We start from the raw sequence: 57671 nt of genomic DNA on the forward strand, positions 1-57671 counted from the left end.
GAGGCTAACATCGAAGCCAAATGAGCCCATCCACACCCCCCGCCGACCGTCCGCTGCGCGCCGACGCCCGCCAGAACGTCGAGCAGATCCTCCAGGTCGCCCAGGACGTCTTCGCCGACCTCGGCTACCAGGCATCGATCTCCGAGGTCGCCCGGCGCTCCGGCCTGGGCATGGGCACCATCTACCGGCACTTCCCCAACAAGACCGCCCTGGTGGAACACATCGCGATCAAGGTGATGCAGGAGAGCCTGGACGAGGTACGCCACGCCCTGGCCGAGGAACCGGCCACATGGACCGCCTTCACGCGAGTAGTGCGCCACATGGTGCGCCTGCGCAGCAGCCAGCTCTTCCCCGTCTCCCGCGGCCGCGCCAAGGAACCGGGCCCCGAACTGGCCGGCATCCGCACCCAACTCCTGACCGCCCTGGAGGACTTGGTGGCCCGGACCCAGCACGCAGGAGCCCTGCGCGACGACGTGAACGCCTACGACGTCGTCATGATGCTCAACTCGATCCCGCCACGCCTGCCCGAAACGGAGGACGACAGGCCGACGGCGGACCTGGCCGACCGGTATGTCGGCGTACTCCTCGACGGGCTACGCACCCCTCGCTCCGAGCCACTGTCCCAACCGGCTCCCGGCCGCCGGGAGATCGACCAGTTCTTCCGGACCATGCACGGCTTGTGACCAAACTCCTGCACGACGCCCACCCTGGAGTCGGGGTCATTGGTCCTAGTGCTTTGTTCTGAGGCGCGTTGCGCCGAGAGACCGATCCCCGCCCCGCCGGCCGGGAAATAGTGTCAAGCGCATGACCAATGCAGCGCGGAAGTCCCCCAGCAGCCGCGCGGTGGACGTCGTCCGCGGCTACACGAACCGCGACGCCATCGCGGTGCGGGACGCGCTGGCCGGTCTGGACGCACTCGCGTGGACGGAGATGCACGCCGTCCTGAGCGGTCTGCTGCGCTCCACCGTCAGCGTCATCGAGGTGACCGGCAAACAGTGGACGACTGGTCAACTGGTCGAACATGCCGACGAAGTCGCCGCCGCAGCCCCGCCCCACTACGAGTTCGCGATTGCCGAAGCAGCGCGAGCATGGGCCCACGGAGACCAGTCGGCGCCGAGCGCACTACCGGGCCGGGACCCCCTGGGGGCTGTGCACATAACGGCTGTTTTTGTCGCCGCTCTGGGTCTGGCAATGTGGGGCAGGACCGGATTCCTTGGCGTCCTGACGGCGTACGACGACACCGTCACCGCGATCATGAACGGACAGCCGTCCGGCCTCTGACCACCAAAACCGCCGCGCCCGGCGTTCAGACTCTCGCCGGCTTCGTCGTCGATGCCACTTGCCTGCGAAGCCGGCGAGAACCCCCTTGTTCAGGCAGCCTTGAGGGCTGCTTCCTTGCCCTTGCTGGTCGCCTCCTCGAGGGCCCTGGCCTTGGACGCATCGGCGAGCGGGATCAGCTCGGCCATGGCCGGGTTGGAGTGCGCCAGCGTGAGCTCGGGGACGATGAAGTCGACCTCCACGCCCATCATCTCGGTGAGGACCCCCTCCAGGTAGTTCTGCACGTACTCGAAGGGTTCGCGGGGGGTGCCGGGGGCGTAGGAACCACCACGGCTCGCCACGATGTACACCGGGGTGCCCTTGACCGCCGACTCCTCGACGAGCGCGGTACGGCCCACGAGTATCACCTGGTCGATCCACGCCTTCAGCGTGGAGGGAATCGTGAAGTTGTACATCGGGGCACCGATGAGCACGGCATCCGCGCCCTCCAACTCCTCGACCAGCTTGAGCTGTTCGGCGAACGCGGCCGCCTGCTCCGGGGTGTGTTCGGCGGGGGCGGTGAAGGCGGCGGAGGCGGTGAGCGTGTCCAGGTGCGGGACCGGGGCGGCGTTGAGGTCCCGGTAGATCACCGTGCCGTCGGGGTGCTGGCTCTCCCATGCCTGACGGAAGGCGGCCGTGACCGCGCGGGAGGCGGAGTTCTGCTCCGGCCACAGGGCCGAGTCCAGGTGCAGCAGCGTTGCCATGAGGGGTCTCCAATGAAGCGGTATGCGACAGGGACGCCACGAAAGGACGAGCTGTCATTCCGTGCGCTCCTATTGATACCATAGGGGCTTACTTTTTCTCACCTACGACCAGTCTCACAGTAGACTTCAGGTATGACGGAACCGGTCGCAGAGCCCTGTAAGACGGTCGACGGCGCGATCACGCGCGTCTTCGCGCTGCTCGGAAAGCGCTGGACCGGCCCGATCGTGGCCGTTCTGATGGAGCACCCGGTGCACTTCGCCGACCTGCACCGCGCCATCCCGGGCATCAGCGAGCGCATGCTCTCGGACCGGTTGACCGAGCTGGGCGCGGCAGGGCTGGTCGTGCGCGTGGTGGACGAGGGTCCGCCGCTGCGCGTCTCGTACCGCTTGACGGAAGCCGGCGGGGCACTCGAACCAGCCCTCAAGGAGCTGGCCGCCTGGGCGGAGAGGCACCTCCCGGAGGCGGATCGGCACACGACCTCGTCCACCCTCTGAACGAGCGGCGCGCGTTCGGGATCGCCCTCCGGGCCGTTGGAGCGCCGGGCGCAGTCTCGACGCTTCGGATCTCCAGAGTTCATGGTCCGTCGGTGCGGGTCACCCGCCGCACCAGGTCCACCCAGGTGGCCTGGAGACGAGCGACGGGGACCTCGCTTCCCACGTGCAGGTAGTCCGTCGTCTCGAAGTTCGCGAAGGCGAGCAGGGCGTGGGCGAGCATGTCGTGGTCCCCGTCAACTCCCGCTTGCGTCAAGAGGGTTGAGACGTGGCGGTGGAAGGCGCGGCCGGTGTCGGAGGCGTGGCGGCGGTCGTGGAGCACTTGGCGTCCCAGCGCGGCGCCCAGGTCCGCTTCGGCGGCGATGCGCTCGATCAAGGCAGAGCCGAACGCCTCCAGCCGGTCCCTCGCGGGCGCGCCCGGCCCGAGCGGCGGGGGACCTTCGGTGTACGCCGCCTGGAACGCGGCTTCGGCCTCACCGAGGAGGGCGAGCAGCAGCCCGTCGCGGTCGCCGAACCGGCGAAAGAGGGTGCCCTTTCCGACCCCGGCCGCCTCTGCGACCGACTGCATGGTCACGTGCTCGGCCCCTCGCTCGGCCACCAGCCGGGCGGCCGCCTCCAGCAGCCGGGCACGGTTGCGGGCGGCATCGGCCCGCTCGGCGACGGTGTCGTCCGCCCCATCCATCACGGTGTTCCTGTCACTTGTACGTACACCATTCCGTCGTCGACCCGGACCGGGTACACGGGGACGGGGCGGGTCGCAGGAGGATCGAGTGGGGCTCCGGTGCGCAAGTCGAAGCGGGAGCCGTGCAGCCAGCACTCGACGGTCAAGGCGTCCACCTCCCCTTCGGACAGCGAGACGGCGCTGTGCGAGCACACGTCGTGGATCGCGAAGGCCTGCTGCTCGGTCAGGACCAGCGAAACGGGCACACCCTCCACCTCGAAGCGCCGCGGGATGCCCTCCTCCAACTCGTCGAACTTGCAGACGTACGTGTATCCCCTGCTGGACATCGCTCTCCTCGGGTGCATCCATGGCGCCGGCGGTGTGCCATCCGGTTCACAGGGGTGCATCGGGCGGGCGACGGCGCTCGGCCCGGAGCGGCACGTGTGAGCGTGGCTGATCTCCGAGGCTAGCGACGCGGGCCCTGAGCCGGACCCGACCCGGGTCCGAGGTGACCTCGGCAGATGGGCCTACGCCTCGTCACATGATGGTGATCACGGCCAGGCCGTCGTCGTACGTGCCATTCGCCTCCGCGGCACAACGCAGACCTGACACGATCTACGACCCGTTCCCTTGTCGGTGCCGGGAACGCGGGCTCAGGTGGTGAGCTGCTGGTGTCCTATGACGGAGAGCAGTTCCAGCTTGCTGTGGCTCTCCGTGCCGGGACGGGTGGTCAGCACCACCAGGGTCTGGGCGCGGTTCTCGGTGAACAGGACCTGACCGTCGACGTCGATACGGCCGAGCTCGGGATGGACGATGGTCTTGCTCTCGTCGTAGCGCTGGGCGACCTCCTGGAGTTCCCACAGGCTGACGAACTCGGGGCTGTGTTCCTGGAGTTCGGCGAGTATGCGGGTGGCTCGGGGGACGTCACTGCCGGCGGTCAGCGCGACCCGCAGACGGGCAGCCTGGGCGCGGCCATGACGTTCGTGGTCTTCCTCGGGGTACACCAGGCGCTCGGCGGGGTCCATGAACCAGCGGTAATAGGCGCTTCGGGCCAGCCCGGTGTGGCGGGTCTGGTCACCGAGCAGCGCGATGGCCAGCGGGTTCATCGCGAGGGTGTCGGACATGTCGGTCAGCACCAGGGCCGGGGAGTCGTCCAGGCGGTCCAGGACCCGCATCAGCGTCGGGCTGACGTGCTCGGAGCGCTGGAAGCGGGCCGGGGCGTTGTGGCCGATGAGGACGAAGAGATGGTCGCGTTCGTCCAGGGTCAGCCGGAGCGCCCTGGCGAGGGCGGTGGTGATCTGGATGGAGGGCTGCGGGGCACGCTGCTGTTCGAGGCGGGCGTAGTAGTCGGTGGACATGCCGGCGAGCTGCGCGACCTCCTCGCGGCGCAGCCCCTGGGTACGCCTGCGCGGCCCCTCGACCAGCCCGACATCACGCGGGCGCAGCGCCTCACGCCGCCGTCGCAGGAATTCCGCCAGTTCCTTCTTGTCCATGCCCACCATCGTCGCCGCTTCTCGCCCGGCTATCCAGAGACCGCCAATCCATGGCTGAGCTTCTGCCCAGCGTGACGTAAGCACTACCCAAGGTGGCAGGCAGGGATCGCCGATCCATGGATGAACCGTCCTCTCCCGCCCGCGCGAAAGCACTCATACGGTCGACGCTGCGGGCGCTCCCAGCGAGACAGACCCCGTCACGCTGCGCTGATGACACCCACCAAGCGAACGGAAGAGCAGATGACCGTTTTCAGTGACCACAGGATCGAGCTCTCGCAATTGACTTTTCAATACCGCGAGGCGGGTGATCCGGATGCGCCGCCGCTCATTCTTCTGCATGGCCTCATGTACGACGCGCGTGACTGGGACGAGATCGCGAGCTTTCTCGCCGAGCAGTACCACGTCTTCGCCCTCACTCAACGCGGCCATGGAGAAAGCGCCTGGCCCGGTGTCTATTCCTTCGAGTTGGGGTGCGGCGACCTCGAGGCGTTCGCCGATGCGCTTGCGTTGGACCGCTTCACGTTGATCGGCCACTCGATGGGTGCACGGGTCGGGTGTGTCTTCGCGGAGAAATGGCCCGAGCGGATCGAGCGGATGGTCTGGGAGGACACCGCCCCCATCGACGTGCAGTTCCCGGAAGGTTCCGACGAAGTGCCTGGAGCGGCGCCTTTCGATTTCGCCGCGGCCACCTCGCTGGTGCACCAGATCCACAACCCCGATCCGTCCTGGTGGAACGACCTTCCCAAGATCACCGCACCGACGCTCATCATCGGAGGAGGGTCCACCAGCTATACCCCCCAGAAGGGGCTGGCCGAGGCTGCTCGCCTCCTCCCTGATAGCCGGCTGGAGACGATCGAGGGCGCCGGGCATCTGGTTCACCGCACTTGCCCAGAGGAGTACAAGGAGCTCCTGCGGAAGTTCCTTGCGGAGAACAGCAAATAGAAGAACTCCGTCGGCATGGGGCAGGAGACCCACCGTCTCGCTGAACGGCACGCGGCCGGGACCCGAAAAGGGGGAGTTGTTGCCCAGGCAGCAGGCGGCGGCGATGTCCAGACAGGGCCGACAACCAGGCCGTACCACTGAAGGAAACTGTTTCATGACTGCGAACCGCATCACGCTCGACCTGGGGGACATCCGGATCACCGGCATAGAGGCAGCAGGCCGTCCCGGGATGCCGTTGCTGGTCTGCCTTCCCGGGGGTGGTTACAACGCGTCGTACTTCGACGTGGCCGGGTATTCGCTGGTGGACGCCGCGCGGCGCGATGGATTTTCAGTGGTGTCCCTCGACCGTCCGGGCTATGGCGGCAGCACCGCGCTGGAGGGGGAGATCTCGTTCCGCCGGAATGCCCAGGTGCTCCAGGGGGCCATCGCCGAACTCTGGAACCGGCACTTCTCGGACTCCCCCGGGATCGTCCTCGTCGGACACTCGATAGGTGGTGCGATCGCGCTGCATCTGGCAGCCGGCGACCGCACCTGGCCGCTCCTCGGGGTCTCCGTCACCGGAATCCACGACGAGTCGCAGCGGTCGAACGACGCGTTGAAGTCCCAGCCGCCGGCCAGCTCGATCGAGTTCAGCCGTGAGCACCTCTTGCGGTTCATGTACGGACCTGACGACACGTACGATCCGGGTGTGCTCGACATCGCGAAGCACGCCGAATCGCCCGTTCCCATAGCGGAGTTGGTGGAGGTGGCGGGCCAGTGGTGCACGGACTTCGCAGGGCTCGCCGCGAGGATCGAGGTACCCGTCCACTACGGACTGGCCGAACACGAAGGGTTCTGGCACAGCAGCGACGAATCGGTCGCCGCATTCGGGAAGGCCTTCACCGCCGCCCCCTCGGTGGCCGCTCGGCGCATCCTGGGCGGTGGCCACAACATCGATCACCACTACGCCGGCGCGGCCTTCCACAAGGAACAGCTCGACTTCGCGAAGGGGCTGGTCTCCCCCGCTCAGTAGCGACTGCCGGAACTGCCATCCCGCATCGCGCAGCTGTGGATGGCGCCTGATCGTGGCTGGTCGCGGCGATATCGAGCCTGAAGGCAAGGGTCGACACCACGGAAGACATAACGAGCCACCACCCACCGCCCACCGGCCCACGGGTTCGCCAGGTCGCCCCGGCCGGATTCGGCTCGGCTTCGGCGTCAGTCTTCCCGGTCGTCCACCAGCAACCGGGCAATCCCCTGCTCGCTGAAGACGCCTCGCAGGGCGAGGGCTATGCCCCCGCGGATCGCGGAGGTGCCGTCGGGCCGGGTGGTGGTGATGGTCAGTTTGCGAGTGGTCAGGGGCAGGGCTCGCTGGTACACCACGGCACGCACCCCGGACAGAAGGTCGTCACGCAGGTCGCTGAGGGGGCCGCCGAGCACCAGGGTGCGGGGGTTGTACATGACGACGAGCATGGCCGCGAGTTCGCCGATCGCGGTGGCGGCCTGGCGCAGCGCGTGCACGGCCGCAGGGTCGTTGTCGGTGATGCGTTCGGCCAGTTCGCGTTCGCCGTGACGTGGATCGTCGTCCGTCGTCTCGGGGATGCCCAGGGTGCGCAGCACGGCCCGGTGCGAGGCGATGCCTCTGACGCAGCCGACGTTGCCGCAGGTGCACAGGGCGTCGCCACCGTCGACGGCCCGGATGTGGCCCACGTCCCCCTCGGCTCCGTCGGCCCCCCGGTAGATGTCGCCGGAGGCGGTGACGAGTCCGGCCCCGATCCCGGCCGCGATCTTGAGGCAGAGGAGCGGGGTGTCGACCTCGTCCTGGACCGCTTCGCCGAGGGCCATGAGGTTGGCGTCGTTGTCCACCCGGACCGGGGCGCGAAAGCGTGCGCCGAGAGCCTCGGCGGCCGGGTAGGCGTCCCAGCCCGGCATTCCCGTCGGGCGCACGGCGCAGCCGCGCTGGAAGTCGACGGGCCCTGGCAGGCCCATCACCACCTGACGGACCCGACGTGGGTCACGCCCGGCCTTCTCCAACAGGCCCAGCAGGCGCTCGGACACCCGCTCCAGCACCGTTTCCGGCCCGCTGTCGAGGCGAACGTGCACGGTGTCCTCGGCGAGCAACCGTCCTGTGAGGTCGGCGATCGCAACGCGTGAGGCCAGGGTGTCGACATCGGCCACGGCGATGGTGCCCGCGCGCGGGGAGAGCGTCAGCACACGGGGTGGTCGGCCGCGCACCGACTCGCCCGACTCGATCTCCTCCAGGATGCCGTGTCCGACGAGATGGGCGACCTGCTGGCCGACCGTCGAGCGGGCGAGTCCGCTGCGCCGCGCGATCTCGGCACGACTGGTCGCCTCGCCCGAGACGACCAGGTCCAGGACCCGGTGCAGCCCCACGGGAACCGCGGGCAGCAGCACCGGAGCGGCCGGATGGAACCCGCCTTTATGAAACGTCACGGTCTTAATTCCGCCTCCTTGAGCCCCCTCACCATCCGGCTTGAGGAACGAGTCCGTCAACCATGACATTCGGACCACCACGGCAGGATGTTCCGCCATTTTTAGTCCGATCGAAAAACTAAAAACGGCATCTTGTCCCTCACATACGAACCAAACGATGGTGATGGGCAACCCTGCGTTCGCGCCGTGGCCGATAAGGCGACGGCGGCACCAAGCCTCCCGGACGGCTCGAAAAATTCCCGGATTTTAGCCAGAAGAGGCATCCGAAGCAATGAGATCGGATCACTCGACGGACCACGCACAGGCGATCAAGGTCCCGTCCAGGCGCGAGACCGCCCCCTCCGGGCGGCACTTCGGCACGTCGAGCGTCCGCTCCCGCCGCCCCTCCGCCGACCCGCGCAACGGTCCGGGCGTCACCCTCGCGTACAGCTGTGAGCTGCGCATTCCCTCATCCCCGCGCTCCGGCGGGCCACGCCGCGCCGACCGCCCGCGCGCCCGGTTCCCGCAGCCGCGCACGCGCGACCTGACGTCTCGTCAGTTTCGCTTGTCACGATTCGATAACCCAGCTCCCAATGTTCTGCTCACCGGACCGCAGCTCTCGCACCACTCGGCCGCACAGCCCTTAAATGCCGAACAACCCAGCCGGAACCGGCCACGCGTTTCGGCCTGAGCGACCTGTCGCACTTCCGACCAGCGGTCCGCTCTCTCCGCCGAATTCCATGAATCCCCTTGCGCCTTCCACGGATCACCCGTACGTCCATCGCTCTCCGGAGGAACCCACGGCATGGTCAAGCACACGCACCGCATCGGCATCCTGGGCAGCGGCAACATCTTCGGCCGGTACCTGGCCGGCCTGGCCCGCTATCCGGAACTGCGGGTCGTCCGCGTCGGTGACATCGACGTGGCCCGCGCCAAACAGGCCGCCGTAGAGCACGACATCCCGGCATGGGGCGACGCCGAGCAGCTCTACGCCGACGACACGGTGGACATCCTCGTCAACCTCACGCCGCCCGTGCACCACGCCCGTACGGTCGTCGCCGCTCTGGAAGCCGGCAAGCACGTCTACGTCGAGAAGCCCCTGGCCACCACCGTCGCGGAGGGCCGGACCGTGCTGGAGGCGGCCGCCCGCAGCGGGCGTGTCCTCGGCGCGGCGCCGGACACCTTCCTGGGCAGCGCGAGCCAGACGCTGCGCAGGGCCATCGACTCGGGGGCGATCGGCACCCCGATCGGCGCCTCCGCCTTCATCAGCCACAGCAAGGCCGAGACCTGGCACCCGAACCCGGCCTTCCTGTTCCAGGAGGGCGGCGGCCCGGTGATGGACATGGGCCCCTACTACTTCGCGATCCTCGTGAACGCCCTGGGCCCGGTGCGGTCGATCAGCGCAAGCACCCGTATCGGCGCGGAGCGGCGCACCGTCACCGCCCCCGACCGGGCGATCGACTCCGTCGACGTCACCGTCCCCACCCACGCCGCCGCCGTCCTCACCTTCGCGTCCGGTGTCATCGGCACCACCCAGATGAGCTTCGACGTCTGGGACACCGACCTGCCCGCCATGGAGATCTACGGCACCGAGGGCACCCTCTCGCTGCCCAACCCGAACCACTTCGACGGCGACGTACGCCTTCGTCGTCACGGTGACGACGACTGGACGGTGCTGGAGCCTGCGGTCGAGCTGTTCGGCGCCGTCGGCACCCGCGAACAGGCCCGACGCGGCCTCGGCGTACGCGACTTGGCGACGGCGGTGGAGGGCGGCCCGCACCGCGCCAACGCCTCCTTCGCCTTCCACGTCCTCGAAGCGCTGTGCGCGGTGGAGGACTCCTCCCGGTCGGGCCGCACGGTGCGGCTCGAGAGCAGCTGCGAACGTCCCGAACCCCGTTAGCCCGCCCGACAGTTCACCCCCGCCCCTCCCTATCTCCCTATCTCTCGATCCCCTCGATCGTCCTCGACGAAAGGCCCCTCATGACCATCAGCCCCGAGAAGATCGCGATCAACCCGCTCCAGTGGATCGCCACCGACGACGGCTGGATCGACCCCACCATCGCCCCGCCGCTCGCCGAACGCCTCAAGGTCATCAAGGAGTCGGGCATCGACTCCGTACACGCGGAGGTGCCGGAGGACCTCAGCACCGCCGAGTACGGCCAACTCCTCGCCGATCACGGCCTGTTGCCCGCGCCCGGCTACATCTCGGGCCCGCTGCCCGAGGACGAGGCGAGCCTTCGGGCGCACCTCGAGAAGACCGACCGGATGAGCACGCAGATGGCCGAACTCGGCCTGCCCACCGTCTTCGTGGCCACCGGCATGAACAAGCAGGCGCCCCGCGTGCACCGCCCCGCCGTGGGCACCGACGCCACTCCGGAACGGCTGGAGCGGGTGCGGGACGTGTTCGCGCGGATGGGCGAGACGACCAAGGCCAACGGCATAACGGCCGCTTTCCACCCGCACATCGGAACCTGGGCGGAGACCGAGCAGGAGACCCGTTTCATCCTCGACACCATTCCGGCGGACGTCCTGTCCTTCGGCCCCGACATCGGCCACCTCGGCTGGGCCGGCGCCGACGTCATCGGCCTGATCCGCGACTACGCGGAGCGGGTCGCCGCGATGCACGTCAAGGACTTCCACGCCGACATCGCCGAGCGTGGCAGGGCCGAGGGCTGGACCTACCAGCAGACCGTCCTCGCCGGCCTGTGGGCGGAACCGGGCCACGCCTCCGTGGACATTCCCGCCACGCTGGCCGCGTTGCCCGACAGCTTCGACGGCTGGCTCGTCATCGAGGTCGACAAGGGCGCGCAAGCCACCCCCGAAGAGAGTGTCCGGCTCTGCGGCGAGTGGGCCCGGCAGCAGCACTGACCGTTTCGACACCCGGAGTTGGAGGCTCGACGTGCCCGCAGCGTACGGATTCACCGCATACGGCGGACCGCAGGTGCAGCGGTTCCTCGATCTGCCCGCTCCGGTACCGGGGCCGGGCGAGCTGCTCGTCGAGGTGCGTGCCGCCGGGGTCAACCCGGTGGACTGGAAGGTCCGTTCCGGGATGCACCGCGCCTTCCTGCACCTCGACCTGCCGGCCGTGCTCGGGCGTGAGGTCGCGGGTGTGGTCGTACAACTCGGCCCGGGCGTCGACGCGTTCGCCGTCGGCGACCCGGTGTTCGGCACCAGCGACCGGGGCTGCGGCGGATACGCGCAGTTCGCGCTCCTCACCGCGAACCGGACGGCGCTCAAGCCCGCCGCGGTCTCCTGGACCGACGCGGCCGTCCTGCCGGTGGCGGTCGGTACCGCCTACGACGGGATCGGGCAGCTCGCTCCGAAAGCCGGCGAGAGCCTGTTGATCCTGGGGGCCGGTGGTGGCGTCGGCGTCGCGGCGGCCCAGTTCGCCCGTGCCGCCGGAGTGCGGGTCGTCGGCACCGCCGCCACGGCCAAACGGGAGTTCGTCGAGTCGGCGGGCGTCAAGGCGATCTCCTACGACAGTGCCGCTTTCGGCACACAGCTGCGGACAGCCCTGCCGGACGGCGCCGACGCGATCCTCGACCTCGTGGGCGGGGACGCACTGCGGAGCGTCGCACCGGTGATCTCCCTCGGCTGCCGGATCCTGACGGTCGCCGACCCCGAGACGGCAGCCCGGTTCGGCGCCCGCCCGTTGTCGCGCGAGAGCACGACCGAAACACTCACCGAACTGGCCCGACAGGTGGCCGACGGACGGCTCGATCCGCAGGTCCGCGGCATCTTCCGGTTCAAGGACGCGGCGGCCGCACTGCGTGAAGTCGAGTCCGGCCACCCCTGGGGCAAGGTGGCACTCGACCTGTGCGGCGACCGCTGACCTGCGCTCTTTCTCCCTCTCCTCCTCTCAACCCTCGCAGCTCAAGGAGCACCGATGTCACTCACCAAGCAAAGCCGGTACCGCCGACTGACAGCATGCGTCGCCGTGGGCACGGCCCTGCTCACGTCGGCCGCGTGCAGCGCCGCCGCCCAGCCCACCGCCGGTGCCTCCGCCTCCACCGGCCCGGTGCGCGACGGAGGCACCCTCGTCATCGCCCAGACCAGCGACGTCGATCCCGGAGGGTTCCTCAAGACCTCGCTCGGCAACATCCTCTCCGAGTACCAGGTCTTCGAGACACTGACGCTCATCGACTCCAAGACCGGCAAGCCCACCGGCGTCCTCGCCAAGTCGTGGCAGCTCGCACCGGACGCCAGAAGCATCGACATCACACTCCGCGACGACGTCACCTTCCACAGCGGCCGCAAACTGACGGCGAGCGATGTCGCCTTCACACTCAAGAAGGTCCAGGATCCCGCAACGGGCGCTGCCAACCAGCCGATCGCCGCCCAGATCACGTCGATGAAGACCGAGGGCGACCACGAGCTGAAGCTCACCTTCTCCAAGCCGACGCCCAACATCTTCGACCTGTTCGAGACGATGCCGATCGTCAACCCCACGACCTACGCGGGCAATGCGGCAGGCAAGGTCGTCGACGGCACCGGCCGCTACTCCTGGACGTCCTGGACACCCGGAGGCAAGGTCGTACTCACCAAATACGCCAAGTACCGGGACGCCAAGAACACCCATCTCGACAAGATCGAGATCGACGTCATCAACGACCCGACGGCCATCGTGTCGGCGATCCGCAGCGGTCGCGTGCAGTACGGCACCGGCATCGCCGCCCTCGACTCGCGCAGCCTGGCCAAGCAGTCGGGCTACGCCCTGGTGACCTCGGGCGGATCGGCCCTCTCCCTCGCGTTCGACGTCACGAAGGCGCCGTTCGACAACAAGACCGTCCGGCAGGCGATCCAGTACGCGATCGACCGGAACCGTATCGACGAGCAGGTCGAGGGCGGACAGGCGGAGGCGACCGATCTGCCGTGGCGGTCCTCGACCGTCGGGTACGACGCGACCCAGGCGAAGCACTACACGTACCAGCCGGACAAGGCCAAGAAGTTGCTCGCCGAGGCCGGCGCGAAGAACGTGACGCTCAATGTCGTCACCCTGAACAGCCCCGAGTCCACCGGCATCTTCCAGATCGTCAAGAACAACCTCGCCGCCGTCGGGGTGACCGCCAAGGCGGTGCCTCTCAGCCCGACCGAGTACGACGAGCGGATCGCCAAGCGGGACATGGGCGCGCCCGCGGTCCTGATCATGGCCAGCAACGCCCTCTCGCCCGCGTCCCAGGTCGTCAGCCGACCCGAGTACGTGGCGAGCGGCAACCTGCTGAAGTTCCAGAGCGCGCAGTACTCCGCGCTGGTCCGGAAGGTGACCGCCGCCACGTCGACGGCCGAGCAGAAGAGCGCGGTGCACGACTACAACGCGTACCTCCTCGACCAGGCCTTCACGGTCCCGTTGGTCACCCGGCCGACCCTGACTGTCCGGACCCAGTCCGTGGGCGGTATCAAGTCGACCCAGGCGGGCTTCATCGACCTCGGAACGGCGTGGCTGTCGAAATGATCCGGTATCTGATGCGCAAGGTGCCGTCGGTGGTGTTCGTGCTCTTCGCCAGCTCGGTGGTCGCCTTCGCCCTGCCCCGGCTCGCCCCTGGTGACGTCGCCGTCACCCTCGCCGGTTCGGACCCGACCGCCGCGAACATCGCGGCCATCCGCAAGGAGTTGGGCCTGAACCGGTCGCCGGTCGAGCAGTACTGGGAGTGGATCTCCGGACTGTTCCACGGTGACCTGGGCCAGTCCTACCTCCTGCACCGCAGCGTCGCGAGCCTCATCGGTGACCGGCTGGAGAGCACCGTGGAACTGGCCGTGTTCGCCACCCTGCTCGTCGTCGTGATCGGTACGGCGCTGGGGGTGCTGGCAGGCTCGACCAGGCGCTGGTGGGCGCGGACCACGCTCGATCTGGGCAACAGCATCCTGGTCGCCGTACCGTCGTTCCTCATCGCGCTCGCGCTGATTCTCGTCTTCGGCGTGTACCACCGCTGGCTGCCGGTGAGCGGCGAGGTGAGCGTGCTGCGCGATCCCGCGATCGGCATCCAGTACCTGGTCCTGCCCGCGGTCGCCCTCGCGCTCTCGCCCGCGGGGGGTGTGGCGCGGCTGCTCCAGACGGAGATGACCCGGGTCCGCAACGAGGACTACGTCGATCTGGCTCTCGCCAAGGGCGCCTCGCCGCGGCGGATCACCCTGCGGCACGTGCTGCGCAACAGCTTCGGCAGCGCGGTCGTCGCGATCGGCCTGGAGATCGGCACCCTGCTCGCCGGTGCGGTGGTCATCGAGTCGATCTTCAACCGCAACGGCCTCGGCCAGCTCGCTGTGTCCAGCGTGACGACGCGCGACTTCACCGTCCTCCAGGTCCTGATCCTCGGTGTGGTCTGTATCGCGGTGATCTGCCAGATCGTCACCGAGCTGGTCCTGGCGGCGCTCGACCCGAAGATCAGGCTGGGAGATCAGTGATGACGGACCTACCCCTGTCCATGCCCGTGGCCGCGCGCCGCCGGCTGAACCCGACACTGGCCCGGTATCTGTCGGCGTTCCGCACCCCGCGGGGTGTCATCGGCTTGTCGATCCTCGTGCTGATGGTCCTCGCCGCGCTGCTCGCACCCGTCCTCTTCCCGGGCGGCTACGACCAGCAGGGGGCGACCACCTTCGCCGGTCCTTCGGCCCAACACCTCTTCGGGACCGACGAGTTCGGCCGCGACATCTTCATCCGCAGTGTCTACGGCCTGCGCGTCGACCTGAGCCTCATCCTCACCGCGGTGCCGCTCAGCATGGCGATCGGCACCCTGCTCGGCCTCTCCGGCGCGCTCGCCGGATGGCTCGGCGCGGGAGTACAGCGACTGCTGGACGTGATCATCGGTTTCCCCGGATTGATCCTCGGGGTCTGTCTGGTGGCCGTCCTCGGCGCCGGCTGGTTCGCGCTGTTCCTCACCATCCTGATCGGCGGCCTGCCCAGCGCGGGCCGCCTGGCCCGCGGCGCCTGGCTCACCCAGCAGGACCGGGAGTACGTCCTCGCCGCCCGGGTGCTCGGCGTCTCGCGCCGTCAACTCCTCGTCCGGCACGTGCTGCCGAACGCCATGGACGCCATCGTGGTCAACGGCGCCGTCTGGATGGTCGTCGGCGTCTACATCGAGGCCGGCCTGTCCATCGTCGGCCTCGGCGTGCAGCCGCCCACACCGTCGCTCGGCGTCCTGCTCAACAACGGCCTGCGATTCGTGGTCCAGTCACCCACCTACATCATCGGCCCCGCCGCGCTGCTCCTGCTGCTCGCGGTGGGCGTCAGCCTGATGTCGGACGCACTCAACGAGGCGGTGAATCGCCGATGACCCCGACGACCAACTCACCCATGACCGAACCGTCGCCGGCCGGCACCAGCAAGGCCGTACCGTTGCTGCGCGTCGCAGGCCTGGGCACGGAGTTCAGGCTCAGGAGCGGCGACGTCAAAGCAGTCGACGACGTCAGCTTCGACATCTACCCGGGCGACGTCCTGGGCATCGTCGGCGAGTCCGGCTCGGGCAAGTCGGTCACGGCGCGCTCGATCATGCGGATGCTGCGTCCGCCCGGCCAAGTCGTGGCGGGCAGCGTGGAGTTCGACGGCGAGGATTTGCTCGCGCTCCCCGAACGCGAGATGCGTCGGCGTCGTGGCAGCAAGGTCGCGATGGTCTTCCAGGACCCGCAGGCCGCGCTCAACCCGGTCATGAAGGTCGGCGACCAGATCGTCGAGGCCATGACGGTCCACGGCGTCGACAAGAAGGCCGCGCGCACGCGAGCGGCCGAACTCCTCGACCAGGTCGGCATTCCCGACGTGGCGACGAAGATCGATCACTACCCGCACCAGTTCTCCGGCGGCATGCGCCAGCGCGTCGTCATCGCGATCGCGCTGGCCAACGATCCGGCGCTGCTCATCGCCGACGAGCCGACGACCGCCCTCGACGTCACCATCCAGGCCCAGATCCTGCGGCTGCTCGCCAGACTCCGCACCGAACTCGGCATCGCCGTCGCGATCATCACCCACGACATGGGCGTCGTCGCCGAACTCTGCACGGACGTCGTCGTGATGTACAGCGGCCGTACGGTCGAGAAGGGAACCGTCGAGCAGGTCTTCAACCACCCGCGCCACCCCTACACGGCGGCCCTCCTCGAAGCCATGCCCCGCCTCGACGACGACCTGACCGGCGGGCCGCTCCCCGCGATCCCCGGCACCCCGCCCGACCCCGCCGCGCTGCCGCCCGGCTGCGCGTTCGAGCCCCGCTGCCCGTTCGCCGAGGACGCGTGCACACACGCACCGCCACAGCTGCTGGCGATCGGGGACAGCGGACAGACAGCGGCCTGCTTCGTGGCCCAACGCGGAGTCGACGTGTCCCCGGTGCGTGCGGAGGCGACGGCACCCGCACCGGCTCGCCCCGAGCCCTCCACGGACGAACTCGTCCTGGAGATCCGGGACTTGAGGGTCGACGTCGGATCGCGGCGGCGCGGCCTGTTCCACCGCGAACCGCCCGTGTACGCCGTCGACTCGGTGAGCCTGTCCGTGCAGGCAGGCCGTACCGTCGGGCTCGTCGGGGAGAGCGGCTGCGGCAAGTCGACGCTGTCGCGGGCCGTCGTGGGGATCAACCCGATCGCCGGCGGGACGGTCCGCGTCGACGGAACCGACGTGAGCGCGATGCGCGAGGAGGACCTCAAACAGGTCCGGTCCTCGGTGCAGTACGTGTTCCAGGACCCCTACGCCTCCCTGAACCCCCGGCGCACGATCAGGCAGTCCCTCACCGAGGCGCTCGGCATCCGGGGCATCGGCGGCCGTGAACTCGAAGCAGAGGCACGCTCGTTGATGGAACAGGTGGGGCTGCGCCCCGAGCTCCTCGACCGCTACCCGCACGCGTTCTCGGGCGGGCAGCGCCAGCGGATCGGCATCGCGCGGGCCCTGGCCCGCCGACCGCGCACGCTGGTCCTCGACGAGCCGGTCTCCGCGCTGGACATGTCGGTCCAGGCACAGATCATCAACCTGTTGCAGAAGCTCCAGAACGAACTCGGCCTGGGCTACCTGTTCATCGCCCATGACCTGTCCGTCGTCCGTCATCTCAGTGACACCGTCGCGGTGATGTACCTCGGCAGGATCGTCGAGTACGGCGATGTCGCCGACGTCTACGGCAACCCCCAACACCCCTACACCGCCGCGCTGTTGTCGTCGTCGCCGGTGGCGAGCGCCTCGGCGCCCGAGCGGGAGCGCATCGTGCTGCGGGGCGACCTGCCGAGCCCGGCGAACCCGCCCTCCGGCTGCCGCTTCCGCACCCGGTGCCCGATCGGCCCGCTCACCCATCCGGAGCGGACGATCTGCGCGGAGAGCGACCCGCAACTCACCCTGACACCCGCGGGACAGCGGGCCGCGTGCCACTTCGCGGGCGGCGACTGAGGACTACGACGAAGCCCCCGGCCTCGAATCAGAGGCCGGGGGCTTCGTCGTGCTACTTCAGGCCACGATCAGCGGCCGCAGCGTCCGGTGGGCGATCTCCAGACCCGTCTTCACCTTCTCCTCCGTCCCGCCCCACAGCGGGTCCTCGTGCTCGACCGAGAGCGTGCCGGTGAAGCCGTGCTCGTACAGGGCGTCCACGACCGCGTTCCAGTCGACCTGGCCGCGCCCGGGCACCCGGTAGCGCCACCAGCCCGTGTCCCACGGGTCCTCGCGCAGCACCGCCTTGCCGAAGAAGCCGTAGCGGTCGACCCGGCCGGGCAGGATCTCGATGTCCTTGGCCTGGGCGTGCACGATGCGGTGGGCGTACGGCGCGATGGTGGCGACGGGTTCGACGCCGATCCAGGTCAGGTGCGAGGGATCCCAGTTGAGGTACAGGTCCAGGTCGAACATCCACTCCCACAGCTCCGGCGAGTAGGCGAGGTTGCCGGGGTAGCCGTCGGGGTGCCAGCCCTCCATGACACAGTTCTCGATGATGATCTTCACGCCGCGCTCGCCGGCGTAGTCGACCAGGTCGGGGAAGACCTTGGCAGCCTCCTCCAGGTTCGCGGCGACGGGACGGGTCCAGTCCCGGCCCACGAACGTGCCGACGTAGGGGACCCCGAGAACGGCCGCCGCGTCGACGACCGTCCTGAGATGGGCGTGGATGTCGGCCCGGCGGGCGGGGTCGGGGTGCAGGTTGTTCTCGTAGTAGGCCAGTGCAGAGATCTCCAGGCGGTGGCGCTCCAACAGCGCCCGTGTCTCGTCGGCGGCCCGGGCGTCGAAGCCGGCCACCGGCAGGTGCGAGGCCTCGAAGTCCCGGCCGCCGACGGCCGGCCAGGCCGCGACCTCCAGTGCTTCGTAGCCGGCCTGGGACGCCCACTGCGCGATCTCCGCAAGGGACAGTTGGGGCAAACAGGCGGTGAGCATGCCGAGTTTCACGGGGTGGCCTCCTGAACGAGCGGGGTTTCGGACACGTCGGTCCATGCGAGCGAATCGGCCGAGCGCAGTACGGCCTCGACGACCCGCGCCGCGCGGAGCCCGTCCGCGCCGGTCGGCAGGCCACAGGGCGCGAGGCCGCTCCGTATCGTCGTGTAGGCGTCGGCGACGAACGCCGCGAAGCAGTCCGCGTAGCCCTGCGCGTGGCCGGCGGGCAGCCGCGACAGCCGGCGCTGCTCGGCCGAACCGTACTGGGGGTCGCGCACGATGACCCGGGCGCCGTCCTGGCCGCCGAGCCATGCCGTCTCCGGCTGTTCCTGGTCGAAGACCGCGCTGACCCGGGCACCGTCCAGTTCGAACCACAGCCGGTTCTTCCGTCCCGCCGACACCTGGGAGACCGTCAGCGTGCCCAGTACGCCGTCGGTCGTGCGCAGCAGGACTACGGCCACGTCCTCGGTCCGTACCACGATTCGCGGTCCGTGGACGGCGGCCGAGAAGCTGCTGCCGCTCCCGGCCGGCCGGGAGCGGACCGTGGTGCCCATGCTCGCCGACACCTCGCCGAACCGGACGCCTGCCACCCACTCGACCAGATCGCACCAGTGCGAGCCGATGTCCGCGAACGCCCGCGACGGCCCACCGTCGCCCGGATCCACCCGCCACGAGGAGACGTCCTCCGACAGCATCCAGTCCTGGAGATAGCTACCGTGGATCAACTGCCAGGCGCCGAACTCACCGCGCAGCCGACGCTCCCGGATCTCCCGCACGAGCGGGTGATAGCGGTAGACGAAGGGCACCGCCAGGACCAGGCCGGCCTCCTCAGCGAGCGTGGTCAGCCGCTCGGCGTCCGCGACCGACGTGGCCAGCGGCTTCTCGCAGACCACATGCTTGCCCGCCCGCAACGCGGCCTCCGCCTGCGGGACATGGAGCGCGTTCGGCGTGCACACGTGCACCACCCGGACGCTGTCGTCGGCCAGCACCGCCGCGAAGTCGGGGTACCTGCCGGGCACGCCCCATTCCTCGGCGACCTTCGCGCTGCGCCCGGGCGTCGAGGCCAGCACGCCAGCCAGTTCACCTCCGGCGGCGCGGATCGCCGTGGCGTGCACGGCACCGATCATCCCGGCCCCGACCACCACCGCGCGTAGCCCGTCCCTCACCGTGCACCTCCGTCATCACGTCCGTAGCGCGAGCCTGCGCCCGACGAGCACGGAGGCCAAGGCTGAGGGTCCGGACAACGGACCGCCGACGTGGTGTCATGGGCCGACGATTGCCACTCTGCACCACACCGATCGCGAGGCCCGGCGCGGGGAGCCGTTCGTTCGCAGGTCAGGGCGGCCCGGTCCTGCGCCGGGCCGCGGCTTGTCTGTCACCGGCGAATCTGCCGGGAAAAGGATCTACCCGCTCGTGAAGGAGCTGGCCGTTGACGAGGTTCCCGTCACGGTCACGTGCCGGGTCCTCCGGCTCGCCAGACAGCCCTACTACCGTTGGCTCGACCGGCCGGTGGCCGATGCCGTGCTGGCCGAAGGGGAAAGACGCCGTCCGACCGGTGATGAGCCCGCACAACGACCACAGGGCCCGCGAGGCCGGCCTTGCTCCGCAGGCATGACAGCCTCGGCCTTCCGGCGGTGACGGTGAGACCGGCACCGCCGGAACCGACGGCGGCTCCTACGTGGCTGCGATGTCGCGCAGATCGATCAACATGCTGCCGCCATCGAGGACGACGCCACGCGCACCCGGAGGGATCACCGAGGTGGCGCCCTGTTCGTAGATCACGACCGGGCCGGTGAACGTGTCCCCCACCGCCAGCGAACCCCGCGCGATCACCTGTGAGGTGACCGGGCCGCTGTCGAGGTCGAAGTAGGAGTCGATCTCGCTTCGCGGGCCTCCCGAGACGTCACTCTCGACGATCGTGGGGCGAGGGAGCACCCGTTCGACGGTGACTTCGAGTTCGACGGCCTCGATGTCGGACAGCTCGTCGATGTGGCCGTAGCGACGGCGGTACTCGTGTTCGAACTCGGCGCGCAGCAGTTCGGCGACGTTCTGGGGCACGCTGCCGTCCGCCTTGCCCGGGAGCCGGACGAGGAGTGTCTGACTCTGGCCGACGTAGCGAAGGGCGAGTGCCCACTCGACTCGGAGTTCACCGGCCCGCAGGCTGCCGTCGGAACCGAAGAAGAGCTCCTTCTCCAGTTCGTCCGCGATACGGCCCACTGCCTCGCGCAAGGACGTCGAGTCCAGGTCGGGCAGCCTCGTCGACAGGATTTCGCTGCGCTCCAGGCGCAGATTGACGCCCAGCATGCCGATCGCCGAGAAGTGTCCGGCATGGACCGGGATGAGGACCTGGCCGATGCCGCATTCGAGGGCCACCTCGCATGCATGCATGGGGCCCGCTCCGCCGATCGCGACCATGGTGAACTCGCGCGGGTCACGGCCGCGTTCCAGGGTCTGTCGCCGCACTGCCGCCGCCATGGAGAGGTTGGCGAGCTTGATGATCCCCAGCGCGACCCGGTGGGGATCCATGCCGGTCTGGTCGGCGAGTCGGCCGATCGCGGCCTCGGCAGCACCCATGTCCAGTTGGAGGGAACCGACGAAGTTCTGCGGGTCGAGGCGACCGCAGTAGAGGTTGGCGTCGGTGACGGTGGGTTCGGTCCCGCCGCCGCCGTAACAGGCCGGTCCCGGCTGGGAGCCGGCCGACTTCGGACCGACCCGCATCGTGCCGGACTCGTCGCACCACGCGATCGATCCACCGCCCGCACCGACCTCGGTCACGTCGACGCTACGGACCTGGAGGGCGAACCCCCGCTCGTAGCCGTTGATCCAGTAGAGCTCCGTCGACGCGTACCGGCCGCCTTCGATCAGGCACGACTTCGCCGTGGTGCCCCCCATGTCGAAGGTCACCATGTTCTCGATGCCGAACTGTTCCGCCAGTTCGCGGGCGCCGATCACACCCGCGACCGGTCCGGACTCCACGACCTTCACCGGGAAACGGCGGGCGGCGTCGAGGGCGAGGGCGCCACCGTTCGAGTCCAGGACCACGAACTCGCCGGTGAAGCCATCGCTCTGCAGACCGTTGAGCAGCCGTTCGATGTACCGGTCGGCGACCGGCGCGACATAGGCGTTCGCCGCGGCGGTGGTGAAGCGTTCGGCTTCGCGCCACTGCCGGCTGATGTCCGAGGAGACGGTGACGGTGATGCCGGGCAGGCGTGTCCTCAACCGGTCGGCGACGAGCCGTTCGTTCGCCGGCTCCACATAGGAGTTGAGGAAGGCGACCGCCACCGCTTCCACGCCCGCCGCGAGCAGCTTGTCCGCGAGGCCGTCGATCTCGTCCTGGCTGGGCTGTACGGCTATCTCGCCGGAGGCATGGACCCGTTCGGCCACCTCGAACCGCAGTTCCGGCGGAACGATCACGGGATCCCGGCGGTAGGTGAGGTTGAAGATCTCGGGCCTGCTGGAGCGGCCGCCTTCGATGACGTCGCCGAACCCTTCGGTGACGACCAGTCCGACCCGCGCGCCCTTGCGTTCCAGCAGCGCGTTGATGACCAACGTGGTGCCATGGGCGAGGATGGCCTCCGACCCGCTGAGGTCGGTGTCCGTGTCGGCGAGTGCGGCGAGTACCCCGTCGCCTTCGGCACCATGGGTCGTCAGCCGCTTTCCGATGTGCAGGCGGCCGTCTGCGTCCACCGCGGCGACGTCGGTGAACGTACCGCCGATGTCGGCGCCCACGCGGGCGGCCAATGCCGCCTGCCTGTCGCTTGCGTTTCGTGTCCCTTCGGGCAGCACTGCAGCTCCTCTGTTGTTCGTCAGGCGGCCGGGCACCGGATTCGCCTGCCCTTTTCGTACGGCTCGACGATCTGTGCTCACGGCTTGACGGACAGCACCAGCTTGCCCCGGACATGGCGGTCCTGGATCAAGTGATGTGCGTCTGCGGCCAGTTCGAGCGGAATGGTCTTGCTGATCTCCACATGCAGGTCACCTGTGGAGGCGAGGCGTGCCAGCTCCTCCAGATCGTTCTGGTCCGGGCGCGCCGTCCTGAAATGCCCGCCGCGTTGCTCCGCGGTCGACGGGTTCAGGCACACGACATGGTCCGGTTTCCGCACGATCGCGAAGGACGAGTCCAGCGTCTCGTCGCCCACGAGGTCGAGGACGACGTCGACGCGCCCGTCCCCGCCGACCAGTTCGGCGACCCGGCTCTCGATGCCCGGTCCGTACTCGGTCGGAAGGCCGCCGAGAGACCGGACGAATTCGTGATTGCCCGGCGAGCACGCGCCGACCACCGTCGAGGCACCGAAGTGACGGGCGAGCTGGACCGCGATATGGCCCACGCCACCGGACGCCGAGTTGATGAAGACCGTGTCCCCCTCGCGGATGAGCGGGCGCAGGGACTGCCAGGCGGCGAGACCGGCCGTCGGCAGGGCCGCGGCCTCGATGAGGTCCAGGCCCTCCGGTACGCGAGCGAGCAGCCGACGGGGAACGGCCACCAGCTCGGCATAGGTGCCGTTCTTGACGTAGTCCTTGAGCGCGATGCCCAGAACGCGGTCACCCGGCTGATAGTCCTCGAAGGTGTACCCGGCGCTGACTATCTCGCCCGCGAAGTCGAATCCGGGAATGATCGGCGGGAAGTTGTTGAAGAACGGGGTCATGAAGCCCGCGCGTATCCCGGCTTCGAGGTGATTGACACCGGCCGCGTGTACGCGGACCAGTGCTTCGTCGAGGTGCACGATCGGATCCGGCAGCTCACCGTAGGCGAGGACCTCGGGAGCTCCGAACCCGGAGTGGGAAATGCCTTTCATGACTGCACCTCTCCCCAGCCGCCCCCGCCGCCGCCGCGGAGATACAGCATGGTGCCGGCCGGTACCGGCGTCGGAGAGGTCTTGCCGTAGGGCCGCCTGTCCTCGCTTCCCGGCAACTGGACGTGAATGCTGGCCGGTTGTCCCGGCTCGCCGCCGGCCAGCCCCCAGGCAGGATTCACCGTGCGGTCGATATAGGTGCTCAGCTGCGATTCCTGGAGGACCTCGACGACTCGTTCCAGCCCCGCACCGCCTCGGTGCAGTCCGGCGCCGCCGGCCTCGCGGAGAATCCGGTGGCTGTGGAACCGCACGGGATACTGAGCTTCGACCATCTCCATCGGGACATCGGGATTGTCCCCGTGCATGAGCGTGCGCAGGGGACCGAATCCGTCGTCCTCGGCGGACGCTCCGAATCCGCCGTTCGCTCCGACGAGATACGTCCAGTATTCGCCGTTGTCGTACTGGCCGGCCAGGGTGATGCCCCAGAACGCGCCGTGGTGTCCGGCCGGAATCCGGTCGGGAAGCTTCTCCCCGATCGCCCGCAGGAACAGATCGATCATGGTGGGCAGAGTGGTGTTGTACCAGCTCATCGGAGCGGTACCGACCGCGCTCAGCACGGTCCCCGGCGGGATGATGACTTCGAGCGGCTCGAACAGCCCCTCGTCCGCCGGGCGTTCGGGCGCCAGCAGCGACTTGAAGCCCACGCGCATGGAACTGAGCGCGCCGCCGGTCGCACCGGCGTTGACCGGGCGCGCGACCTGGGGCGGCAGGTCGGAGAGGTCCACGATCATGCGCTCGCCGGTCACCCTGATGACGACCTTGAGCTTCAGGGGCTCGGTGCCGGGAGCACCCGAGTCGTCCATGTCGATGCCGGCCGTGTACTCCCCGTCCGGTATCTCGGCCACCTTCGAACGGCTCAGCCGGGCGCTGGTCGCGAACTGCTGCTCGACCATGTGTTCCGTCGTCGCGGCGTCCCAGCGGCTCGCCACCCGCTCCTGCCAACGCTGGGCGCCGAGTTGGAGCGCTCCGATCTGGGCCATCAGGTCGCCGGTCACGACGGCCGGCGACCACGAGTTCGCCTGGATGGTGGCCAGCGCTTCGGGGACGATCTGGCCGCGGCTCATGATCTTCGTTCCGCGGTACTGCACGCCCTCCTGGAGGACGCTCGTCGCCGCCCAGCTCAGCGACGTGGGGTTCTGGCCGCCCACGTCGGACCAGTGCATCCGGACGGCGAGGTATCCGACGATCTCCCCTCCGGTGTAGACGGGAGTGGCCGCGATCATGTTGTTGAGATGCTGCCCCTGCACCGGCGTGTAGTTGGTGAGGAAGACGTCGCCGGGTTCGATGCGGTCCTCGCCGATGACCTCCACCGCGTCCCGGACGGGCACGCCGAGGTCCGCGAGGAAGATCGGCAGGTTGTGCCGGGACTGGCTCAGCAGCCGGAAGTCCTTGGTGACCAGACCGACGCAGTAGTCCTTGTACTCGTACACCAGCACGTTGTAGGCGGTTCTCGTGATGCTGATCTCGAGCTCTTCGATGACCGATTCGACCGCGTAGCGGAAGAACTCCAGCTCGAGCACGTCGTAGTCGGACTCGGCGTGCCTCGTCGAACGCCCCATCACGGCTCCTTCCGACCAGAAATTGATTGTAGACACATGCGACCAGTTTTCTACGTTAGTGTCAATACCCGAGGCGGCGACGGTGCGCCGCGGCCGGAATCGACTCGGGCGGGTACCTCATTCGCTTGCGGCGTGGACCTTCCGGTGACTCAGGGGTTCCACGACCGGGCCGTCGAACAGCTCCGAGATGCGCTGCCCGGCCATCACGGCGCTGGCGCTGGTCCCGCGCGACGGCACGCGCGGGAATATGGAGGTGTCGGCCACACGCAGACCCTCGACGCCGCGAACGCGCCCGTCCTGGCTGACGACGGCAAACGCGTCGTCGTCCGGGCCCATCCGGCAGGTCGAGGTCGCGTGGCCGGGGCCGAAGGGCGAGAGATGGGCCCTGATCCACCCGTCGAGCGCCTCGTCGGACGTGACATCGCCTCGACCGAGGCCCATCACGCGCGCCCCGACCGCCCGCATCGGCCCCGACTCGAAGATCTCGTGAAGAACCCGGACCACCTCGCGGTACTGGCGCATGTCGCTGCCCTCCGTCAGGAAGTTGCAGACCAGGCCAGGTGTGTGGTGAGGATCCGCCGAAGCTAGCGTCAGCCGCCCGCGGCTGTTCTGCTGCATCAGCCGCATGAACAGGAACGGGTTCCACAACGGGTCGTCCGGATCCGGTCCGCCGGCCGGGGGCTCCATCCCGGTCGAGGCGCCGGGTGTGGTGACGAACGGCATGATCTCGACGCTGCCGTCGCTGTCGCCTCCCGGGTTCTGCACCTTCCAGTGCAGGAGTGAGGTGACGATGCCCCGCCCCGGAATGCACACCGTCGGCGCGTCGATGGCATACGACACCACCAGATCCGGGTGGTCGTACATCTCGGCGCCCACACCGGGGGCGTCGACGAGTACCTCGATGCCGTGCCTGCGGAGCTGCTCGGCGGGGCCGATCCCGGAGAGCATCAGAAGCTGCGGGGAGCGCAGCACGCCGGCCGAGAGGACGATCTCGTCGCCGCGCAGCACCACGGAAGCGCCGTCGATCTCGGCCTCCACGCCGACAGCGCGTCGTCCGGCGAAGATCACGCGGCGGACGAACACGCCTCCTCGGACCTCCAGGTTCGGGCGTCCGAGATTCGGCATCAGATGGGAGATCGCGGCGCTCATCCGGCGACCCTCAGCGATGTTCAGCGGCAGCGGACCCACACCCTCGGGCCCGTCGCCGTTCTTGTCGGGTTCCTCGGGGTACCCGAGGTCGAGGCAGGCCCGGGTGAACGCGGACGTGAACTCCGGCGCACGGTCGGCACCTTCGCGCCGGATCGTCATCGGGCCGTCGGATCCGTGCAGGGGGCCCGGGAAGTCCAGGTCGGTCTCGCCGCGCTTGTACGAGGCGAGCGTCTTGTCGTAGGACCACTCGTCGTTGCCCAACGCCGCCCAGCGATCAAAGTCCGCCCGGGTCGCGCGAATGAAGTACGCGCCGTTGATGGAGCCCGATCCACCGATGAACTTGCCACGCGGGATGGCAACTTCGGTGCCGGGCGTGGATTCGCCAGGCAGTGACCAGTTGGCCGGATGGCCCGCATAAGAGGCTTCCAGGTTGCTCGGATCGAGGATCGCCTCGCCAAAGTCCTCGATCCGCGCCGGCGCCGGGCCGGCTTCGAGCAGGAGCACCGAGCGATCGGATCGCTCACTCAGACGGGCGGCGAGGACAGAGCCCGCCTGCCCGCCACCCACAACGATCACGTCATACTTCCGCGACGTCTTCGACATCTTTGTCCCTCCGACGCTGTTGACGAGTACGGCAAAGGGCGCGCTGGACCGGCCACCCTTTCCCCACCTGCGAATGAACGGATCAGCTCTCGGTTCCGGCCAGCTGCTGGAGGAAGCCACCGAGATCGATCTCGAGCCAATGCTCGGCGACCCTGCCGTCTCGAATCAGGTCGACCGCCGTCCCGGTCAATTCCGCCGTGCGCCCGCTCGACGGAATCCCGAGGAATTCCGATCGCTGAGTGCCTTTCACCATCCAGCGCGTCGCGACCTTGTCGCCCTCGGCGACCTGGTCGAGGACCGTCATCGAGAAGTCCGCGAACGCCTGGACCAGGGAGGAGTCCACCTCAAGCCATGCCTTGCGGTCGTAGCGACCTCCCATGGCATGGTTCTTCGCGTCTTCGGCGACGTAGCGTTCGAAGCTGGCGTCGATGTCCTGCTGGTTGTAGCTGTCGTAGAAGTGCCTGGCTATGTCCTTCGGGGATTGCGACTCGGTCATTCGGGGCTCCTCGGGGAGAGTGACGACGTGGATCTGGGAAACGTGCGCCACGGGGAGATGTTCCAGTTCGAAGAAATGACGCCGACGGGATCCGAATCGCGCTCGGCCCAGGCCGGTGCGATTCGCCGTTTCGATCGGAAGGACCCCGCGTCCACGGGGAGCGACGATGTCGACGTCGGCCGTCCTCCGGCAGAGAATCCGGTCCACTCCCGGACTCTCGACGAGAGTAGCGAAAGTTTGACACTCTAGTCAAACATCGGGCGAAGCCGAGCCGTTGACGGTGGAGGGGCTCGTGCCCCTCCACCGTGATCACGGCTTTTCGGCGGCGATGGCGGTGATGATCGCGGAGAAGTCCCGATGGGGGCCGTCGTGCTCGACGAACCGGGTGTAGAGGTCCGCGGCGGTGCGACCGAGGACCGTGTCGACGCCCTCGTCAGCGGCGGCGGCCTGGGCGAGCCGGAGGTCCTTGAGCATCAGCCCACTGGCGAAGCCGCCGGCGTAGTCGCGGTTGGCCGGGCTGGCCGGCACGGGACCCGGGACGGGGCAGTTGGTGGTCAGGGCCCAGCACTGCCCGGATGCGGTGGAGGCGACGTCGAACAGTGCCTGGTCGGTGAGGCCCAACTCCCGGCCCAGGACGAACGCCTCACTGACCGCGATCATCGAGATGCCGAGGACCATGTTGTTGCAGATCTTGGCCGCCTGCCCGGCTCCTGATCCGCCGCAGTGGACGGTTCGTTTTCCCATGACCGCAAGCAGTGGTTCGGCGGTGGAGAAGGAGTCGTCACTGCCTCCGACCATGAACGTCAGGGTGCCGGCCTCGGCGCCGACGACGCCGCCGGAGACGGGAGCGTCGATCGCGGGGTGGCCCGCGTCGATGGCCAGGTGGGCGGCTTCGCGGGCAGCGGCGACGTCGATGGTCGAGCAGTCGAGGAACAACGAACCGGCCGGTGCGGCCGGGACGATCTCGCGGTAGCAGTCGAGGACGTGCCGGCCGCTGGGCAGCATGGTGATGACGACCTCGGCGTCGCTGACGGCATCGGTCGCCGAGCGCGCCGTGGTCACCCCGCTTGCCTCGGCGCGGGCGAGTGCCTCGGGCATCAGGTCGAATCCGACCACGGTGTGTCCGGCCTTGACGAGGTTGGCCGCCATGGGGCCGCCCATGTTGCCCAGTCCGAGGAACGCTGTCGTCGTGCCCATCACTGCTGCCCTCCTGCCAGGCCGAGATCGCCGTTGTCCGGGATGGTGAAGAAGCGGTCGACGAGTTCGGGGCCGACCTCCGCGAGCGTGCTGGGTGACCAGCGGGGATTTCGGTCCTTGTCGATGATCTGTGCGCGGACACCCTCGATCAGGTCCGGGGCGCGCAGACAGCCACTGGCGACGCGGTACTCCTGGTCGAGTGCGGCCTCCAAGGTGGGGAGGCCGGCCGCCGATCGGAGGGCGCGCAGCGTGACCTTGAGGGCGGTCGGCGATTTCGCCTCGATCTCCTTTCCGGCCGCGCTCGACTCGGAGCCGTGCGCGTGCAACCGGTCGAGGATTTCCTCGACGGTGTCGGCGGCGTAGCAGGAGTCGATCCACGCGGACCGAGCGGCGAGTGTGCTCTCCGGGGGCGTCTCGGCGACCGAGGCCACGGCGTCGGCCGGTGTCGTGGTCTCCAGCGCGCGCAGCAGGTCGGTCAGCCGGGTGCTCGGCACGTAGTGGTCGGCCAGTCCGCAGTGAATGGCGTCGGGGCCGGAGAGCTGCGCGGCCGTGAGCGCGGCGTGGACGCCGAGTTGACCGGGGGCGCGGGAGAGCAGGTAGGTGCCGCCGACGTCGGGGACGAAGCCGATACCGACTTCAGGCATGCCGACGCTGGAGCGTTCGGTCACGACCCGGAGCGAGCCGTGTGCGGACAGGCCGACGCCGCCCCCCATGACCAGCCCGTCCATGAGCGCCACGTACGGCTTCGGGTAGCGCGCGATGTGGGCGTTGAGCCGGTACTCGTCGGCCCAGAACGCCAGTGACGTGGTGCCGCCGGTGCGCGCGTCGTGGTAGATCGAGCGGATGTCGCCCCCGGCGCACAGGCCACGCTCCCCCGCGCCGTCGAGGACCACGGCGCGCACCCGCTCGTCGGTCTCCCAGGTGGTCAGCGCGGTCTGGATCGTACGGACCATGGCGTGCGTGAGGGCGTTGATCGCCCGTGGACGGTTGAGGGTGATGCGGCCCAGCCCGTGCTCGACGCGGAGCAGCACCTCTGCTTCCGCGGGGTTCACCGGGCGGCTCCGAGCGGGCCGTGGGAGACGATTTCGCGCATGATGTCGTTGGCTCCTTCCGGGAGCTGGTGGGTCCGCTCAGCTCATGGTGGGGATGACGAAGCTGGCGCCTTCCTTGATGCCGCTGGGCCAGCGGGAGGTGACGGTCTTGGTCTTGGTGTAGAAGCGGATCGAGTCCGGGCCGTGCTGGTTGAGGTCGCCGAATCCGGAGCGCTTCCAGCCGCCGAAGGTGTGGTAGGCGATCGGCACCGGGATGGGGACGTTCACCCCGACCATGCCGGTGTTGACGCGTTGGGTGAAGTCGCGGGCGGTGTCGCCGTCGCGGGTGAAGATCGCGACGCCGTTGCCGTACTCGTGCTCGCTGGGCAGCCGCAACGCCTGCTCGTAGTCCTCGGCGCGCACGATCGACAGGACCGGGCCGAAGATCTCCTCCCGGTAGATCCGCATCTGCGGGGTGACGTGGTCGAAGAGGCAGCCACCGAGGAAGAACCCGCCCTCGTATCCGGGCACGGTGACATCGCGGCCGTCGACGACGAGTCGGGCACCCTCGCTGACGCCGGACTCGATGTATTCGCGGACCCGGTGTGCCGCGTCGGCCGTGATCAGCGGACCGAAGTCCGCGCCGGCGTCGTGGGACGCCCCCACCTTCAGCGCGCGAACCCTCTCGGCGAGCTTGTCGACCAGTGCGTCGGCGGTGGCCTGCCCGACCGGGACGGCGACCGAAGTGGCCATGCACCGCTCCCCCGCCGAGCCGTAGGCGGCGCCGACGAGTGCGTCGGCGGCCTGGTCGAGATCGGCGTCGGGCATCACGATCATGTGGTTCTTGGCGCCACCGAAACACTGGGCCCGCTTGCCGTGCGCGGCGGCCGTGGCGTAGACGTACTCGGCGATCGCCGACGAGCCGACGAACCCGAGCGCCTCCACGCGGGAGTCCGTCAGCAGCACGTCCACCGCTTCCTTGTCGCCGTTGACCACGTTGAACACCCCCGGCGGAAGCCCGGCCTCGACGAAGATCTCCGCGAGCCGCAGCGGCACCGACGGGTCACGCTCCGAGGGCTTGAGGATGAAGGCGTTTCCGCAGGCGATCGCCGGGGCGGCCTTCCACAGCGGGATCATCGCGGGGAAGTTGAACGGGGTGATGCCCGCGACCACACCCAGTGGCTGTCGCATCGAGTACACGTCGATCCCGGTGCCGGCGCTGTCGGAGAACTCCCCCTTGAGCAGGTGCGGGATACCGATCGCGAACTCGACCACCTCCAGCCCCCGCTGAATGTCGCCCTGGGCGTCGGCGACGGTCTTGCCGTGTTCCGAGGACAACAGCTTCGCCAGGTCGTCCTGCTCGGCGCGGATCAGCTCGAGGAACCGCATCAACACCCTCGCCCGCCGCTGCGGATTCCATCGCGCCCACTCGGCCTGCGCCTTTGCCGCGTCGGCGATGACCGCCTCAACCTCGGCCTTCGACGCCAGCGGCACATGGGCCTGTACCGTCCCGGAGTTCGGGTCGAAGACCTCGGCGAACCGGCCCGACTGCCCGGGCATGCTCTTGCCCGACACGAAATGGTGCAACTCACGCTTCATCGCTATTCACCTTCGGTTTTCCGGCGCGCGAACGCCTTGGTCAGAGCCGCTGGAGGAGCGTCGCGGTACCGAGCCCACCGCCGCAGCACATGGTGACGAGCCCGATTTCACGGTCGGTGTCCTCGAGTTGGTGGAGCAGGGTGGTGATGAGCCGGGCGCCGGTGGCGCCCAGCGGGTGGCCGAGGGCCATCGCGCCGCCTCGCGGATTCACGCGATCCAGGTCGGGCTTCAGCTCGCGCAGCCACGCCCCCACGACCGAGGCGAACGCCTCGTTGATCTCGATCGTGTCGAGGTCGTCGACGGTCAGCCCGTTGCGGTCCAGGATCTTGTGGGTAGCGGGGATCGGGCCGGTCAGCATGATCTGCGGATCGACGCCGACGACGGCCTGGTCGACGATGCGCGCCCTGGGGCGGACACCGATTTCGGCGGCTTTGTCCGCACTCATGAGCAGGACCGCCGATGCCCCGTCGGCCACCTGGGACGAGGTCGCCGCGGTCGTACGGCCGTCGGCACGGAAGACCGGACGCAGTCCAGCGAGTGTCGTGAGGTTGGTGTCCGGGCGGATGCCCTGGTCGACGTCGTAGACCTGGGAGCCGATCCCGATGTCGACGATTTCCCGCCGGAACGCGCCGGACTGGGTGGCGAGGTGAGCGAGCCGGTGCGACCGTACCGCCAACTCGTCGAGCTCGGGCCGCGACAGGTCCCACCGCTCGGCGATCATCTCCGCGGCGACGCCCTGCCCGACCAGCGTGTGGTCCTGCACGAGTCCGTACCGTTCCTGCACCTCCGGGGTGATGGCGCGCCCGAGTTCCTCCTGGATCCGGACCCCGGCGGCGAAGGGCAGATGGCCCATGTGCTCGACGCCGCCTGCCACGACGACGTCCTGCGCCCCGGAGGCGATCATGGCGGTCGCGAAGTTGACCGCCTGCTGCCCCGACCCGCACTGCCGGTCGACCGTCGTCGCCGGTACCTCGACGGGCAGGCCTTCCTGCAGCCACGCGTTGCGCGCGACGTTGCAGCCCTGCTCACCGATCTGCTGCACGCAGCCGGCGATGACGTCGTCGACCTCGGTCGGAGCCACGCCGGAGCGTTCGAGCACCGCGGAGAAGGAGCGGCCCAGCAACGTCGCGGGATGGACATCCCGGAACCAGCCCTTCTCGGGATGACCGCGTCCGATCGCGGTGCGAACGGCACCGACGACAACGACGTCTCGCCCTACTGGCTTCCTCATCGAAGCTCCTCCCTCTCCGCGCTGCTCGGCAGTCGGCGATCGACAAGGACAAGCCATGTCGATGCGGCCGGCGACGAGCGCGGCGGTCATGTCCTGGACGTGCGATGCCGCCGTGGCGACGGCGGCCTGCGGCTGCTCATGGGCAGGCCGCCGAGTGGGCTCATGGGCATCGGCCGGCACCGCAGCGTGCGGAACCGGAGCTGTGGGCGTCGAAAGCACCGGGTTCCATCCCGCCGGTCGTCACTACGGCGGTCTCGATCGCGGGCCGGTCGGCGGCGTACGGGTGAGCGTGCGCGGCGAACCCGCCGGCCGAGGTGCCGACCGCAGTGAAGAACCCACCTGCGCCGCAACCGATCACACCCACACGCCGAGTCGCCATGACACTCTCTATACCCGAGAATCGTCACTACCGTCAATAATTCATCGCCAGTGACGAAGTCGATTGCGGGCAGTGCGCGCCTGCACTGGACGGCCGCGATCCGGGCCGTCGGCGGCATGTGGGAGGGGCTGTTCGACCTCGGCAGCGGTCACCCGCCGGTCCCCGCTGCACAGAGGCGGCCGCTTCGGCGCCGGGTTCTACACAGGCGTTAGAATTTGACCATGCCAGATGAAGCTCAGAAGGCGAAGACCACGAGGTCGCGCCGGGCCGCGGCCGCCGAGGGTGCGGAGAAGTCGTCGTCTCGCGGAACGTCTCGTCGCGGGTTGGTCGAGGATCAGATCTTTGCCGAGGCGGCGCGCCTCTTCGCGGAGCGTGGGTTCGCGGGCACGAACCTCCAGGACATCGCCGACGCGATGGGCATGACGCGCCCCGCCCTCTACTACTACGTCAAGAGCAAGGACGAGCTGTTGGCTCGGCTCGTGGCGGAGACCACCGAGGCCCCCGCCGTCGAGATCAAGCGGCTCGCGAACGATCCGAACGCCGATGCGGCGGTGCGGCTGCGTGGTGTGGCCAAGGCGATGGCTCTGCGCCGCGCCACCGATCCCTACCGCTTCCAGCTGCTGCTCAGGTCGGAGGCGGAATTGTCGCCCGATCTCGCCCGCTCACACCGCGCCGCGCAACGTGCCGCGCTGCGCGAGCTGATCCTCCTCATCGAAGAGGGCATGGACAAGGGCCAGTTCCGCCCGGTGGATCCCCGCACGACCGCCCTCGCGGTGATCGGTATGTGCAACTGGATCGCGTGGTGGCAGCATTCGCTCGGGGAGAAGAGCCCTGCCGAGGTGGCGGATCTGATCGCCGATCTCGCCGTGACGATGGTCCGCCGACCCGATGGCCATGTCCCCGGCGCCACCGGCCCCCAGGGGGCCATCGCTCAGCTGCGCGCCGACCTGGACTACCTGGAGCGGGTGCTCGACCAGCAGAACCAGTCCACAGGCACCAAGAAAGAGTCGAAAACTCGCCACCCCTCCGGCTGACATTTCGGGTGTAGCGTCACGCCATGACTGCACGGTGGGTGGGACGCCTGCCGGCTGAGGTGACCAGCTTCGTCGGGCGGAGGCGGGCGCTGGGACAGGTCCGGCGTCTGCTGTCGGCCGGGCGTCTGGTCACCCTGACCGGTCCCGGTGGCGTCGGCAAGACCCGGCTGGCCCGCCGCGTCGCCGCGGAGGTGCGCCGGGCCTTTCCCGACGGGGTCTGGCTGGTGGAGCTGGCCGAGCTGCGCGAAGGGGACCTCCTCGCCTACGAGGTCGCGGCCATGTTCGGGCTCAAGGACGCCTCCGCCGACCCGGCCGCGAGCCTGGCCGATTACCTGCGCGACAAGAACCTCCTCCTGCTCCTCGACAACTGCGAGCACCTGATCCAGCCGGTCGTGGCCCTGGTGAACGAGTTGCTGACGAGTGCCCCGGCGCTGCGGGTGCTGACCACCAGCCGGCAGGTCCTGGGCAGTGAGGGTGAGCACCTGTTCGAGGTGCCCCCGTTGTCACTGCCCGAGGCCGATCCTCTCGGCCGCCTCGGCCCCGGCCGGCCGACTTCGGAAGCCGTCGACCTCTTCCTGGACCGTGCCGCGGCCGTCGTTCCCGAGCTGCCGGAGGGCCCTGAGTTCCAGCGGTCCGTGAGCGACCTCTGCCTGCGCCTGGACGGGATTCCCCTGGCCATCGAACTCGCCGCGGCACGGATGCGGGCGTATCCGGTCGAGGAGATCCTGGCGCGCGTGGAACACGCCCTGGACGTGCTGACCACCGGCCCCAGGTCGGCGCCGGCTCGCCACCGGGCCCTGAAGGCCACCATCGGCTGGAGCTTCGGCCTGTGCTCACCGGAAGAGCAACTGATGTGGGCGCGGCTGTCGGTGTTCGCCGGAGGATTCGATCTCAACGCGGCCGAGGGCGTGTGCACCGACGCGCGGTTGCCGCGCACCCAGGTGTTCGACCTGCTCGCCAGCCTGGTCGACAAGTCCATCCTGCACCGCGAGAGCGGATCGGCGAGGTTCTCCTTGCTCGAGACGGTCCGTGAATACGGCCGCGAGCACTTGGTCGCCCTCGGTGAGGAGAAGGAATTCCTCCTCCGTCACGCCCAGCACTTCGCGGCGCTGGCCGACCGCGGCCGCAGCGACTATTTCAGCGAGCGGGAGATCCGCTGGTTCCAGGAGGTCGGTCTCAACCACGCCAACATCCGGCTCGCGATGCAGTTCTTCCTGTCCGAGGGCGGAGAGCCGCGGATCGCCTTGCGCATCGCCGCCAGCCTGCGGATGTACTGGTCCAAGCCGAGCGTGATCATGGAGGGCTACCAGTGGTTGCGCAAGGCGCTGGACAGCAGCCCGGAGCCGTCCGAGGAGCGGGCCGATGCGCTGTGGGCGTGCGCGTACCTCGAGGTGCTGCTGACGGACGTGGAGCGCGCGGCGCGGACCATGGGCGAGTGCCGCGCGCTGGCCGGCAAGCTCGCCCTGCACCGGGTCGAGGCCGCGCTGACCCTCTGCCCGATCCTCGCGGACTTCGTGCTCGGTGACGTCGCTGCCGCTCTGGGGCACGCCAAGGAGGCCGTCGCCTGCGGGCGCAAGGTCGACGATCCCACGGTCACCGGGGAAGCCCTGTTCTTTGCCGCGGCCATGGCCTTCGCCTCGGGTGATTCCGGCGCGGAGCGCCTCGCCGACGAAGCGCTGACGTTCCTCGAAGCCGAGCACTCCCAGTTGTGGCGTGCCAACGCGCTGTGGATCAACGGTGTGGTGCGCTGCCGTGCGGATGACCGGGATGCCGCGACCGCTCACTTCCTCGACGCGATCGGACTCTTCCGGCAACTCGGCCACGACGTGGGCCTGGCCCTGGCCCTCGACGGGCTGGCCTGGGTGGCCGCGCGCTCCGGCGAGCTGAGCCGGGCGGCGCGCCTGCTGGGGGCGGCCGACCCCATCTGGAGGACCGGGCCGCGCCGGATGATGCCGTTCGAGTTCAGTGAGTTCGCCGTCAAGGGCAAGGTCGAGGCCATCGTGCGCGCCGGGATCAGCGAGGCGGCCTTCGAGGCGGCCGTTCAAGAGGGGAGCACCCGGCCGCTCGACGACGTTCTCGGCGAGGTCACGGGCAGGCCCCGGCATGGATCCGAGCCCAGGGGTGCCGCGCGTGAGGACCCGCCGACGGCTCTCTCCCCCCGCGAACGCAAGGTCGCCGATCTGCTGGCGAAGGGATCGAGCAACCAGGACATCGCGACGGAACTGGTGCTCTCGCGCCGGACCGTCGAATCGCACGTCCAGCACATCCTCACCAAGCTCGGCTTTCACTCCCGGACGCAGGTCGCGTCCTGGGTCAGCCGCATGGAGTCGGCCGACCGGCCCAGGGCTTGAGGTTCCGGCAGGGATGAGGCCCGCGGACCTCGCCGTCGGCGCCCTGTCCCCGTCGTCGTGAACGGTGGCCGTGCGGGTCCGCCGGATAATGAGTCACGAGCGACGAATTATTGACTGTTGAGTAGAACAGTGCCACGCTGATGTCGCCACAATGACTCGACGAGGAGGGTGGCATGGCGTCCATGAAGGCCTCCGCCAGTCGGCCGGCAGCACTTGCCTGCACCCCAGGCGCCGGGCGGAACGATTCGTGACCATCTCGTCGGCGGATTCGGCGATCCCGTGGTGCACGCCGGGACGACCTGCCCAGCGCCGGTGCGACTGGACACCTCCCCGGTCTGCCGCGGAGCGGCTACCGACAAGTGGACTCAGTAGTGATTTCAGCAGTCTCGACCATGTGCTGTCGGCACCGAGGTGACACGGTCGGTTCACATCTTCACCGGCACCGTCGCCCGCGGAGAGCGCTTCGTCGGCGCCGGAAGGATGCGTCCCGCAGCCCTCCGATTCCGAGGCAGGCAAGCATGTCGTCAACACGTAACCGTGCAGCCGAACCCGCCCTCTTGCAGCGATTGATCTCGGAAACGTTCTGGGAGATCAAAAAAGCGACCACCGCCCGGGACGAACAGGCGGTACGCCTCGCCGAACGCGAGATGACCGCGCTCCTCGATCAGCTCGCCGGCTGCATGATCGCCGACGCGGGCGCCGACTGGAGAGCGGGGAGCAAGGGCGCCGACGTCATCGCGTCAAACGTATAAGCGCACAACTGTCGGAATGATCGAGTGGAGGCGGACAAGGCATGGTTGACACGGCAGCTCTGGAGCAGCTGTTCGGCCGGCTGTCGGTCCTGGGTGCCGCCGCAGTCCTGGAAATCGCCTTGCTGCTGCTTGCCAGTCACTACGTCGAACCCTCCGTCATACCAAGGCGGTTCGTCCGCCGAGTTCAGTGGTGGAGCACCCACGGGCGTGCCGCTCTCGCATACGCCGTCGTTCTCACCCTTGGTTCACTGGCGGGCTTTGCGGCGGTTCACGCCTGACCGTCTCAGCACCTCGTCCACCGCCGGCTGCCGCTGACGTCTGCGACGCGGGTGGTCATGCAGTTCCCCACGCCCCTTGAGGGCGCGTCCCCCTCCCCCCCTGGACAAGGAGAGCAGCGGCATCATGACAGTCGAACCGTCTCCCACCCACTCCGGGCAACTCGATCCCCCGGCCCTCGCCCCTACGGAGCCACCCAGCCGCACGCCGGGCGAACGACGCCCCCGACTCCGCTCGGGACTGTCGTACACCCTCCTCGGCCCGGCCTTCGTAGCCGCGATCGCGTACGTCGATCCAGGGAACTTCGCCACCAACGTGCAGGCCGGCGCCACCTTTGGGCCGCTGCTGCTGTGGGTGCTGCTCACCGCGAACGTCGTGGCGATGCTGCTGCAGTACCTGTCCGCCAAGCTCGGTGTCGCCACCGGGAAGAGCCTGCCGGAGCTGTGCCGGGCCCGGTACCGCAGGCCGGTGGTGTGGGGGCTGTGGGTCCAGGCGGAGGCGGTCGTCGTGATGACCGACCTCGCGGAGGTGGTGGGCGGGGCCATCGCCCTCCACCTGCTGTTCGGCCTTCCGCTGTGGCTGGGGGGCGTGGTCGTCGGGGCGGTGTCGCTGCTGCTGATGCCGATGCGCGGGCGCGGCCGGCGCCGCTTCGAGCTGCTGATGGCGGCGGGCCTGGCCTGTCTGCTGGGGCTGTTCCTCGGGCAAGTGCTCGGCGCCGGCACTCCGTTGGCCACGGCCGCCGACGGGCTGATGCCGGGGCTTTCGGGTACCGAGAGCGTGGTGATGGCCGGCGGGATCGTCGGTGCCACGGTCATGCCGCACGTGATCTATCTGCACTCGGCGCTCACCAGCGATCGCTACAGTCTGTCCCTCGCGGCCGGAAGCGGCGGTCCGCCGGACGACCCGGACCGACCGCTGCGCCGCCGCCTGCTGCGCCACGTACGCGCCGACGTACTGATCGCGATGGGTTTCGCGGGTGCCGTGAACGTGGCACTGCTGGTGTCGGCGGCGACCCTGTTCCACCCGGGCGCCCCCGAGGCCGCCGACTCGCTGGGCGCGGCGCACGACGCGTACGGGCGGCTCGTCGGCCCGGTCGCCGCCCTTGCCTTCGCGCTCGCCCTGCTCGTATCGGGCCTCGCGGGAACCAGCGTCGGCATGTACGCGGGTGAAGTCGTGATGGGTGGCTTCCTCGGCCGCCGGATCCCCGTACTGCTGCGCAGGCTCCTCACGATGACACCCGCGATCGTGGTGCTCGCGGCCGGCGCCGGTCCCACGGAAAGCCTGGTGTTCAGCCAGGTCATCCTCTCCTTCGGTATCCCCTTCGCACTGGTCCCACTGGTCCTGCTCACCCGCGACGCCGGCGTCATGGGCCGCTGGGTCAACCGGCGTGCGACCACGTGGGGGGCGTGGGCCATCAGCGCGACCGTGGTGGCCTTGAACGTGGCGCTCCTGATGAGCCTGTTCGCCGGCTGAGCGCCCACCCGTCGATCCCTGGGTGATCCTCACTGCGAGGCCCGTGGCAGTGCACGGAAGCGGTGAGCCTCCCCTTGTTCGATGCGACGGGTGCGTCTAATATTCAACATGATCGTAATCAAACCACTGGCGGGATCGAGTGCACGGCCGGGCGGCTCCGCACGACCGCGACTTGGACATCCGGTCCGACATGAGCCTCGAGGCACTCGCGAGCTGCCGCCGTTCCCCAAACCCGACGGCCGTCGTCCGCCATCGGACGACGACGGTCCTGCACACCGTCGAGGCCGCTGAGAGATATCCGACCACCTCAAAGAAGAGGACGCTTACATGGCCGAGACCACGACCAAGATCGCAAACGCGCGGTACGCCATCACGGTCGACGAGCGACGACGCATCATCCGGGACGCGTCCATCGTGATCCGCGGCGATCGCATCGTCGCCGTCGGGCGGGCGGCGGACCTCGCCGATGTCCCGGCCGACCGAGTCATCGACGCCACCCGCATGGTCGTGACCCCCGGCTTCATCAACACCCACGACCATCTGTACCCCCAGCTCATGCGCGGCCTGTTTCCCGACACGATGATCGGTGCGCCGTACATCCGCGACAGCTGCGCGCTCCGCCAGTCGATGAGCGACGAGGAGCAGTATGTGAGCACCCTGTCGGCGCTGGCCGAGCACCTCGTCAACGGCACGACGTGCGTGGTGAACCCCGGCGACGCGGAGCGCGTCGATCCCGCGATCCAGGCGTACGAGGACAGCGGCGCCAGGGTGATCGTCGGACGGTGCGTCACCGATCGCCCGGACATCAGCCACACCCCCGTGATGTCGACCGAGGACGCGCTCGCCGATCTCGAATCCACGGTCCGCACCTACGACGGCCGGTGCGACGGCCGCGTTCGGGGCTGGGTGATGCTCTCCTACGGGGTCGGTCCCTGCAGCCCCGAACTCCTGACCGGAGCCAAGCGGTTGGCCGACGAGCTGGGCACGGGCCTCACGTTTCACCAGTCGGCCCGCCAGGCGCAGGTGGACGACTCGATCAAGGCGTACGGGATGCGGCCGATCGAGTACCTCGCCGAGGTGGGGGCCCTCGGCGACAACGTACTGCTCGGACACGCGGTCGCCCTCGACGAGCGCGAGATCGACCTCATGGCGCGGACCGGCACGAGGGCGGCGCAGTGCCCCGTGCCGTCGTTGCGCCTGGGCTTCGGCACGACCAGGATCGGCAAGCTCCCCGAGCTGCTCGACGCCGGGGTCGTCGTCGGCCTCGGAACCGACAGCCCCGACTTCGCCTCCACCGACCTGCTGCGCACGGTGTTCCTCGCCGCCACGCTGTACAAGGACGCGCGACAGGACACGAACCTGGTGCCCGCGGAGGCGGCGCTGGAGCTGGCGACGATCCGCGGCGCGGAAGCCGTCGGCCTCGCGCAGGACATCGGCTCCATCACCGTCGGCAAGAAGGCCGACCTCGTGCTCTTCGACACCGATCGGCCCGAGTGGAGCCCCCTGCTCAACCCCATCAACACGCTGGTCTACAACGCCGACGGCAGGAGCGTTCACACGGTTCTGGTCGACGGACGGACCGTCGTCGAGGCCGGGAAGCCCACCTTCACCGATCAGACGTCCCTCGTGTCGCGGCTCCAGCAGGCCTCCGAGTCGCTGATCGAGCGGACGGGCGTCGAGGTGGCCGCACCCCGCTGGCCGGTGGAGTCATGAGCGAGCGATCCGGACGCAGCGGGATCGGCCGCGACCTCGCGGGCACGGCGGCGCTGGTCACGGGCGCGAGCAGTGGGATCGGCGAAGCCACGGCGCGCGCCCTGGCCGCGCGCGGAGCCGCCGTCGCACTGGTCGCACGCCGTGCAGAGCGCCTGGAGCGCCTCGCCGGCGAGATCGAGAAGGCCGGCGGCCGAGCGGTCGCACTCGCCGCCGATGTCACGGACGGGGGCGCGGCAGCCGATGTCGTCGCTCGCGCCGTCGATCGGTTCGGCCGCCTCGACACCGTCGTCGCCAACGCGGGCGTCATGCTCCTGGGTCCGGTCGAGCACGCCGAGGTCTCCGACTGGGAGCAGATGGTCTCGCTCAACGTCATGGGATGCCTCTACGTCGCTCGGGCCGCCCTGGGTGAACTCCTGCGTGCGGCGCGGCAGTCGGCCGACAAGGTGGCCGATCTCGTGCTGGTCTCGTCGATCGCGGGTCGCCGAGCAGACGCCGGGTCGGCCGTGTACAACCTGACCAAGCACGGCGTCGGCGCCTTCGCCGAGGCCCTGCGCCAGGAGGTCACCCAGCGCCACGTGCGCGTGTCGGTCGTCGAGCCCGGCCCCGTGACCACCGAACTCACCAGCCATCTCTCGCCGGAGCTCCGGGCGCGCGCGGACGAGCGCTGGCGGGACGTGACGGTCCTCGAGGCCGACGACATCGCCGACGCCATCGAGTACATCGTCACCCGGCCGAGGCACGTCGCCGTCAACGAGCTGGTGGTGCGTCCAAGCGAGTCGGTCTTCTGAGGAGGCAGCGATGATCATCGAGCGGGCGACCTTTCGCATCCGCCCCGGGCAGGACGACGCGTTCCAGGCCGCGTTCCGCGAGGCGGCGGGCGTCATCTCCGGCGCCGACGGCTTGGGCTCGGTCCGCCTGGCGCACGGCGTCGAGCATCCCGGGACCTACCTCGCTCTGCTGGAGTGGGACTCGGTCGACGACCACGTCCGCTTTCGCTCGTCGGAACGCTTCGGCACGTGGGCGGGGCTGCTGCGCCCGCACTACGCGGCGCCGCCCGAAGCGGAGCACTACACGATCGTCGTCGAGACGCTCCCGAGCGACCGGAGTGACGTGTGAGTGACGGCTGAAGGTGCGGGCGACCGGGGACCGCGACGGGCAGACGCATCGGCTCGGAGCGTACGAGGTCGTCTTCGGCACCCTGCCGCATCCGCTCATCAGCGAGGAGCAGTTGGTCTCGTCGCCGTTGAACTGGACGTTCGCCATGCGCCAGCACAGGACTCTCTACGATTGAGTAGAAGATTGTACGCGTCTGTTGACATGCGGGCCCGCGCTTCCTACGGTCGCCTGACATGGACTCAAGGAGGACGCCATGGGGCCTCAGTCAGGCAGCTCTGCGACGCACGTCGCCATCCGGGATGTCGTCAAGCGGTATCCGGGCGTCTTGGCCTTGGACGGCGTGACCGTCGATGTCCGTCGCGCGACCGTCCACGCCCTCGTCGGTGAGAACGGTGCCGGCAAGTCGACGTTGGGGAAGATCGTCGCCGGTGCGGTGGTCCCGGACGGCGGGACCATCAGCGTGGGCGGCGAGCCGGTGTCGTTCCACTCGCCGCGGGACGCGCTGAGCAGCGGCATCGCTCTCGTGCACCAGGAGATCTCGCTCGTGCCGGGGCTCAGCGTCGTCGACAACGTCTTCCTGGGGATCGAGCCCGGCCACGCCGGGTTCGTGGACCGGCAGGCTCAACGGCGACGGCTGAAGGGCCTCTGCGACGAGACCGGCTTCTCGTTGGAAGCCGACCGTCCGGTGCGCGAACTGCGGCTGGGCGAGCAGCAGAAGGTGGAGATCATCCGCGCCCTCGCGCGAGGTGTGGAGCTGATCGTCTTCGACGAGCCGACCGCGGCGCTCACCCGCGAGGAGGCCGAGCAGCTGCACGGCGTCATCCGCACACTGCGGGACCGGGGCACCACCGTGATCTACGTGTCGCACTTCCTCGAAGAGGTGCTCGCCATCGCGGACATGGTCTCCGTGCTGAAGGACGGCCGCCTCGTGCGTACCGCTCCGGCGGCACAGGAGACCGTCGACTCGCTCATCACCGGCATGCTGGGCCGATCGCTGGAGGCGACGTTTCCTCCCAAGCGTCGTGTTCCTCCCGACGCCCCGGTCGTCCTTCGCGCGCACAACGTCACGCGTCGCGGCGTGATCGAGGACGTGTCGTTGACCGTCCGCGCGGGCGAGATCGTCGGGGTGGCGGGCCTCGTCGGCAGCGGTCGTACGGAGCTGGCCAGAGTGCTCTTCGGCGCCGACCCGCGCAGCGCGGGGCACGTCGAGGTCGCCGGCCGCGCCGTGCGCATCCGCAGCCCGCGGGAGGCGGTCGAGCACGGCGTCGCGTTGGTCCCGGAGGACCGCAAGGGCCAAGGACTCGTCCTGCGCGGAACGGTCCTGGAGAACATCACCATGGCGGGCCTGAACAGCTTCACGAGGCTGGGGTTCATCCGGTCGGCGCCCGAGGCAGCGGCCGCGGGCAGCATCGCCGAGCAGGTCGAACTCCGGCCCCCGCAACTCGATCGCCCGGTGGCGACCCTCTCCGGGGGCAACCAGCAGAAGGTCGTGTTCGCCCGGTGGCTGTCCTGCCGACCCGCCGTCCTTATCGCCGACGAGCCGACGCGCGGCGTCGACGTGGGGGCCAAGAGGGCCCTGTACGAGCTGCTGCAATCCCTGGCCGAGGAAGGAATGGGCGTGCTTCTGATCTCGAGTGAACTGGAGGAGCTCACCGGCCTGGCGCATCGCATCGTGGTGATGCGCCAGGGGCGACTGGTGAGCGAGCTGCCGGGAGACGCCGACGACGCGCAGTTGCTGTCGGCGGCGTTCGGCGAGAGCCACCGTGAGGTGACGGCGTGAACGACATCCCGGCCGACGATCCCGGCCTGGCCCACGCTCCTCGTCTGTGGGGACGCCTCACCGGTCCCAGCATCGGTGACATCCGTAACCTCGGCGTGCTCGTCACGCTCGCGGCGCTGTTCGTCGTGTTGTCGCTGACGTCGGACGCCTTCCTGACCGAGCGCAACCTCCTGAACATCCTCGAGCAGTGGGCGCCGATCGGCATCCTTGTGCTCGGGGGCGCGGTCGTCATCATCACGGGCGGCTTCGACCTTTCGGTCGGCGCGATGTACGCGCTGGCCGGCGTCGTGTCCGTCGTGGTGGCTCAGCACACCGGCGTCGCGCTCGGCGTGCTTGCGGGAGTCGCCACGGGCACGGCTTGCGGTCTGGTCAACGGCGCGCTGGGGACCTTCGCACGGATGAACGTGTTCGTGGCGACGCTGGGCAGTTCGATCGTGTTCGCCGGACTGGCGACGCGCATCAGCGACGGCAGCATCCAGGCGGTCGACGATGCGGGCTTCGGGTTCGCCAACGACAAGTTCCTGAGCATCGCCGTGTCGATCTGGATGTTCCTCGCGGCGATTGTCGCGTGCTCGGTCTACCTGCGGCGCACCAGCTACGGACGCCGTACTTTCGCGATCGGCGGGAACGCCGAGGCGGCGCGTCTGGCCGGCGTCCGCGTGTTCTCGGTGCGCATCTGCGCGTTCGCGATCGCCGGCCTGGGAGCGGGGCTCGGCGCGGTGATCGTCGCGAGCCAGAGCCTCAGCGCGGACCCATCGAGCTTCACCGGCGTCCAGTTCAACGCCTGGACGGCCATGCTGATCGGCGGAAACTCGCTCGCGGGTGGCGAGGGCGCGGTGTGGCGGTCCGTGGTTGGCGTCCTGATCCTCGCGCTCGTCAACAACGGCTTCAACCTGCTCGGCGTCGATCCGCTGTGGCAGCAGGTGCTGACCGGGGTCATCCTGCTCGCGGCCCTCGGACTCGACGCGCTGGTCCGCCGGAAACGGAGCTAGTGCCCCCAACTCGGGGCTCGCTACCGCGCGCACCGCTCACATCGACAGAAGGACGAGAGCCTGACATGAAGAGATCAAAGGGCCGCGGACTGCACACATGGTGGCTGGTCTGCGCCGGTGTCGCGACGATGTCGCTGGCCGTCGCCGCGTGCGGCAACAACGAAGACAGTTCGGCGGCGTCGAGTGGCACCGGCGGCAAGGGGAGCAAGGTTCCGGTTTCGATCGCGCTGCTGGCGTCGACCGCTGCGTCCTACTCGCAGGCGGAGAACAAGGGCGCTGAGGCAGTGGCGAAAGCCGCGGGCGGCAGCGTCACCGTGTTCACGGCGGACCTCGATCCGCAGAAGCAGATGACCCAGTGCAAGGACGCCATCGCCAGCGGGAAGTACAAAGGCATCCTCATCGAGGCCGTGTCGAGCGCCGCCGCAGTGCCGTGCGCCAAGCTGGCGGCCGCGGCCGGCATCAAGGTCGTCGGGCTGTCCAACCCGATCGGGCCGAAGCTCCAGGTGCCGATCCAGGTGCCGGAGGTCTCGGGCCAGGTCGTGCAGGACCATGACAAAGTCGGACGCACTGCCGGTCGTATGGTCAAGGACGCCTGCAAGGGCAAGGACCCGTGCCAGGTCGTGTTCATGATCGCCGTTCCGGGCTTCCCGCCCTCGGAGTCGTACAAGGCCGGCCTCAATGAGGAGATAAAGAGCGCACCGAACATCAAGATCGTCCAGACCTACCCGACCGGTTACGGCGATCTGTCCAAGGCCAAGGCCGCTCTGCAGGACGCGCTCGTGAAGTACCCGAAGCTCAGCGTGGTGACCTCCGACGCCGACTGGCTCGGAGGCGCCGAGCAGCTCGTCAAGGACGAGGGCCTCACCGACCAGGTGAGATTCATCGGAACAGGCGGCTCCAAGGTCGGCACCGACGCGGTCAGGAGCGGCGCCCAGTACGGGGACATCCCGTATCTGCCGCGCACGACGGCCGGTGTCGCGACGAAGATGCTGATCAAGGCGATGCGGGGAGAGAAGCTCGACGAGCCCGCGATCGATGCGCTGACGTTGAGTCCGTTCGGCCGCACCGGCATCGTCAAGAAGAACGCGGAAACGTTCAAGGCGCAGTGGTGAGCACCGCACGGGCCGCGACGGATGACGCACACTCGTTGGACGGTGTCCGCAGCGACTTCACCTGGTTCGACAACGAGCGGGTCATCCGATTCGGGCGTGACGCTCTGCGGAACGTCGAGTCGCTGTTTCGCGACCATGGTTTCGGGCGCTATGCGCTCTTGACGACAGAACGCGCGGCGGCGTGAGCACCTCGGGTCTGCGATGGTCCGCCGTGATCCTCCACGTGCCACACGGGGCGGTGCCCGAAGCCGCCGCCGTGCAGCCGGAAGTCGGAGGACTGCCCGTCGTGGCACTCGGCGATGGCCGCGTCATCGATGCCGCCAAGGCCGTCTCCGCGGCGGACGGTCTCAGCTGTGCGGCGATCCCGACGACGTTGCCGGGGCGGAGATGACCCGCGGTCACCTGGATGCCTGCGGGCGTGCCCGAACCTCCGCCCGTCGCCACGCCCTACTGGAGCTGGTGCCGCCGGCCGAGCCTGGTCATCGCCGACCCCGCGCTGATGGCCTCGCAGCCGATGCCGGATCTCGCCGCCGGCGCGATGAACTCGATGGCGCATGCCGGGCCGAACTGGCGAACATGCGTCGGCCGCTCACGGCGCGGGAGACACGCGGGCTGTTGGAAGACGCCTACGGATCTTGAGGGTTGCATCGACATTCCCCGTCGAATTTACGCTCTCGTCCATAATTCCATACTCACGTCCATCGGCTGACGTCGCAAGATCGGGCTTCCCGCACGGAGCTCGATCCATGTCCGATTCCGGCTCAGGAGTCCACGATGCATCCCACGCATGACGACATCATTGAAATCGAACGAGTTCTGTCCCTCTGGGGGCACGTCCTGGACGACAGGGCATGGAAACGCCTTGGCGAATGCCTTACGAACGACGCGATCTACGACGCCAGCGTGTACGGATTCGAGCCCGTCCAGGGCATCGACATGATCGAGACAATGCTGCGGGACGGTGAACACGCGGTCGCCCATCACGTCACGAACATCGTCGTGATCCCCGGCGACACCGAAGTGACGCACGTCAGGTCCAAGGGCCTCGGGATCCGGCACGACGGCACCGTGAGCAGCGCCACGTACCACGACGAAATGGTTCGCACCGCCAACGGCTGGCGCGTTGCCGTACGAACGCTCGGGCGCATGGGCTAGTGCCGCGACAGGCAATAGATCCGCCCGCCCCCGCGCGCGACATCGCAAGGGCGACGGCGTTGCGGCGCGGCAGACATCGCAGCCGTCCAGGGCCGTATCGGATCGCGAAGTCACGAGCGAAGAATTATTGACTCTCGCGTAGAACGGTGACACGATGGCGTGGCCACGATGGCTCGACGAGGAGGGTGGCATGGTGTCCTTGGAGGCTTCCTTCAGCCGGACGGCAACGCCTGCCCGCAGCCGCCGCCAGGTCACCATGTCCGACACCGACGCGGCACGGGCCACCTTCGCCGGCCCCTCCACGCTCACCGCGGACTCCTCGCCCGCCGTCTGAGCCGTGCCCCGCCGGGCGTACGTGCACTTCGGGCAGGACGGCCCGAAGTCGCCCCGATCGCCCGGTCCGCCCGTGACCGCGTCCGACGCGGTCACGAATTGAGCGCGATCCACCGATGCGGGTCCGGGAATCCCGCTTCAAAACTTGATCGTCAATTACGCAATGTTTATGTCGAAAAGGCAACTCAGGCTGTTTATCGGCCGAGGAGGTCATGGTGTCCCTTATCGGTATTGAGCGAGTGAACTACTTCGCGCTCAACGCGAAGAATCCCGAGGCGGCTGCGAAGTTCGCGGTCGAGCGGCTCGGGTTCACCCTCGAGCATGCGGCGTCGGACGGCACGCACTACTTGAGCGCGCACGGGCTGGACCGCTATTCGCTGGTGTACAAGCCGGGTGAGACCCATGGCCTGCACCATGTGAGCTACGTCGTCAGTGACGAGCAGGCGCTGGACCGGGCCGGGGAGCGCCTCGCCCGGGCCGGGGTCGAGGTGGCCCGGCACATCGATCGCGAGTGGGAGTCCAAGCCGGCTCTGCGGTTTCAGACCCCGGCCGGCCATCTCATCGAGCTGACCACCGGACTGCACACCGAAATCCCGGTCGCCCACCTCATCGAGGCGCCGAAGTCGGGCGGCCCGAAGCCGGTGGTGGCCGACCACCTCGGTCTCGGAGCCGCCGATTTCGAGGCCGAGGACAAGTTCGCCAGGGAGGTGCTGGGGCAGCTGCAGTCGGGCAGGGTCATGGCAGGCGACGTACAGATCATGTCGTTCATGCGCTCGCCCGGCCGGTACCTGTACCACGACCTCGTCGTCGTCCGCACGCCCGAGGCCAAGGTGCATCACCTCCAGTTCAGCCTCAAGAACCTCGACCAGTTCTACGAGACGGCGGAGGCGCTGCGCGCCAACGACGTGGAGATCGAGTGGGGTCCGCTGCGGCACGGCACCGCGCACAACGTCGCCATGTACTTCCGGGACGCCGAGGGCTACTGGATCGAGTACTCGGTCGACGAGGAGATCATCCTGCACGACCCGACCTACGTGCCGCGCACCTGGAACGTCACCGACAGCCACGCCGTGGACGAGTGGAACACCGGACAGCCCCCGGTCGGTCTGGTGGGTCCGCCGCCGGCGCCGCCGGCCGACGTTCTTCTCGGCACCGACCTGGACGAGACGTTCAGCAAGGAAGGCGCACAGTCATGATGCGCGCGACGGGCAGGCTGGTGCGGGCACAGTGAAGCTGGTTCGAGTCGCGGGTGCGGGGACCGGGCTCGTCGTGGACTCGGCCGGATCGACCTATGTGGTCGATCTCGCCGGGTCCGCGAGCGCGCTCGACGACGGCCCGGCCGAAGCGATCAAGGCGTCGTTCCCCGGTGGGTCGCAGAGCTGGCTCCCGATGATCGGGGCGTGGCCCTCGGTGCGCGGCGCGCTGCTCACCCTCCTCGAGCTGGTCCAGGACGATCTCGACCGCGGCCGGGACCGGCTGGGGGCCCGTCCCCTGGCGGAAGTGCCGCTGGATCCGCCACTGCCGGATCCGGCGTCGCGGATCTTCGCGATGGGCGGCAACTTCCCGATGCACGCGGGCAGGATGGCGTCGCGGATGGAGCTGCCCGAGTCGTTCGTATCGGGCACCGCCGATGACACGCCGCCATGGGGCTTCTATGTGATCCCGGGAACCGTGGTGGGCCCGGGCGCGATCGTCACCCCACCGGAGGGTACGGCGAAGCTGGACTACGAGGCCGAGGTCGGCGTCGTGCTGGGTGGGGCCGAGCATCCCCGGGGCAGTGATCGCGTCTCGTTGTGGGGCTATACGGCGTGGAACGACTTCAGCATCCGGGACGACGCACTCGGGCTGTCCAGAATCGATCACGGTCCGCTGACCTGGTCGTTGGTGAAGAACTTCCGGACGGGGAACAGCTGTGGTCCCTGGATGGTCGTCGACGAGGCGATCGACGTCACCGACCTGAGGATCCGCTGCCGTGTCAACGACGAGCTCAGGCAGGACGGGACGACCGCGGACATGGGGCATTCCTTCGGCCGGATCGCGGCGCACATCTCGCGGTTCGTCCCGCTCGGCGGCGGGGACATGATCCTGTCCGGAACGCCCGGGGGCACCGCGATGGAAGACGGCCCGGACGGCGCGTTCCTGCGCGACGGCGACGAGGTCGAGGTCGCGGTGGACGGCGTCGCACCGCTGCGCAACACCGTGAAGATGGGCTGAGGGCGGCGACCAGTACGTCGAGTGGTCCTCGCAGCCGGCCGACTCCCCGTAGCAGAAGGAAAGGAAGAACAACCGTGTCCCATGTCGTAACCGGGCTCCGGCTGACCGAACAGGCCACGCTGACGATACTCAACGCGGCCGTGGACGAGGCCCGCAAGCGCGAAGCCCCGGTGGCGATCGCCATCGTCGACACGAGCGGTCAGTTGCGGGCCTTCGTCCTCATGGACGGTGCGGTGCCCTTTGCCCAAGAGGTCGTCCCCAAGAAGGCGCGTACGGCGGCCTATGTCGGCGCGCCCACGGGGGAGATGGACCCAGCGCTCGCCGCGCGGCTCGCCGCCGCTGCCACCGACTTCACCGACCTGCGTGGCGGTCTGCCCATCGTGGTCGACTCAGTGGTCGTCGGTGGTATCGCGGCCAGCGGGTCCTCCTCCGACAACGACGTCGCGATCGCGCAGGCCGGCCTGGATGTGTTGACGTAACGGCCCAATAGGGAGGTTCAGGAATGGCTTCGGAACTCGATCACCTTGCCCAAGGCGTCGACCACGCCGCGTTTCCCACGTTCGACCCGGTCGGCACGGTGCGCTTCTACCACGAGATCCTCGGATTCCCCATCGTCCACTCGGTGTGCGCGGTCGGCTGGGGGCCGTCGGACCACCCCGACTTCGTGCACTTCTTCTTCGACATCGGCAAGGGTGACCGGCTGGCGTTCTTCTACTACTTCGGTCTCGAGCGGTTCAGCGAACCGGGGCAGGACGCATACGCCACACACGGTCCCAAGGTGCCCCGCTTCTTCCGTGACTCCCGGCATCTGGCCATCCATGTCGACTCCGAGGAAGCGCTGGACGAGTACCGCCGGCGTCTGGAGGACAACGGCTGGACGGTCGAGATGCAGGTCAAGCACGAGACCATCGAGTCGATCTACACGTACGACCCGAACGGCTTCATGGTCGAGTTCACTTACCCGACCCGCGAGATGACCCGGGTGGACGACGAGGACGCGGCGCTGACCGTGCGGGCGCTGCTCGACGTCGTGTCGGGTGACGGGGAGCCGACCCTGTCGAAGCTGTGGGCGCGCAAGGCGGAACTCATCGTGGCGGGTGTCGCGGCCGAGTTGGAGGAGGGAGGCCGGTGATCGAGCTGTATGTGCTCGACGTGCCGGAGTTTCGCGCCTTCATCGACCAGGGCGCGAAGGTCGCGGACGAGGTGCACATCGTCGGCAACTACGTCCAGCTGTGCGGAAAGAGCACCCTGATCATCGACCGACGCGAGGCCGGTATCCGGCCTGCGGTCTGGTACAGCGCCATCGGGGCGCTGCGCCACGGCAAAGTCGCGCAGTTCGACAGGGACGCGCTGCGCGTCGAACCGGAGTGACCCGGTCGGTCAGCAGGGTTACGCGGTAACCGACCGGTTCGGCCGCTCAGGCGCCCCCACTTCCGCCCTCGATGAGGCGCCGCAGTGAGGGGAGCAACGCGTTGATGTCCTGACCGGTTCGGAACGCGACAACCATGGTGCCGTCGCCGACGGCATCCACGGGGGAAGAGGATGGCGGAAAGAGCGCGAGCACCTCGCGCATCGCCTCGTCCACCTCCGCGACGGGGTCGGCGGACTCCCCTCGGAGCCATCGGCGCAGCACATGGTTGTGGGCAGCCACCACCGCCGCCGCCATCAGCTCCGCCCTCAGCGATGCCGCCTGCGTCGAGCCTCCCATCCACTCCGAGATGAACTCCCGGAAGAGACGCTGGTAACGGGCCACACTGGCGATCTCACGATCACGGAGCGCGGGCACCTTGCTGGTGAGGACATACCGCCGTCTGGCGAGATCACCTTCGTCGATGTAGTGCAACAGCACCAGACGCACCGCGTCGGAGACGGCGACCAGGGCCGTGCTGTCGTTGGACGTCGCCAGCCGGTCCCTGATCAGCTCGAGCAGGCGATCATGATCGGGAAAGATCACCTGTTCCTTGGAGCGGTAGTAGCGGAAGAACGTCGAGCGCCCCAGTCCGGCCCGTTCCGCGATGTCGTCGACGGTGGTCTGCTCGTACCCGCGCTCGTCGAAGAGGGCGAACGCGGCGTCAGCGAGTCGGACCCGCGCAGCTGGCTTGCTCATGAACGCCCATCCTTCCCCGCCTCGGCGTATGGACGCCACTTGCCATCCTTGAATGATACTGAGTACCGTAAATACGAGACTGAGTATCACGGCTTGGGAGGTACGGCATGCGTTCCATGGCGCGCAGCGAGTCAGACCTGCCGATCCGGCCGCTTTACGACGCTTGCGCGCTGGAGGACTTCGAGGTCCCTGCCAAGCTGGGCGCTCCTGGGCAGTTCCCGTACACCCGCGGGGTGTATCCGTCGATGTACACCGGCCGGCCCTGGACGATGAGGCAGTACGCCGGGTTCGGCACGGCGAAGGAGTCCAACGAGCGCTACCACGAGCTGGTCGACGCGGGCACCGGCGGTCTGAGTGTGGCGTTCGACCTGCCCACACAGATGGGCTACGACTCCGACGAGGCGATCGCCCAGGGTGAGGTGGGCAAGGTCGGCGTGGCGATCGATTCGATCGAGGACATGCGGACACTGTTCCGGGGGCTGCCGCTGGACAAGGTGTCGACGTCGATGACGATCAACGCTCCGGCGTCGACCCTGCTGCTGATGTACCAGCTGGTCGCGGCCGAGCAGGGTGTAGCGGGCCACCAGCTGACCGGCACGATCCAGAACGATGTGCTGAAGGAGTACATCGCCCGGGGCACCTACATCTACCCGCCCAAGCAGTCGCTTCGGTTGATCAGCGACACCTTCGCCTACTGCCACCGTGAGATCCCCCGCTGGAACACGATCTCCATCTCCGGGTACCACATGGCCGAGGCCGGGGCGAGTCCCGTGCAGGAGATCGCGTTCACCCTCGCCAACGCCAAGGAGTACGTGCGCACCGCGATCGCCGCGGGCCTGGACGTCGACGACTTCGCGCCCCGCCTGTCGTTCTTCTTCGTCGCCCGCACCACGTTGCTGGAGGAGATCGCGAAGTTCCGCGCGGCCCGCCGGATCTGGGCCCGCGTCATGCGCGACGAATTCGGCGCCAAGAACCCTAAGTCGCAGATGCTGCGCTTTCACACCCAGACCGCGGGCGTCCAACTGACCGCCCAGCAGCCCGAGGTCAACCTGGTACGGGTCGCGCTGCAGGGCCTGGGCGCGGTGCTGGGCGGGACCCAGTCCCTGCACACCAACTCCTATGACGAGGCCATCGCCCTGCCCACCCAGAAGGCGGCCCGCCTCGCCCTGCGCACCCAGCAGATCATCGCGTACGAGACCGACGTGACCAAGACCGTCGATCCCTTCGCCGGGTCCTACGTCATCGAGTCGATGACCGACGACATCGAGGCGGCTGCCCTGGAACTGATCAAGGCTGTCGAGGACCGCGGCGGTGCCGTCGCCGCGATCGAGCAGGGTTTCCAGAAGTCCGAGATCGAACGCTCCGCCTACCGCATCGCGCTGGAGATCGACAACCAGGAGCGGACCGTGGTGGGGGTCAACAAGTACGTCCTCGACGAGGAAGAGCCCTACGAACCGCTGCGCGTCGACCCTCAGATCGAGGCCGACCAGTGCGAACGCCTCGCGGCCCTGCGCAGGGAACGCGACAGCCACGCCGTCGAGCGAGCCCTTGACGCTCTGCGAACGGCCGCGGAAGGAACCGACAATGTCCTGTTCCCCATGCGTGAAGCCCTCGGACACCGCGCCACCGGCGGCGAAATCGCCCACGCTCTGCGGGACGTATGGGGCGTTCACCAGCCACACGACACGTTCTGACGTCGATGACAGCCTTCCCCATGCCGACACCCAGCGTTCTTCGGAGTCCCGCCATGCCCCTTGCCCCCGACGTGCCACCGAGCACTGAGCGGAAACAGATGAGCACCATCGACATTCACACCACCGCGGGCAAGCTCGCGGATCTTCAGCGTCGTATTGACGAGGCGACGCACGCCGGCTCCGCACGCGCCGTCGAAAAGCAGCACGCCAAGGGCAAGTTGACGGCCCGTGAGCGCATCGAGCTCCTCCTCGACGAGGGCTCCTTCGCCGAGCTCGACGAGTTCGCCCGCCACCGCTCCACCAACTTCGGCCTGGACACCAACCGCCCCTACGGCGACGGCGTCGTCACCGGATACGGCACCGTCGACGGCCGCCCCATCGCCGTGTTCTCCCAGGACTTCACCGTCTTCGGCGGCGCGCTGGGCGAGGTCTACGGCCAGAAGATCGTCAAGGTCATGGACTTCGCGCTGAAGACCGGCTGCCCGGTCATCGGCATCAACGACTCCGGCGGCGCCCGCATCCAGGAAGGCGTCGCCTCCCTGGGCGCCTACGGCGAGATCTTCCGCCGCAACACCCACGCCTCCGGCGTCATCCCGCAGATCTCCCTGGTCGTCGGCCCCTGCGCGGGCGGCGCGGTCTACTCCCCCGCCATCACCGACTTCACGGTCATGGTCGACCAGACCTCGCACATGTTCATCACCGGCCCCGACGTCATCAAGACCGTCACCGGCGAGGACGTCGGCTTCGAGGAACTGGGCGGCGCCCGCACCCACAACTCCGTCTCGGGCGTGGCCCATCACATGGCCGGCGACGAGAAGGACGCCATCGAGTACGTCAAGCAACTGCTGTCCTACCTGCCGTCCAACAACCTCTCCGAGGCCCCGGTCTTCCCCGAGGAGGCGGACCTGACCGTCACCGCCGAGGACCTCGAGCTGGACACCCTCGTCCCGGACAGCGCCAACCAGCCCTACGACATGCACACGGTGATCGAACACATCCTGGACGACGCCGAGTTCTTCGAGACGCAGGCACTGTTCGCGCCGAACATCCTCACCGGCTTCGGCCGCGTCGAGGGCCACCCGGTCGGCATCGTCGCCAACCAGCCGATGCAGTTCGCCGGCTGCCTGGACATCACCGCCTCCGAGAAGGCCGCCCGCTTCGTGCGCACCTGCGACGCCTTCAACATCCCGGTCATCACCTTCGTCGACGTGCCCGGCTTCCTGCCCGGCGTCGACCAGGAACACGACGGCATCATCCGCCGCGGCGCCAAACTCATCTACGCCTACGCCGAGGCCACCGTCCCCCTCATCACCGTCATCACCCGCAAGGCCTTCGGCGGCGCCTACGACGTCATGGGCTCCAAACACCTGGGCGCCGACCTCAACCTCGCCTGGCCGACCGCCCAGATCGCCGTCATGGGCGCCCAGGGCGCGGTCAACATCCTGCACCGCCGCACCATCGCCGAGGCCCAGACCAACGGCGACCTGGACGCCACCCGCGCCCGCCTCATCCAGGAGTACGAGGACGCCCTCCTCAACCCCTACATCGCAGCCGAACGCGGCTACATCGACTCCGTGATCATGCCGTCCGACACCCGCCGCCACGTCGTACGCGGCCTGCGCCAGCTCCGCACCAAGCGCGAGTCGCTGCCCCCCAAGAAGCACGGCAACATCCCCCTCTAGGAGCCGCCATGACGATCAAGGTCGTACGGGGCAACCCGACCCCGGAGGAACTCGCCGCCGCCCTGGCGGTGGTCCGCGCCCGCGCCGCCGCGGCAGCGTCGGTTCCCGCGGCACCCGAGCAGCTGGATGAGTGGGCGGACAAGAATCGCAACATCCCGCGCCGCGCGCCCGCACAGCCAGGGCCGACGACCTGGCGCGGCACGTACTGGCCCCGTTGAACGAGCGGGCCCTGCCTCACCTGTTGACTCTTGGAGAGAGTATGAATGCCCTGCACCAGCGAACGGAGCATGCCAGTACCGCTCCGGCGCCGCACGCCCGCGTCGTGATCGCCAAGCCCGGACCCGACGGCCACGACCGCGGCGCGAAGGTCATCGCCCGGGCTCTGCGTGACGCCGGCGTGGAGACCGCGCACCAACTCACCGCGTCCGCGAGCGACATGCTGGAGTCGGCATGCTGACGAAGGTGCTCATCGCCAACCGTGGCGAAATCGCTGTCCGTGTGGCCCGGGCCTGCCGGGACGCGGGGATCGCGAGCGTGGCCGTCTACGCGGAACCGGACCGGGACGCGTCGCATGTCCGCGCCGCGGATGAGGCGTTCGCCCTGGGCGGTGACACTCCGGCGAGCAGTTACCTGGACATCGGGAAGGTCCTCAACGCGGCGCGTGAGTCGGGGGCGGACGCGATCCATCCCGGCTACGGCTTCCTGTCCGAGAACGCCGAGTTCGCCCAGGCGGTCCTGGACGCGGGTCTGATCTGGATCGGCCCGCCGCCGCAGGCCATCCGCGACCTCGGCGACAAGGTCGCCGCCCGCCACATCGCCCAGCGGGCCGGTGCCCCCCTCGTCGCGGGCACACCGGACCCGGTCTCCGGCGCGGAGGAGGTCGTCGCCTTCGCCGAGCAGCACGGCCTGCCCATCGCGATCAAGGCGGCCTTCGGTGGTGGCGGTCGCGGCCTGAAGGTGGCCCGCACCCTCGAAGAGGTGCCGGAACTGTACGAGTCGGCGGTGCGCGAGGCGGTCGCCGCGTTCGGCCGCGGCGAGTGCTTCGTGGAGCGCTACCTCGACAAGCCCCGGCACGTGGAGACCCAGTGCCTGGCCGACACCCATGGCAACGTGGTCGTCGTCTCCACCCGTGACTGCTCGCTGCAGCGCCGCCACCAAAAGCTCGTCGAGGAGGCCCCCGCCCCGTTCCTGTCCGAGGCGCAGGTCGCGGAGCTGTACTCCTCGTCGAAGGCGATCCTGCGCGAGGCGGGCTATGTCGGCGCCGGCACGGTGGAGTTCCTGGTCGGCACGGACGGCACGATCTCCTTCCTGGAGGTCAACACCCGCCTCCAGGTCGAGCACCCGGTCACCGAGGAAGTCGCCGGCATCGACCTGGTCCGCGAGATGTTCCGCATCGCCGACGGCGAGCACCTCGGCTACGGCGATCCCGAACTGCGCGGCCACTCCCTCGAGTTCCGCATCAACGGCGAAGACCCCGGCCGAGGCTTCCTCCCGGCCCCCGGCACGGTGACCGTCTTCAACCCGCCGTCGGGCCCGGGCGTCCGCCTGGACGCCGGCGTCGAGTCCGGCTCCGTGATCGGCCCGGCGTGGGACTCGCTGCTGGCCAAGCTGATCGTCACCGGCGCCACCCGCGCCCAGGCGTTGCAGCGGGCCGCCCGCGCCCTGGCCGAGTTCCAGGTCGAGGGCATGGCCACCGCCATCCCCTTCCACCGCAAGGTGGTCACCGACCCGGCCTTCGCCCCCGAACTGGCCGGCTCCGCCGAGGCGTTCACGGTCCACACCCGGTGGATCGAGACCGAGTTCGTCAACGACATCAAGCCCTTCGCCGCCCCCACGGACGCGGAGACGGACGAGGAAGAGGGCCGCGAGACGGTCGTCGTCGAGGTCGGCGGCAAACGCCTGGAGGTCTCCCTGCCCTCCTCGCTGGGCATGTCCCTGGCCCGCACCGGCCTCGCCGCCGGCGCCCGCCCCAAACGACGCGCCACCAAGAAGTCCGGCCCGGCCGCCTCCGGCGACACCCTCGCCTCCCCGATGCAGGGCACCATCGTCAAGGTCGCCGTCGAGGAGGGCCAGGAGGTCAAGGAAGGCGACCTCATCGTCGTCCTCGAGGCCATGAAGATGGAACAGCCGCTCAACGCGCACCGCTCCGGCACCATCAAGGGCCTGTCCGCCGAAGTCGGCGCCTCCCTCACCTCCGGCGCACCCATCTGCGAAATCAAGGACTGAGCCGTAGGAACACGCACCGCAGAGCCCCGGAAACCAGAGAAATCTGGTTCCGCGGGTTCTCGGTAGATTCCTCGGAGCCCGCATTCCCCGCCGTACACCATCCAAGGTCCTCTACCGGCTCGTACAACGGCTGTGCCCGTGCTCTGGAACCGCCGCCCATCCGGCGCCGGGCCGGTGTGCCGGCGCATCAGCAGCCCGCAGGGCCGCTGGGGGCGACCGGACGAACATGGAGCGATAATGGAGACGCCAGCTCGCCGTCGAAGGGTCCGGCGCGCTGCGAAAGACAGGTCCCCTGAGCCGGCCCCTTACGGCGGGGCGTGATGGAAGCGTGGCAAGAAGTCGACGGCGACGACCTGCGCGATCCCTTGGACGTCGTGCAGGCGGCCACGGCTGTGCTGGACGCCGATGGCGTGGTCATCGGGTGGAGCCCCACGGCCGAGGAGCTACTCGGCTACCCGGCGGCGGAGGCGGTGGGACGCGCCGCGGACGAGCTTCTGGCGGCGCAGCCGGCCGCCCTGCCCCTGCTCGAAGTCTCGCAACGGCCGCGCGAATCGGTCGCCCGCAGCGACCAGGTTCAGGTGCGCCACCGCGCAGGCCATCTCCTCAAGGTGGCGATGACACTGTGTCCCCTGGCGCATACCGCCGGTGGCGCCGCCTGGATCATCACCGCGACGGGTGCGGAGGAGCTCCGCCGCTGGGAGGCCCACCAGTCCATGCTGAAAGGGCTGGCCACCCAGTCGCCGGTCAACCTGTGCATCTTCGACACCAGCGGAAACGTGGCCTGGGCCAACGCTGCGGTGGAGCATTCGGTCGGCATGCCACTTGCGCAGTTCGCCGGGAGGCCCTTCGAGGACATCCTGCTGGAGGACCAGGTCATTTCGGAAGATCATCCTCCCAACCTGCAAGCACTAATCTCCCATGTGCTGAGCAGCGGCGAACCGATGCTGGACGTACGCATTCGAGCCCGACCGCGCGGGGACCCTCTGCATGATTACATCTGGTCCTGCGCGTACTTCCGGTTGCAGGACGCAGTAGGGCACATCCTCGGAGTTTGCGGGTACGCGGTCGACATCACCAGCCGCCACCGGGCCCAGCAGAGACTGGAGCTGCTGGTCCGGGCAGGTGGACGGATGGGTATGACGCTGGACGCGAACCGGATCGCGAGAGATCTCGCGGATGTGGTGGTCCCAGGGTTCGCAGACGCCGTCACCGTCGATGTGCTGGAAAGCGT

At 68.8% G+C, this 57671-nt stretch carries 57 protein-coding genes (1 of these 57 running past the window's edge); 39 read left to right on the forward strand and 18 right to left on the reverse strand.

Features of this window, described 5'->3' with window-relative positions:
- The first annotated feature begins 20 nt into the window (after positions 1–20).
- Together OG303_RS06375 and OG303_RS06380 are read left to right on the forward strand one after the other, a co-directional pair.
- Entirely contained in the window at positions 21–683 is a 663-nt protein-coding gene (locus OG303_RS06375) for a TetR/AcrR family transcriptional regulator (RefSeq protein ID WP_405865611.1), read from the forward strand.
- Between the two features lie 121 nt (positions 684–804).
- On the forward strand, positions 805–1281 hold the full coding sequence (locus tag OG303_RS06380; RefSeq protein WP_405865613.1) for a hypothetical protein: 477 nt from the start codon (positions 805–807) through the stop codon (positions 1279–1281).
- 89 nt (positions 1282–1370) lie between these two features.
- Here OG303_RS06380 and OG303_RS06385 read toward each other — a convergent pair whose 3' ends face one another.
- Positions 1371–2021, reverse strand: coding sequence for an FMN-dependent NADH-azoreductase (locus tag OG303_RS06385; protein WP_405865615.1), 651 nt, complete (start codon positions 2019–2021; stop codon positions 1371–1373).
- 132 nt (positions 2022–2153) lie between these two features.
- Here OG303_RS06385 and OG303_RS06390 point away from each other — a divergent pair, with 132 nt between their 5' ends.
- On the forward strand, positions 2154–2516 hold the full coding sequence (locus OG303_RS06390) for a winged helix-turn-helix transcriptional regulator (RefSeq protein WP_405865617.1): 363 nt from the start codon (positions 2154–2156) through the stop codon (positions 2514–2516).
- Positions 2517–2595: 79 nt separating this feature from the next.
- On the opposite strand, the gene OG303_RS06395 is transcribed toward OG303_RS06390, so the two are convergent.
- The 3 genes from OG303_RS06395 to OG303_RS06405 form a co-directional block, all read right to left on the reverse strand.
- Positions 2596–3195, reverse strand: a complete 600-nt coding sequence (locus tag OG303_RS06395) for a TetR/AcrR family transcriptional regulator (RefSeq protein ID WP_405865619.1) — start codon at positions 3193–3195, stop codon at positions 2596–2598.
- Positions 3195–3521: a non-heme iron oxygenase ferredoxin subunit gene (locus OG303_RS06400; protein WP_405865621.1), complete on the reverse strand. Its 327-nt coding sequence runs from the start codon at positions 3519–3521 to the stop codon at positions 3195–3197. Before OG303_RS06400 ends, OG303_RS06395 begins: the two co-directional genes overlap by 1 nt.
- Positions 3522–3827: 306 nt before the next feature.
- Complete coding sequence (locus OG303_RS06405) at positions 3828–4667, reverse strand: helix-turn-helix transcriptional regulator (RefSeq protein ID WP_405865622.1); 840 nt, start codon at positions 4665–4667, stop codon at positions 3828–3830.
- Between the two features lie 210 nt (positions 4668–4877).
- On the opposite strand from OG303_RS06405, the gene OG303_RS06410 reads away from it, so the two are divergent.
- Entirely contained in the window at positions 4878–5609 is a 732-nt protein-coding gene (locus tag OG303_RS06410) for an alpha/beta fold hydrolase (RefSeq protein WP_405865624.1), read from the forward strand.
- A 154-nt stretch (positions 5610–5763) separates the two neighbouring features.
- Entirely contained in the window at positions 5764–6621 is an 858-nt protein-coding gene (locus tag OG303_RS06415) for an alpha/beta hydrolase (RefSeq protein ID WP_405865626.1), read from the forward strand.
- A gap of 185 nt (positions 6622–6806) precedes the next feature.
- On the opposite strand, the gene OG303_RS06420 is transcribed toward OG303_RS06415, so the two are convergent.
- On the reverse strand, positions 6807–8042 hold the full coding sequence (locus OG303_RS06420; protein ID WP_405865628.1) for an ROK family protein: 1236 nt from the start codon (positions 8040–8042) through the stop codon (positions 6807–6809).
- A 282-nt stretch (positions 8043–8324) separates the two neighbouring features.
- Positions 8325–8486: a hypothetical protein gene (locus OG303_RS06425; protein WP_405865629.1), complete on the reverse strand. Its 162-nt coding sequence runs from the start codon at positions 8484–8486 to the stop codon at positions 8325–8327.
- 340 nt (positions 8487–8826) lie between these two features.
- Here OG303_RS06425 and OG303_RS06430 point away from each other — a divergent pair, with 340 nt between their 5' ends.
- The 7 genes from OG303_RS06430 (at position 8827) to OG303_RS06460 (ending at position 17370) form a co-directional block, all read left to right on the forward strand.
- Positions 8827–9921, forward strand: a complete 1095-nt coding sequence (locus OG303_RS06430; RefSeq protein ID WP_405865631.1) for a Gfo/Idh/MocA family protein — start codon at positions 8827–8829, stop codon at positions 9919–9921.
- An 80-nt stretch (positions 9922–10001) separates the two neighbouring features.
- Positions 10002–10889, forward strand: a complete 888-nt coding sequence (locus OG303_RS06435) for a sugar phosphate isomerase/epimerase family protein (RefSeq protein WP_405865633.1) — start codon at positions 10002–10004, stop codon at positions 10887–10889.
- A gap of 31 nt (positions 10890–10920) precedes the next feature.
- The gene (locus OG303_RS06440) at positions 10921–11853 is read left to right on the forward strand and encodes an NADP-dependent oxidoreductase (protein WP_405865635.1); all 933 of its coding nucleotides are present in this window, start codon (positions 10921–10923) and stop codon (positions 11851–11853) included.
- A gap of 54 nt (positions 11854–11907) precedes the next feature.
- Positions 11908–13473: an ABC transporter substrate-binding protein gene (locus OG303_RS06445; protein ID WP_405865637.1), complete on the forward strand. Its 1566-nt coding sequence runs from the start codon at positions 11908–11910 to the stop codon at positions 13471–13473.
- Positions 13458–14420 (forward strand): ABC transporter permease, encoded by a 963-nt coding sequence (locus OG303_RS06450; protein ID WP_405865639.1) that lies wholly within the window; start codon positions 13458–13460, stop codon positions 14418–14420. Before OG303_RS06445 ends, OG303_RS06450 begins: the two co-directional genes overlap by 16 nt.
- Positions 14420–15289 (forward strand): ABC transporter permease, encoded by an 870-nt coding sequence (locus OG303_RS06455; protein ID WP_405865641.1) that lies wholly within the window; start codon positions 14420–14422, stop codon positions 15287–15289. The genes OG303_RS06450 and OG303_RS06455 overlap by 1 nt, the downstream gene beginning before the upstream one ends.
- Before the next feature lie 20 nt (positions 15290–15309).
- Positions 15310–17370, forward strand: a complete 2061-nt coding sequence (locus OG303_RS06460; protein ID WP_405865643.1) for a dipeptide ABC transporter ATP-binding protein — start codon at positions 15310–15312, stop codon at positions 17368–17370.
- Positions 17371–17427: 57 nt separating this feature from the next.
- On the opposite strand, the gene OG303_RS06465 is transcribed toward OG303_RS06460, so the two are convergent.
- The 11 genes from OG303_RS06465 to OG303_RS06515 form a co-directional block, all read right to left on the reverse strand.
- A complete protein-coding gene (locus OG303_RS06465) occupies positions 17428–18348 on the reverse strand; it encodes a sugar phosphate isomerase/epimerase family protein (RefSeq protein ID WP_405865644.1) in 921 nt (306 codons plus the stop codon).
- Positions 18345–19499 (reverse strand): Gfo/Idh/MocA family protein, encoded by a 1155-nt coding sequence (locus tag OG303_RS06470; RefSeq protein ID WP_405865646.1) that lies wholly within the window; start codon positions 19497–19499, stop codon positions 18345–18347. Before OG303_RS06470 ends, OG303_RS06465 begins: the two co-directional genes overlap by 4 nt.
- A 508-nt stretch (positions 19500–20007) precedes the next feature.
- Positions 20008–22074, reverse strand: coding sequence for a hydantoinase/oxoprolinase family protein (locus tag OG303_RS06475; RefSeq protein ID WP_405865648.1), 2067 nt, complete (start codon positions 22072–22074; stop codon positions 20008–20010).
- Positions 22075–22196: 122 nt separating this feature from the next.
- Entirely contained in the window at positions 22197–23129 is a 933-nt protein-coding gene (locus OG303_RS06480) for an NADP-dependent oxidoreductase (protein ID WP_405865650.1), read from the reverse strand.
- Entirely contained in the window at positions 23126–24745 is a 1620-nt protein-coding gene (locus OG303_RS06485) for a hydantoinase B/oxoprolinase family protein (protein WP_405865652.1), read from the reverse strand. The genes OG303_RS06480 and OG303_RS06485 overlap by 4 nt, the downstream gene beginning before the upstream one ends.
- A gap of 117 nt (positions 24746–24862) precedes the next feature.
- On the reverse strand, positions 24863–26497 hold the full coding sequence (gene mftG, locus OG303_RS06490; RefSeq protein WP_405865654.1) for a mycofactocin system GMC family oxidoreductase MftG: 1635 nt from the start codon (positions 26495–26497) through the stop codon (positions 24863–24865).
- 82 nt (positions 26498–26579) lie between these two features.
- Positions 26580–26993 carry an ester cyclase gene (locus OG303_RS06495; RefSeq protein WP_405865656.1) on the reverse strand — a complete coding sequence of 138 codons (414 nt, stop codon included), beginning with the start codon at positions 26991–26993 and terminating at the stop codon, positions 26580–26582.
- Positions 26994–27302: 309 nt separating this feature from the next.
- Positions 27303–28190 carry a 3-hydroxyisobutyrate dehydrogenase gene (mmsB, locus tag OG303_RS06500; protein ID WP_405865658.1) on the reverse strand — a complete coding sequence of 296 codons (888 nt, stop codon included), beginning with the start codon at positions 28188–28190 and terminating at the stop codon, positions 27303–27305.
- Complete coding sequence (locus OG303_RS06505; protein WP_405865660.1) at positions 28190–29242, reverse strand: enoyl-CoA hydratase/isomerase family protein; 1053 nt, start codon at positions 29240–29242, stop codon at positions 28190–28192. The genes mmsB and OG303_RS06505 overlap by 1 nt, the downstream gene beginning before the upstream one ends.
- A 78-nt stretch (positions 29243–29320) precedes the next feature.
- Positions 29321–30820 carry a CoA-acylating methylmalonate-semialdehyde dehydrogenase gene (locus OG303_RS06510; protein WP_405865662.1) on the reverse strand — a complete coding sequence of 500 codons (1500 nt, stop codon included), beginning with the start codon at positions 30818–30820 and terminating at the stop codon, positions 29321–29323.
- A 40-nt stretch (positions 30821–30860) separates the two neighbouring features.
- Complete coding sequence (locus OG303_RS06515) at positions 30861–32051, reverse strand: thiolase family protein (RefSeq protein WP_405865664.1); 1191 nt, start codon at positions 32049–32051, stop codon at positions 30861–30863.
- Positions 32052–32753: 702 nt separating this feature from the next.
- Between OG303_RS06515 and OG303_RS06520 the strand changes: the two genes are divergently transcribed.
- The 21 genes from OG303_RS06520 (at position 32754) to OG303_RS06620 (ending at position 50102) form a co-directional block, all read left to right on the forward strand.
- The gene (locus tag OG303_RS06520) at positions 32754–33464 is read left to right on the forward strand and encodes a TetR/AcrR family transcriptional regulator (RefSeq protein ID WP_405865666.1); all 711 of its coding nucleotides are present in this window, start codon (positions 32754–32756) and stop codon (positions 33462–33464) included.
- Positions 33465–33487: 23 nt separating this feature from the next.
- Positions 33488–35815 (forward strand): LuxR C-terminal-related transcriptional regulator, encoded by a 2328-nt coding sequence (locus tag OG303_RS06525; protein ID WP_405865668.1) that lies wholly within the window; start codon positions 33488–33490, stop codon positions 35813–35815.
- A gap of 557 nt (positions 35816–36372) precedes the next feature.
- A complete protein-coding gene (locus tag OG303_RS06530; protein WP_405865670.1) occupies positions 36373–36567 on the forward strand; it encodes a hypothetical protein in 195 nt (64 codons plus the stop codon).
- A gap of 41 nt (positions 36568–36608) precedes the next feature.
- Positions 36609–36845, forward strand: coding sequence for a hypothetical protein (locus OG303_RS06535; RefSeq protein WP_405865672.1), 237 nt, complete (start codon positions 36609–36611; stop codon positions 36843–36845).
- 124 nt (positions 36846–36969) lie between these two features.
- A complete protein-coding gene (locus OG303_RS06540; protein WP_405865674.1) occupies positions 36970–38316 on the forward strand; it encodes an Nramp family divalent metal transporter in 1347 nt (448 codons plus the stop codon).
- A 327-nt stretch (positions 38317–38643) separates the two neighbouring features.
- On the forward strand, positions 38644–40029 hold the full coding sequence (locus OG303_RS06545) for an amidohydrolase family protein (RefSeq protein ID WP_405865676.1): 1386 nt from the start codon (positions 38644–38646) through the stop codon (positions 40027–40029).
- Positions 40026–40817, forward strand: a complete 792-nt coding sequence (locus tag OG303_RS06550; protein WP_405865678.1) for an SDR family NAD(P)-dependent oxidoreductase — start codon at positions 40026–40028, stop codon at positions 40815–40817. The genes OG303_RS06545 and OG303_RS06550 overlap by 4 nt, the downstream gene beginning before the upstream one ends.
- A gap of 10 nt (positions 40818–40827) precedes the next feature.
- Positions 40828–41145, forward strand: a complete 318-nt coding sequence (locus OG303_RS06555; RefSeq protein ID WP_405865680.1) for an antibiotic biosynthesis monooxygenase family protein — start codon at positions 40828–40830, stop codon at positions 41143–41145.
- Between the two features lie 13 nt (positions 41146–41158).
- Positions 41159–41320 (forward strand): hypothetical protein, encoded by a 162-nt coding sequence (locus OG303_RS06560; RefSeq protein ID WP_405865682.1) that lies wholly within the window; start codon positions 41159–41161, stop codon positions 41318–41320.
- Positions 41321–41398: 78 nt separating this feature from the next.
- Positions 41399–42925, forward strand: coding sequence for a sugar ABC transporter ATP-binding protein (locus OG303_RS06565; protein WP_405865684.1), 1527 nt, complete (start codon positions 41399–41401; stop codon positions 42923–42925).
- Positions 42922–43917 carry an ABC transporter permease gene (locus tag OG303_RS06570; protein WP_405865686.1) on the forward strand — a complete coding sequence of 332 codons (996 nt, stop codon included), beginning with the start codon at positions 42922–42924 and terminating at the stop codon, positions 43915–43917. The genes OG303_RS06565 and OG303_RS06570 overlap by 4 nt, the downstream gene beginning before the upstream one ends.
- A 65-nt stretch (positions 43918–43982) precedes the next feature.
- The gene (locus OG303_RS06575) at positions 43983–45029 is read left to right on the forward strand and encodes a sugar ABC transporter substrate-binding protein (protein ID WP_405865688.1); all 1047 of its coding nucleotides are present in this window, start codon (positions 43983–43985) and stop codon (positions 45027–45029) included.
- Entirely contained in the window at positions 45026–45214 is a 189-nt protein-coding gene (locus OG303_RS06580) for a hypothetical protein (RefSeq protein ID WP_405865690.1), read from the forward strand. The genes OG303_RS06575 and OG303_RS06580 overlap by 4 nt, the downstream gene beginning before the upstream one ends.
- On the forward strand, positions 45211–45420 hold the full coding sequence (locus OG303_RS06585) for a hypothetical protein (protein WP_405865692.1): 210 nt from the start codon (positions 45211–45213) through the stop codon (positions 45418–45420). Before OG303_RS06580 ends, OG303_RS06585 begins: the two co-directional genes overlap by 4 nt.
- A gap of 383 nt (positions 45421–45803) precedes the next feature.
- On the forward strand, positions 45804–46184 hold the full coding sequence (locus OG303_RS06590; RefSeq protein ID WP_405865694.1) for a nuclear transport factor 2 family protein: 381 nt from the start codon (positions 45804–45806) through the stop codon (positions 46182–46184).
- 154 nt (positions 46185–46338) lie between these two features.
- Positions 46339–46518 carry a hypothetical protein gene (locus OG303_RS06595; protein ID WP_405865696.1) on the forward strand — a complete coding sequence of 60 codons (180 nt, stop codon included), beginning with the start codon at positions 46339–46341 and terminating at the stop codon, positions 46516–46518.
- A 211-nt stretch (positions 46519–46729) separates the two neighbouring features.
- The gene (locus tag OG303_RS06600) at positions 46730–47713 is read left to right on the forward strand and encodes a VOC family protein (protein WP_405865698.1); all 984 of its coding nucleotides are present in this window, start codon (positions 46730–46732) and stop codon (positions 47711–47713) included.
- 31 nt (positions 47714–47744) lie between these two features.
- A complete protein-coding gene (locus OG303_RS06605; protein ID WP_405865700.1) occupies positions 47745–48731 on the forward strand; it encodes a fumarylacetoacetate hydrolase family protein in 987 nt (328 codons plus the stop codon).
- Positions 48732–48805: 74 nt separating this feature from the next.
- A complete protein-coding gene (locus OG303_RS06610; RefSeq protein WP_405865702.1) occupies positions 48806–49210 on the forward strand; it encodes a heme-binding protein in 405 nt (134 codons plus the stop codon).
- 23 nt (positions 49211–49233) lie between these two features.
- Positions 49234–49863 carry a VOC family protein gene (locus OG303_RS06615; RefSeq protein WP_405865704.1) on the forward strand — a complete coding sequence of 210 codons (630 nt, stop codon included), beginning with the start codon at positions 49234–49236 and terminating at the stop codon, positions 49861–49863.
- Complete coding sequence (locus OG303_RS06620) at positions 49860–50102, forward strand: hypothetical protein (RefSeq protein WP_405865706.1); 243 nt, start codon at positions 49860–49862, stop codon at positions 50100–50102. Before OG303_RS06615 ends, OG303_RS06620 begins: the two co-directional genes overlap by 4 nt.
- A gap of 46 nt (positions 50103–50148) precedes the next feature.
- Here OG303_RS06620 and OG303_RS06625 read toward each other — a convergent pair whose 3' ends face one another.
- Entirely contained in the window at positions 50149–50838 is a 690-nt protein-coding gene (locus OG303_RS06625; RefSeq protein ID WP_405865708.1) for a TetR family transcriptional regulator, read from the reverse strand.
- A gap of 107 nt (positions 50839–50945) precedes the next feature.
- Here OG303_RS06625 and OG303_RS06630 point away from each other — a divergent pair, with 107 nt between their 5' ends.
- From OG303_RS06630 to OG303_RS06655, 6 genes are all read left to right on the forward strand, one after another.
- Positions 50946–52532: a methylmalonyl-CoA mutase gene (locus OG303_RS06630; protein WP_405865710.1), complete on the forward strand. Its 1587-nt coding sequence runs from the start codon at positions 50946–50948 to the stop codon at positions 52530–52532.
- Between the two features lie 98 nt (positions 52533–52630).
- Positions 52631–54214 carry an acyl-CoA carboxylase subunit beta gene (locus OG303_RS06635; RefSeq protein ID WP_405865712.1) on the forward strand — a complete coding sequence of 528 codons (1584 nt, stop codon included), beginning with the start codon at positions 52631–52633 and terminating at the stop codon, positions 54212–54214.
- A gap of 8 nt (positions 54215–54222) precedes the next feature.
- Entirely contained in the window at positions 54223–54432 is a 210-nt protein-coding gene (locus OG303_RS06640; RefSeq protein WP_405865714.1) for an acyl-CoA carboxylase epsilon subunit, read from the forward strand.
- Between the two features lie 41 nt (positions 54433–54473).
- Positions 54474–54671: a hypothetical protein gene (locus OG303_RS06645; RefSeq protein ID WP_405877899.1), complete on the forward strand. Its 198-nt coding sequence runs from the start codon at positions 54474–54476 to the stop codon at positions 54669–54671.
- Positions 54668–56440 (forward strand): acetyl/propionyl/methylcrotonyl-CoA carboxylase subunit alpha, encoded by a 1773-nt coding sequence (locus tag OG303_RS06650; protein ID WP_405877115.1) that lies wholly within the window; start codon positions 54668–54670, stop codon positions 56438–56440. The genes OG303_RS06645 and OG303_RS06650 overlap by 4 nt, the downstream gene beginning before the upstream one ends.
- 320 nt (positions 56441–56760) lie before the next feature.
- Positions 56761–57671, forward strand: the beginning of a protein-coding gene (locus tag OG303_RS06655; RefSeq protein ID WP_405865716.1) for a SpoIIE family protein phosphatase. It continues 1543 nt past the right edge of the window; 911 of the gene's 2454 nt are visible here — the first part of the coding sequence; the start codon lies at positions 56761–56763; the stop codon falls past the right edge of the window.

Origin of the sequence: Streptomyces sp. NBC_00005, assembly GCF_045160215.1 — a bacterium.
In the GTDB taxonomy this organism is placed as follows: Bacteria; Actinomycetota; Actinomycetes; order Streptomycetales; family Streptomycetaceae; genus Streptomyces.

Bases quoted from the DNA above. Each gene is read 5' to 3' on its own strand.
- OG303_RS06395 (WP_405865619.1), bottom strand. From the start codon at position 3,195: ATGGATGGGGCGGACGACACCGTCGCCGAGCGGGCCGATGCCGCCCGC.
- OG303_RS06510 (WP_405865662.1), bottom strand. From the start codon at position 30,820: ATGAAGCGTGAGTTGCACCATTTCGTGTCGGGCAAGAGCATGCCCGGG.
- OG303_RS06550 (WP_405865678.1), top strand. From the start codon at position 40,026: ATGAGCGAGCGATCCGGACGCAGCGGGATCGGCCGCGACCTCGCGGGC.
- OG303_RS06485 (WP_405865652.1), bottom strand. From the start codon at position 24,745: ATGGGGCGTTCGACGAGGCACGCCGAGTCCGACTACGACGTGCTCGAG.
- OG303_RS06590 (WP_405865694.1), top strand. From the start codon at position 45,804: ATGCATCCCACGCATGACGACATCATTGAAATCGAACGAGTTCTGTCC.
- OG303_RS06640 (WP_405865714.1), top strand. From the start codon at position 54,223: ATGACGATCAAGGTCGTACGGGGCAACCCGACCCCGGAGGAACTCGCC.
- mftG (WP_405865654.1), bottom strand. From the start codon at position 26,497: ATGTCGAAGACGTCGCGGAAGTATGACGTGATCGTTGTGGGTGGCGGG.
- OG303_RS06375 (WP_405865611.1), top strand. From the start codon at position 21: ATGAGCCCATCCACACCCCCCGCCGACCGTCCGCTGCGCGCCGACGCC.
- OG303_RS06615 (WP_405865704.1), top strand. From the start codon at position 49,234: ATGGCTTCGGAACTCGATCACCTTGCCCAAGGCGTCGACCACGCCGCG.
- OG303_RS06385 (WP_405865615.1), bottom strand. From the start codon at position 2,021: ATGGCAACGCTGCTGCACCTGGACTCGGCCCTGTGGCCGGAGCAGAAC.
- OG303_RS06625 (WP_405865708.1), bottom strand. From the start codon at position 50,838: ATGAGCAAGCCAGCTGCGCGGGTCCGACTCGCTGACGCCGCGTTCGCC.
- OG303_RS06555 (WP_405865680.1), top strand. From the start codon at position 40,828: ATGATCATCGAGCGGGCGACCTTTCGCATCCGCCCCGGGCAGGACGAC.
- OG303_RS06525 (WP_405865668.1), top strand. From the start codon at position 33,488: ATGACTGCACGGTGGGTGGGACGCCTGCCGGCTGAGGTGACCAGCTTC.
- OG303_RS06460 (WP_405865643.1), top strand. From the start codon at position 15,310: ATGACCGAACCGTCGCCGGCCGGCACCAGCAAGGCCGTACCGTTGCTG.
- OG303_RS06425 (WP_405865629.1), bottom strand. From the start codon at position 8,486: ATGCGCAGCTCACAGCTGTACGCGAGGGTGACGCCCGGACCGTTGCGC.
- OG303_RS06600 (WP_405865698.1), top strand. From the start codon at position 46,730: ATGGTGTCCCTTATCGGTATTGAGCGAGTGAACTACTTCGCGCTCAAC.
- OG303_RS06575 (WP_405865688.1), top strand. From the start codon at position 43,983: ATGAAGAGATCAAAGGGCCGCGGACTGCACACATGGTGGCTGGTCTGC.
- OG303_RS06410 (WP_405865624.1), top strand. From the start codon at position 4,878: ATGACACCCACCAAGCGAACGGAAGAGCAGATGACCGTTTTCAGTGAC.
- OG303_RS06405 (WP_405865622.1), bottom strand. From the start codon at position 4,667: ATGGACAAGAAGGAACTGGCGGAATTCCTGCGACGGCGGCGTGAGGCG.
- OG303_RS06645 (WP_405877899.1), top strand. From the start codon at position 54,474: ATGAATGCCCTGCACCAGCGAACGGAGCATGCCAGTACCGCTCCGGCG.
- OG303_RS06455 (WP_405865641.1), top strand. From the start codon at position 14,420: ATGACGGACCTACCCCTGTCCATGCCCGTGGCCGCGCGCCGCCGGCTG.
- OG303_RS06495 (WP_405865656.1), bottom strand. From the start codon at position 26,993: ATGACCGAGTCGCAATCCCCGAAGGACATAGCCAGGCACTTCTACGAC.
- OG303_RS06540 (WP_405865674.1), top strand. From the start codon at position 36,970: ATGACAGTCGAACCGTCTCCCACCCACTCCGGGCAACTCGATCCCCCG.
- OG303_RS06415 (WP_405865626.1), top strand. From the start codon at position 5,764: ATGACTGCGAACCGCATCACGCTCGACCTGGGGGACATCCGGATCACC.
- OG303_RS06445 (WP_405865637.1), top strand. From the start codon at position 11,908: ATGTCACTCACCAAGCAAAGCCGGTACCGCCGACTGACAGCATGCGTC.
- OG303_RS06380 (WP_405865613.1), top strand. From the start codon at position 805: ATGACCAATGCAGCGCGGAAGTCCCCCAGCAGCCGCGCGGTGGACGTC.
- OG303_RS06435 (WP_405865633.1), top strand. From the start codon at position 10,002: ATGACCATCAGCCCCGAGAAGATCGCGATCAACCCGCTCCAGTGGATC.
- OG303_RS06535 (WP_405865672.1), top strand. From the start codon at position 36,609: ATGGTTGACACGGCAGCTCTGGAGCAGCTGTTCGGCCGGCTGTCGGTC.
- OG303_RS06630 (WP_405865710.1), top strand. From the start codon at position 50,946: ATGCGTTCCATGGCGCGCAGCGAGTCAGACCTGCCGATCCGGCCGCTT.
- OG303_RS06565 (WP_405865684.1), top strand. From the start codon at position 41,399: ATGGGGCCTCAGTCAGGCAGCTCTGCGACGCACGTCGCCATCCGGGAT.
- OG303_RS06400 (WP_405865621.1), bottom strand. From the start codon at position 3,521: ATGTCCAGCAGGGGATACACGTACGTCTGCAAGTTCGACGAGTTGGAG.
- OG303_RS06635 (WP_405865712.1), top strand. From the start codon at position 52,631: ATGAGCACCATCGACATTCACACCACCGCGGGCAAGCTCGCGGATCTT.
- mmsB (WP_405865658.1), bottom strand. From the start codon at position 28,190: ATGGGCACGACGACAGCGTTCCTCGGACTGGGCAACATGGGCGGCCCC.
- OG303_RS06390 (WP_405865617.1), top strand. From the start codon at position 2,154: ATGACGGAACCGGTCGCAGAGCCCTGTAAGACGGTCGACGGCGCGATC.
- OG303_RS06545 (WP_405865676.1), top strand. From the start codon at position 38,644: ATGGCCGAGACCACGACCAAGATCGCAAACGCGCGGTACGCCATCACG.
- OG303_RS06430 (WP_405865631.1), top strand. From the start codon at position 8,827: ATGGTCAAGCACACGCACCGCATCGGCATCCTGGGCAGCGGCAACATC.
- OG303_RS06480 (WP_405865650.1), bottom strand. From the start codon at position 23,129: ATGAAAGGCATTTCCCACTCCGGGTTCGGAGCTCCCGAGGTCCTCGCC.
- OG303_RS06595 (WP_405865696.1), top strand. From the start codon at position 46,339: ATGGCGTGGCCACGATGGCTCGACGAGGAGGGTGGCATGGTGTCCTTG.
- OG303_RS06515 (WP_405865664.1), bottom strand. From the start codon at position 32,051: ATGAGGAAGCCAGTAGGGCGAGACGTCGTTGTCGTCGGTGCCGTTCGC.